Genomic DNA, 50988 nt, shown 5'->3' on the forward strand with positions numbered 1-50988 from the left:
ACCTTCATTGCATCGCCCCGCCCTCCCCGCCGGGGGGGGCCGCACGGGGCGCCCGCGGGCGAGTCACCCCCGAGCGGAGCCTCGATGACACCCTCTCGACGTGACCTTCTGAAGGCCGCGGGCATCGCGGGCGGCGGCGCGGTCCTGCTGCCCCGCACGGCGGTGGCCGCATCAGGTACGGCCCTCGCCTCGCCCTGGGACCAGGTCCCCGCGATCCTGGCCAGAATCGTGCCGCCGGCCTTCCCGGACCGGACCTTCCCCATCACCGACTACGGCGCCAGGCCGGACAACACCACCGACTGCACCCCCGCCTTCCGCGAGGCGATCGCCGCCTGCAACGCCGCCGGCGGCGGCACGGTGCTCGTCCCCGGCACGGGACGCTTCCGCACCGGCAAGATCCACCTGCTGTCGAACGTGCGCCTGCACGTGGAGTCCGGCGGCACGATCCGCTTCCGCTCCGACGCCGCGTCCTTCCTGCCGACGGTGTTCACGCGCTGGCAGGGCATCGAGTGCTACAACTACTCGCCCTTCATCTACGCCCGCAACCAGACCAACATCGCGCTGACCGGCACCGGCACGATCGACGGCAACGCCGCGGCGGGCCCGTGGTTCGGCTTCGACGGCCGGCGCGACCCCGACTGGCAGCGCCTGCAGGCGATGGCCGTGGACGGCGTCCCGATCGACCAGCGCCAGTTCGGCGACGGCCACTTTCTCAAGCCCAACATGATCCAGCTGTACGGCTGCGCCAACATCCTCATCGAGGACCTCGACATCAGGAACCCCGCGATGTGGGCGGTGCACCCGGTCCTGTCGCGCAACGTCACCGTCCGGCGCGTCAAGATCTACAGCCGGGGCGCCATGGTCGACGGCGTCGACCCGGAGAGCTGCGCCGACGTGCTCATCGAGAACTGCTCCTTCGACACCGGCGACGACGGCACCGTGATCAAGTCGGGCCGCGACATCGACGGCCGCCGTGTCGGGGTGCCGTCGGAGAACATCGTCATCCGCGGCAACAAGTACTACGGCCGCTGGGGCGCGATCACCGTCGGCAGCGAGATGTCCGGCGGCGTGCGCAACATCTTCGCCGAGAACAACCAGATCTTCCCCGGCTCCAGCTACAAGTCGTTCTACGCGCTCTACCTCAAGACCAACAACCGCCGCGGCGGCGTGGTCGACGGCGTGCACGTACGCGGCCTGACCGGCGGCCCGTGCGACCGCGGCGGCTTCTACATCGACATGAACTACAGCCTGACCGGCCCCGGCCACGGCCCCATCGTCCACCCGGTCATCCAGAACATCACCGTCGAGCACCTCGACATCGACGACTCCCCGTTCGCGATCAAACTCTCCGGCTCCTCGGCCAGCCGCATCAAGAACGTGACCGTCTCCAACTCCACGTTCACCGCCATCGACACGCCCGCGCCGCAGATCAGCAACGCCGACAACGTGCAACTGCACAACGTCAGAATCAACGGCACCCTGTACGGCACGCCGCCCGCGGGCACCCGCTACGAGGCCGAGAACGCCACCATCTTCAGGGGTGTGGTGGAGTCCAACCACGCGGGTCACACCGGCACCGGCTTCGTCAACTACGACAACGTGGCGGGTTCGTACGTCGAGTTCACGATCACCGCCGCGGGCGCGGGCACGGCGACGCTGGCCTTCCGCTTCGCCAACGGCACCACCACGAACCGCCCCATGGACGTGGCGGTCAACGGCACGGTGATCGCCGCGGCCAAGCCCTTCAACGGCACCGGCGCCTGGACCACCTGGCAGACCGCCACGGTCTCGGCCCAGCTCAACGCGGGCGCCAACACGGTCAGGGCCACCGCCACCACCGCGAACGGCGGCCCCAACCTCGACCACCTGGAGGTCACCGCATGACCCCCGAGGAGGCGGCCGGCGCACCGGACCCGGCCACCCCGGACCCGGCCACCCCGGGCACGCCACCGGCACCCGGCCCGTCACCGGCATCCGGCCAACCACCGGAAGGCCGGCACCCCGCGCTTCCTGGAGACCCGGTCCGCGTGTCCGATGTGCCGGAGCCGCGTGGCGGGGTGGCGGGGCCGGGTGGCGTCCTGCCCGAGGATCCGGTGGGCCCGAGGGGTGGGGCCGGGACGTGGCACGGGCAGGGGGTGTCGCGGCGGGTGGTGCTCGGCGGGGCGTTCGGGTCCATGGCGGTCGCGGCGTTCCCGGGCGGGCTGGACGCGGCCTGGGCCGGGGCGGCATGGGAGCTGGACAAACGCGTGAGCACGCCGGAACAGTGGCGGGACTTCCTGGAAAGGCAGGACCTGCTCTGGGCCCGCCTGCCCACCGTCTGGCACGAAGGCCCCTTCCTGGGCGACGGCCTGCTCGGCAGCATGGTCTACAAGGAGCCCGGCGCCAACAAGGTCCGCTTCACCACCCAGCACGGCCGCGTGCAGGATCACCGGCCGCAGTTCGGCAGCGGGTTCGGCACCTGCCGCCTGCCCGTCGGCCACCTCACCCTCGACCCGGCCGGCACCATCACCGCCGTCGACTGGCGCCTGAGCCTGTGGGACGCCGAGCTCACCGGCTCCATCACCACGACGGCCGGAAGGATCACGTTCACCGCCTTCGTCCACGACGAGCTCTTCGTCGCCGACGCCACCGCGACCGGGGGCGAGCAGGTCCGGTGGACGTTCCATCCGGAGGCGGCCGACAGCCCGCGTGAGGCCTCCGAGGCCCCGCCCTCCGGGTACGTACGCAACCCCGCCTGGACCACCAGGACCACCGGCGAGGTCAGGCAGGTGCTCCAGGCGCTGGCCGGCGGCGGGCAGACGGCCACCGCCTACCGGCAGAGCGGCGGCCTCCTGCTGCTCAGCGTCGCCCACAGCTTCCCGTCGAACACCGCCGCCGAAGCCGCCTGCCTCGCCAAGGTGCGGGACGCGGGGCCGTACCAGAGCCTGAGAAGCGAGCATCAGGCCTGGTGGCACGCCTTCTACCCCAAGAGTTTCCTCAGCCTCCCCGACGAGCGGCTGCAGTCCTTCTACTGGATCCAGCTGTACAAGACGGCGAGCGCGACGCGGGCCGGCGGGCCGGTGATGGCGACCACCGGGCCGTGGCTGGAGCCCACGCCGTGGCCGGGCGTGTGGTGGAACCTCAACGTGCAGCTCGAGTACTGGCTGATCCACGGGTCCAACCACCTGGAGCTCGATTCGGTCACCACCACCCTCGATCGGAACCGGCAGCGGCTCGTCGACAACGTGCCGAGCGCCTACCGCGCCGACTCCAGCGGCGTGGGGCGCAGCTCGGACATGTTCGCCACCAGGAGCGTCGGGACGCCCGGCAGCGGCGCCGAGGTCGGCGACCTGACCTGGGCGTTGCACAACGTGTGGCTGTCCTACCGGCACACCATGGACGACACGCTGCTGCGCGACACGCTGTTCCCGCTGCTCAGGCGGGCGATCAACTACTACCTGCACTTCCTGCGGACCGAGGGCGACGGCAGGCTGCACCTGCCCAGCACGTTGTCTCCCGAGTACCCGGTGGTGCCGCCCAAGGACACCAACTACGACCTCGCGCTCATCAGGTGGGGCTGCCAGACGCTGCTCGACGCGGCGGCCAGGCTCGGCGTCGACGACCCGCTCAAGCCCAGGTGGCAGAGCACGCTGGCGAACCTGACGCCCTATCCGACGGACGGCAACGGGTACATGATCGGCGCGAGCACGCCGTACAGCCAGTCGCACCGGCACTACTCGCACCTGATGATGATCTACCCGCTGTACCTGGTCACGTGGGATCAGCCGGCGAGCCGTACCCTCATCGAGCGCTCGATCGCGCGCTGGCACGCGGTCACCGGCGCGCACCGCGGCTACAGCTACACCGGCGCGGCCTCCATGTACGCGAGCATGGGCCGCGGCGACACCGCGCTCGGCTACCTGACGTGCTTCTTCGACCCGGCCACGTCCTACCCGTGCCGCGCCAACACCCACTACACCGAGGCGGGCCCGGTCATCGAGACCCCGCTGTCGGCCTCGCAGAGCATCCACGACATGCTCTGCCAGAGCTGGGGCGGCGTGATCCGGGTCTTCCCCGCCGTGCCGTCCGCGTGGCCCGACGTGACCCTGCACGACTTCCGCACCCAGGGCGCCTTCCTGGTCTCGGCGGTACGGCAGGCGGGGACGACCCGGTTCATCCGCGTACGCAGCCTGGCCGGTGAGCCGCTCAAGCTGCGCCACGGCCTGCCCGGCCCGCCCACCGCGACCCTGGACGACGGCACCCCGGCCCAGGTCACCGACCTGGGCGGCGGAACCGTGCAGATCGTGCTGGCCAAGGACCGCGAGGTGCTCCTGCACACGGGGCCGCGGCCGCCGCTGGTCGTCGACCGGGCGCCGATCTCCAGGCCGGGCGCGCGCTGGGGCCTGCCGGGGACGCCGTCGCCGCCGGGCCGCCACGAGGCCGAGAACGCGCTGATCTCGCAGGGCGTGGTGGAGTCGAACCACGCCGGGTTCTCCGGCTCGGGCTTCGTCAACCTGGACAACCTCGTGGGCTCGTACGTGGAGTTCACCGTCGCCGCTGCGGGCGCGAGCACGCTCACGATCGGCTTCGCCAACGGCACCACGAGCGGCAGGCCGATGACCGTCACCGTGGACGGCGCCGCCGCCGGGTCGCTGGACTTCCCGCCCACCGGGGCGTGGACGACCTGGCGGACGGTGTCGCTCCCGGCCCGGCTCGGCACGAAGGTCCGGCTCACCTCGGCCACCGCGAGCGGCGGGCCCAATCTCGACTACCTCGACGTGGCCGCCTCCGGCACCGACTACCAGGCCGAGGACGCGGTCATCACGCAGGGCGCGGTGGAGTCGAACCACGCGGGCTTCACCGGCTCCGGCTTCGTCAACCTGGACAACGTCGTGGGCTCGGCGGCCGAGTTCACCGTCACGGGCGGCGGGACGCGGACGATCACCGTCAGGTTCGCCAACGGCACCGCCGTCGCGCGCCCCATGGACGTGCTCGTCGACGGCGTGCGGGCCGGAGCGCTCACCTTCCCGCCGACCGGCGCGTGGACGACCTGGCACACGCTCTCTCTCCAGGCGCAGCTCGGCACCAAGATCAAACTCGTGTCCACGTCCGCCAACGGCGGTCCCAACCTCGACAAGATCACTATCGGATAGGCAATCATGGAACTGTCACGCCGCCAGCTCGCGATCCTCTTCGGCGCCGCCGCCACGGCGCCGCTCCTGACCGCCCGCCCCGCTTTCGCCGCGCCGACCCTCCTTCCGCCCGGCCAGACCTGGCAGCAGATGTGGTCGCCCACCGCGCGCGGCGACGGCATGCGCGCCTGGGAGTCGATCGAGGACGACCGGGCCGACTCCCACACGTCGGCCGCGCCGCACATCTTCCCCGAAGGCGACAACTTCCGCTTCAACATGCACACGGTCGACCGCGACACCAGCACCGACCGCCAGCGCCACGAGGTCACGGGCAACCGCACCCCGAGCGGCCACCTGCAGTGGAGGTCGGGGGAGTTGTGGCGGGTCACGTACTCGATGTTCATCCCGGCCACGCTCAAGGCCACCACGTCCTTCACCCACATCTTCCAGACCAAGATGCCGGGCAGCGGCACCGCGCCCATCACCGTCACCTCGCTGCGCCGGGTGGACGGCAGACAGACCATCGAGCACAAGGTCTTCGAGCCGAACATCCTGGTCGGCCGGACCGACCTCGCGCCCCTGCACGACAAGTGGATCGACATCGACTACGAGATCAAGATCGGTGACGGGTCGTCCGGCGCGGTGCGCTGGGTGCTGAGCAGCGGCGGCACGACCGTCGTCGACGCCACCAGGACCGGCGTGGACACCTTCCTCGGCGACCGGGTGCGGCCCAAGTGGGGCATCTACCGCTCGCTGGGCGACACCTCGGGCTCGCTGCAGAACTGCCATCTGCTGCTGACGAACCTGAAGTCGTACAAGGCCGTGCCGGGCGGCGGTGGCAACACCACCCGCTACGAGGCGGAGAACGCGGCGATCTCGCAGGGCGTGGTGGAGTCGAACCACGCGGGTCACTCGGGTACGGGGTTCGTCAACGGTGACAACGTGGCGGGCAGCTACACGGAGTGGACGGTCACCGGGAACGCGGGCCCGGCGACGTTGCGGGTGCGTTACGCGAACGGCACAACGGCCAACCGGGCCGCGGCCATCGCGGTCAACGGCGCCGCGGTGGTGGCCGGCCAGTCGTTCAACGGCACCGGAGCCTGGACCACCTGGGCCACGACCACCCTGCCGATCACGCTCAACGCCGGGGCCAACACGGTCCGGATCACCGCCAACACCGCCAACGGCAACCCCAACCTGGACTACATCGAGGTGACCCAATGAGCAGCCCGTTACCCGGCGGGGCGCTGCGCGCCGCCGCGCTGTCCCGGCGCGAGGCCCTGCGCACCGCGGCGCTCGGCGCCGGGGCCCTGGTACTCGGGGGCACGCTCCCGGCAATCCTGAGCGAGCGTGCGGCGGCGGCGCGCGCACGTGACACGGGCGCCGGAGTGAGGGGCGGGACCGCGGTCGTGGAGGGCACGGCCGCGGTCTCGCCCTGGGACGAGGTGCCCGCGATCCTGGCCAGGATCGTGCCACCCGCCTTCCCCGACCGGACCTTCCCCATCACCGACTACGGGGCCGTCGGCGACAACAGCACCGACTGCACCGCGGCCTTCCGCAACGCCATCGCCGCCTGCAACGCCGCGGGCGGCGGCCGGGTGCTGGTTCCGGCGGGCACGTTCCGCACCGGCAAGATCCACCTGCTGTCGAACGTGAACCTGCACGTCCAGGGCACGATCCGGTTCCGTACCGACCCGGGCTCCTACCTGCCGCCGGTCTTCACCAGGTGGGAGGGCATCGAGTGCCACAACTACTCGCCCTTCATCTACGCCAACGGCAGGACCAACATCGCGCTCACCGGCACCGGCACCATCGACGGCAACGCCCCGGCGGGCGAGTGGTCCTCGTGGGGCGGCGGCGGCGCCGACCGCGACCGGCTGTGGGGCTGGGGCGCCGGCGACCACCCGGTGGAGCAGCGGGTGTTCGGTTCCGGCACGAAGCTGCGCCCGAACATGATCGGCCTCTACAACTGCACGAACGTCCTGGTGGAGAACCTCAGCCTGCGCAACCCCGCGATGTGGACGCTGCACCCGGTCTACTGCACGAACGTCACCGTCAGGAACGTCACCTTCTACAGCACCAACTCCCAGGGTGACGGCTGCAACCCCGACTCCTGCACCGACGTCTTCATCCACGACTGCCGGTTCAACACCAACGACGACTGCATCCCGGTCAAGTCGGGCCGCGACCGCGACGGCCGCCGGGTCAACCGGCCCTCGCAGAACATCGTGGTGCGCGACTGCAAGTTCTCCGGCCGCTGGGGCGGCATCACCGTCGGCAGCGAGATGTCCGGCGGGGTGCGCAAGGTCTTCGCCGAGGACTGCCAGTGCAACGCCGCCGACTTCCCCGGCCGCTACCCGGTCAAGTACGCGCTGTACGTGAAGACCAGCTTCAACCGGGGCGGCTTCGTCGAGGACGTCCACCTGCGCCGCATCACCGGCCGCAACCTCGAACGCGACGCGGTCTACATCACGATGAACTACGAGACGTCCGGCAGCATCCCGCCCACGGTGCGCAACTTCACCATCGACGCGATGACCGTCACCGGCGGCCGGGCGGCCTTCAACATCGACGGCCGCTCCGCCAGGCACATCCAGAACGTGACGATCTCCAACAGCACCTTCACCAACATGACCAATTCCGGAAATGTCGCAAACAATGTCGACAACCTCCAGCTGATCAACGTCTTCCACAACGGCCGCGACATCTCCACCACCAACCCGCCCACCGGCACCCGCTACGAGGCGGAGAACGCGGCGATCTCGCAGGGCGTGGTGGAGTCGAACCACGCGGGCCATTCGGGTACGGGGTTCGTCAACGGTGACAACGTGGCGGGCAGCTACACCGAGTGGACGGTCACCGGGAACGCGGGCCCGGCGACGTTGCGGGTGCGTTACGCGAACGGCACAACGGCCAACCGGGCCGCGGCCATCGCGGTCAACGGCGCCGCGGTGGTGGCCGGTCAGTCGTTCAACGGCACGGGCGCCTGGACCACCTGGGCCACGATCACCCTGCCGATCACGCTGAACGCCGGGGCCAACACGGTCCGGATCACCGCGAACACCGCCAACGGCAACCCCAACCTGGACTACATCGAGGTGCAGCAATGAGAGGTGCAGCAATGAGACGCGCCGCCTGGCCGCTGGTCCTCGCCCTCCTGGCCTTCCCCCTCACCGCCGCCCCCGCGAGCGCCACCACCGCCGCCGCCGAGTTCAACGTGCGCGACTACGGCGCCACCGGCAACGGCAGCACCAACGACGACGACGCCATCGACCGCGCCATCAACGCCGCCAGTGCCGCCCCCGGCGGCATCGTCGTCTTCCCCTCGGGCAACTACCGCGCCCGCACCATCCACCTGAAGAGCAACGTGACGATCCGCCTCGACTCCGGCGCGACCGTACGCGCGGCGAGCAGCGGCATGGACGCCCCCGAGCCCAACGCCTTCGACGACTACCAGGACTTCGGCCACAGCCACTTCAACAACTCCCTGTTCGTCGGCCGGGGCGTCAGCAACGTGCACTTCGCCGGCGCCGGCTCGATCGACGGCGACGGCAACCTGTCCACCAGCAACTCGCCGCCCTCCGGCGCGGGCAACAAGGCCATCGCGCTGACCGAGTGCGCGAACGTCAGCATCACCGGCATCACCATCCGCCGCGGCGGCCACTTCATGGCGTTGCTCAACGGCTGCCACGACGTCCTCATCGACAACCTCAAGACCGTCTACGCCGAGAACGGCGTGCGCGACGGCATCAACCTGATCAACAGCTGGAACGTCGTCCTGCAGAACAGCCGGATCGAGGCCAGTGACGACGCGGTGGCACTGAAGAGCGACTTCGCCCTCGGCCACACCTACACCAGCCAGAACGTCCGCGTGCGCGACACCACGATCTACTCCCACGAGAACAACGCGATGCAGTTCGGCTCGGAGACCTGCGGCAACTTCCGCGACATCCGCTTCGACAACATCACCGTGCTCGGCGCGGGCAAGGCCGGCATCGGCATGGTCTCGATGGACGGCGCGATCATCGAGGACGTCCACTACACCAACATCTCGCTGACCAAGACCACCACCCCGATCTTCATGAAGATCGGCGAGCGCAAGCGCTGTCCGGGCTCGCCGCCCGCCGGCCGGATCAGGAACATCCACCTGACCAACGTGACCGGCCACGAGCTCACCGCCCCCGAGCCCTCGGGCACCACCGGCGGACCCGAGCTGACCAGCACCATCACCGGCACGCCCGCCGTCGACATCGGCCCCGGCATCATGCTCGACGGCGTCAAGCTGACCGTCCCCGGCGGCCACCCCGCCTCCGACGCCAATCGTGTGCCCGGCGAGTTTCTGACCAGCTACCCGCCCCGCGACTACGGCACCCGCCCCGCGTTCGGCATCTGGGCCCGTCACGTCCAGGGCCTGACGGTCAAGGGCGAGATGCGCCTCGACCAGAACGACAACCGCCCCGCCTTCATCATCGACGACGGCTCCGGCATCCGCCTCGACGTCATCGCCCAGCGCGGCACCGGCAGCGCCTACGACGTCGGCGTCAGCGGCATCAACGGCTACTCCGTCACCGGCGCCAACACCGCGGGCGGCGCGCTGCGGGTGCGCGCGACGAACTCCACCCCCGTCCCCGGCAACCCCGTCAGCCTGTACGGCGAGGCCGAGGCGGCCACCATCACCGCCCCCATGCAGATCCAGCAGGACCCGGCCGCCTCCGGCGGCTCCTACGTCACCGTCGCGCCGGGCAACAACAGCCAGTCGGCGGCGCCGCCGACCGGTCACGCCACGCTCGGCTTCGCCGTACCCGATCCCGGGTCCTTCAAGGTCTGGGCCCGCGTCATCGCCCCCACGACCGGCGACGACTCGTTCTGGGTGCGCGCGGACGGCGGCGCGTGGACCAACTGGAACACCGTCCCGCTCGGCGCCTCCTGGCACTGGGCCCAGCTCCCCGTCACCTACGACCTGAACGCGGGCACCCACACCGTCACCTTCGCCTACCGCGAGGACGGCGCCCGCCTGGACCGGGTGGCGATCTCCAGCGACCCGTCCTTCACCCCGTCCGACGGCCCGCCCCCGACCGGCTCACGGTATGAGGCGGAGGAGGCGACGATCGCGCAGGGCGTCGTGGAGTCCAACCACGCCGGGTTCACCGGCACCGGCTTCGTCAACGGTGACAACGCCGCCGGGCCCTACGTGGAGTGGACGGTCACCGCCGCCCAGGCGGGCGCCGCGACGCTGGCCTTCCGGCACGCCAACGGCACCACCGTCAACCGGCCGATGGCCGTCTCGGTGAACGGCGGCGCGCCCGTCACCGTGAACTTCCCCGGCACCGGCGCCTGGACCACCTGGACCAACGCCACGCTGAGCGCGCAGCTCAACGCCGGTGCGAACACCGTCAGAGCCACCTCCACCACCGCCAACGGCGGACCCAACCTCGACCACCTCGCCGTGACCGGCCCGTAGAGGAGCGCGAATGTCCCGAGCCCCGCGTGCGGCCTTACTGGCCGTCCTCACGCTCATCCTCGGCATGCTGGTCGCCGTACCGGCGCGGGCCGAGCTTCAGCACCCGCGCCAGGCGTTCCTGCGCTCGTCCGTCGGCGGGCTGTTCCTGCACTGGGGCATGCGCACCTCGCCCCAGCACACGAGCTGCGGCGCCTGGGAGGCGGCCGTCACCGGCGGCGGCTGGAACCCGGACTATTGGGTCCAGGAGGCCAAGAAGCTGCACACGCAGTACATCGTGCTGGCGACCTTCCACTCGCGGCTGGGGTACGCGCGGCCGTACCCGAGTGCCGTGCCCGGCTCCTGCCGTACCAGCAGAGACCTGCTCGGTGAGCTCATCGACGCCGCCGACGCGCAGGGCGTGAAGGTCATCCACTACATGACCGACGACCCGCAGTGGTGGAACGAGGGGCTCGGCTCCGGCCAGTCGTGGCTGAACTCCGCGGCCTACTCCAGCTACAAGGGCCGCAACGTGGACCTGCACACACGCGACGGCTTCGGCGAGTTCAGCTACGACCAGTTCGTCGAGCAGCTCACCCGCTACCCGAAGCTGGCCGGGTTCTGGATCGACAACGACAACGCCTACTGGGAGCGCAACGGCCTCTACGAGCGCATCCGGCGCGAGCGGCCCGACATGACGCTGTCGAACAACAACGAAGACACGCCGATCATGGACATGATCAGCAACGAGCAGAAGACCGGCATGACGCCGAACTACGACTATCCGCAGGCGGTCTACACGGCGGCGCCGCGCCTCATCGAGGCCGACTTCAAGCTGCCGACCAGCGGCCCGTGGTGGTACGGCGGCTCCGACCAGGCCGTCGACTACAAGCTGACGCTCGGCCGCCTGATCACCAACGCCGGATCCTCGGTCAAGGCGCTCATGGCCGAGACGCCGATGAAGGCCGGGCGCATGCCACCGGCCCAGGAGAGCTTCAACAACTTCGCCCATACCTACCTGGAGGCGATCTGGGAGTCGCTGTCCGGGACCGAGGGCGGCGGCTACATGTACGGCGGGCTCGACCCGGGCTTCTGGAACAACGGCGCGCACGGCGTGACCACGATCAGCAAGACCAACCCGAACCTGCACTACATCCACGTGATCAACCGGCCGTCGGGCAGCACGCTGTCCTTGCGCGACAACGGATACAAGATCAGCTCGGTGGTGAACCTGCGCACCGGCGCGCCGGTGAGCTTCACGCAGGCCAACGGGACGCTCACGCTGAGCGGCGTGTCCGGCTGGGACCCGTACGACACGGTCTTCAAGGTCGTCTCCGCCGGCCGGGAGGGCATTCACACCGGCGTCACCCTGTCGGCCTCCGCCTCGGCCGGTGGCCATCCGGCCGCCGACGCCGGTGACGGCGACTACCTGACGTACTGGGACGCCACCTCGGCGGGCACGGTGTCGCTCCGCTTCGACCTGGGTTCGCAGCGTCCGGTCCGCTACATCGGGATCAACCAGCGCGAGGACTCCACGACGTACCCGGCCGCGAACTCCGCGCGGATCAACGGCTACCGCGTCTACGTCAGCAACGACGGCACCAACTGGGGCAGCCCGGTCAAGACCGGCAACCTGCCCAACCATCGCGGCGTCCAGTTCATCGACATCCCGCCCACGACCGCCCGGCACGTACGCCTGGAGAAGACCGGCAGCCACGGCATCGCCCGGCTGCGCGTGGACGAGGCGTGGATCGGCGGCGCCTACCCCGGCGGCGGCGCCGAGCCGCCGGAGAACCGCTACGAGGCGGAGAACGCGACGATCTCGCAGGGCGCGGTGGAGAACAACCACGCCGGATACTCCGGCACCGGCTTCGTCAACGGCGACAACCTCGCCGGGCCCTACGTGGAGTGGACGGTCAACGCCGCGCGGGCCGGGAACGCCACGCTGACGTTCGGCTTCGCCAACGGCACCACCTCCGGCCGCCCGATGGACATCACGGTCAACGGGACGCAGGCCGCCGACGAGTTCGCCTTCGACCCGACCGGCGCCTGGACGAACTGGACGGCCCGCACGCTCACGGTGCCGCTGAACGCCGGGTCCAACACGATCAGGGCCACCGCCACCACCGCGGGCGGCGGGCCGAACCTGGACTACCTCGACGTCGAGGCGGCCAGCGGACCCTCACCGACCGACCACCAGGCGGAGGACGCGACGATCTCGCAGGGCGCGGTGGAGTCCAACCACGCGGGCTTCACCGGCGCCGGGTTCGTCAACTACGACAACCTGGTGGGCTCCTACGTGGAGTTCACCGCGAACGCGGCGAGCGCGGGCCCGGTGACGCTCACGCTGCGCTATGCCAACGGCACCACGGCGGGCCGCCCGATGGACATCACGGTCAACGGCGCGCAGGCCGCCGACGAGCTGGCCTTCGACCCGACCGGCGCCTGGACCACCTGGACGACGCGGACGCTCACCGTCCAGCTGAACGCGGGCGCCAACACGATCAGGGCCACCGCCACCACCGCGGGCGGCGGGCCGAACCTCGACCGGATCAGCCTCGGCTGAAGGAGAACGCGTTGAATCCGACAAGACTGCGCGCGGCCGCCGTGGCCGTGCTGCTGGCCGCCACCGGCCTGGCGATCTCCTCCTCGCCGTCCGCGAGCGCCTCCGACAACGGGCTGTCGATCCGGCCCGCGATGGGCTGGAGCAGCTGGAGCTTCGTACGCCGCTGGCCGGACGAGGCCAAGATGAAGGCCCAGACCGACGCCATGGTCAGCAGCGGCCTGCCGGCCAAGGGCTACGTCTACATCAACCTCGACGACTTCTACCAGAAGTGCGACGCCAACGGCTTCCTGGTCGACGGCTTCGGCCGCTGGCAGGTGGACGCCGCCAAGTTCCCCTCCGGGATCAAGGCGCTGGCCGACTACGTGCACTCCAAGGGGCTGAAGTTCGGCTTCTACGTCACGCCCGGCATCGCCAAGAACGCCGTCACCCGCAACACCCCGGTCGAGGGTACGAGCTACCGCGCCGCCGACATCGCCGACACCGGCGCGAGCATGCACAAGAACTACAACTGCAAGAACATGTACCGGCTGAAGTGGTCGCATCCGGGCGCGCAGGCGTTCATCAACTCCTGGGCCAACCAGATGGCCTCGTGGGGCGTGGACTACCTCAAGATCGACGGCGTGGACGCCACGACGATCGCCGACGTCGAGGGCTGGGACAAGGCGCTGCGGCAGACCGGCAGGCCGATCAACTTCGCCCTGTCCAACAACCTGCCCATCGCCCAGGCCACCACCTGGAAGCGGCTGGCCAACAGCTGGCGTACGCAGGGCGACGTCGAGTGCTACTGCGGCCCCGGCCCGAACGGCTCCGGCTACCCGCTCACCACCTGGGCCAAGATCACCAGCCGCTTCGCCTCCGCCGCCGCGTGGCAGCAGTACGCCGCGCCCGGCGGCTGGAACGACCTCGACTCCCTGCAGATCGGCAACGGCGACCAGATGGGCATCAACGCCGACCAGCGGCGTTCCCACCTGACGTTGTGGGCGATGGCCGCCTCGCCGCTGCTGCTGGGCAGCGACCTGACCGCGCTCACCTCGACCGACCTGGCCATGCTCGCCAACGAGCGGCTCATCGCGGTCAACCAGGACGGCGTCGCCGCCGATCGCATTGTGAACAGCGGCGTCAACCAGGTCTGGCGTAAACGGGAGTCGAACGGCGACTACATCGTGGCCCTGTTCAACACCGGAACCTCGGGCAACTCAACGGTCAGCGTGAACTGGTCGCAGGTCGGCTTCTCCGGCGCCGCCGAGGTGACGAACCTGTGGTCCGGCGCCGCGGAGGGCACCGTCTCCTCCTCCTACAGCGCCACCCTGCGCCCCGGCGAGACCCGCCTGATCAGGGCCAGGCCCACCTCCGGCACCGTCACCCGCCTGGAGGCCGAGCAGGCCGTGATCACCCAGGGTCTCGTGGAGTCCAACCACGCCGGATACTCCGGCACCGGCTTCGTCAACTTCGACAACGTCACCGGCAGCGGCATCGAGTTCACCGCCAACGCCGCCCGTGCCGGCACCGCGACGCTCACCCTGCGCTTCGCCAACGGCACCGCCGTCAACCGCCCGATGAGCATCTCCGTGAACGGCGGCGCCCCCGTCACCCGCGACTTCCCCGGCACCGGCGCCTGGTCCACGTGGGTCAACGCGCCGATCACCGCCGAGCTCAACGCCGGGGCCAACACGATCAAGCTGGTCGCCACCACCGCGAACGGCGGCCCGAACATCGACCACCTGGACGTGCCGGCCCCGACGGCGCCGAGCTCGGAGTATCAAGCGGAGAGCGCGGCCATCTCCCAAGGGGTGGTCGAGTCCAACCACGCCGGCTTCACCGGCACCGGCTTCGTCAACCTCGACAACCTCGCCGGCTCCTACGTGGAGTTCACCGTGAGCGCCGCGACCGCCGGGCCGCGGCCGCTCACGATCCGCTTCGCCAACGGGACCACCGCGGGCAGGCCGATGGACGTCCTCGTCAACGGCGTGCTCGCCGCCGACGAGAAGCCCTTCGACCCCACCGGCGCGTGGACCACCTGGGTGGAGACGACGGTGACCGCCGACCTTCAGGCGGGGGCCAACACCGTCCGCCTGCTGTCCACCACCGCCACCGGAGGGCCGAACCTGGACCGGATCACACTCGGCTGACCGGCGCGTGGGCGGTCCGCCGATCCAGCAGGACCGCCCACGCCAGCACGGCCAGCGTGGGCACCATCAGGCCCGCGCTCACCCACATCGGGGCGCGGAAGCCGAACCCGGCGTCGAGGGCCAGCCCGCCGAGCCCGGGACCGGCGGCGGCCCCCACGTTGAACGCGGCCGTGGCGAACGCCCCCGCCAGGGTGGGCGCCCCGGCCGCGAGCTGGTAGGCGCGCGAGGTCAGGGCCGGTGCCAGCCCGAAGGCCAGCAGCCCCTGCGCGAACACCAGCGTGACCAGCACCACCGGGTTGCCCCCGGCCAGGGCGAGCACCGCCCATCCGGCGGTCAGCGCGGTCATGCCGAAGCCGAGGACACGCATGGGCTGCGCGTCACCCAGCCGTCCGCCGATCGTGATGCCCAGGAACGCCCCCGCGCCGAACAGCACCAGCATGCCGGGCACCCACCCCTCGCCGAGCCCGGCCACCTCGGTGACCATGGGCGCGAGGAAGGTGAAGGCGCAGAAGGTGGCGCCCTGGACGAGCGCGTTCAGCAGGTAGGTGACCACGACCCGCCGATCGGCCAGCGCCCGCAGCTCGGCGCGCACCCCGGTCCGCACCTCGCCACCACCGTCCGCGACAGCGGCACCTCCCGCCGGGGAGGCGCCCCCTGCCGCGGAAGAGCCTTCTGGCCGGGAAGAGCCTTCCGGCCGGGAAGGGCCCGTGGACGCGGTACGGCGGGCCGTACCGGAGGGCAGGGCGCGCAGGATGGCCACCGCGGACAGGGCCGACAGGACGGCGACGGCCCAGAAGGCCGAGCGCCACCCCCACAGCTGACCGAGCACCGCGCCCGCCGGGACCCCCGCGACGCAGGCGACGGTCACGCCGCCCACGACGATGGCCAGGGCCCGCGCCCTGGCCCGGACCGGCACCATGGCGACCGCCGCGGCGGCGGCCACGGCCCAGAACCCGGCGTTGGCCAGCGCCGAGACGACGCGGGCCGCGAGGAGTACGGCGTAGTCGGGGGTGAGGGCCGACACCACGTGGGCGGCGGCGAAGACGGACAGGAACAGCACCAGCGAGCGCCGCCGCGGCCAGTGCAGGGTGGCGGCGGCCAGGACGGGTGCGCCGACCACCATTCCGATGGCGAAGGCCGAGGTCAGCAGACCGGCCTGGGACAGGGACACGCCGAGGTCGGCGGAGATGTCGGGCAGCAGCCCGGAGAGCATGAACTCCGAGGTGCCCTGGGCGAAGACGGCGAGGCCGAGGATGAAGACCGCCACAGGCATGGCAGTGAGACTCCCGAGTGAGAGACGGACAGGACCATAACGGCGGTCCCGGTCACGCCATCCGCGCACGCCGCGCGGGCATGCGGAGGCCGACCACCGGAGCGCCGGTGGTCAGCGTCTGTCGGACTCGGGGCTGGACATAGACAGGTGACCCTAGTCGGCGATGTCCGGGAACGCAAGGAAACGGGTGTGGACGCGGCGGGCCTCGGGGGAGTGTTCGGCGCTGTCGCCGTAGCGCATGACCAGCGCCACGTACTCCTCGAAGAACTCCGCGAGCTGCGTCAACGTGACCGTGATCGTGCCGCGGGAGAAGGGGAAGGCGTCACCCCAGCCGCCCGGCTCCGACGTGGCCAGAGCGTGGCGGAACGCGGCGATGTCCTCACTATAGGCGCGGGCCTGGAGCTCGTCCATGACCGCGCGGGTCTGCTCGTCCTGTTCGCTGCGGCGGGGGAAACGAAGGTCGGCGCGGACGTGGCGCCACCAGCGCTCGCGTCCGCGCGCCTTCTCCGGCACCTCCTCGACGAAGCCGTGCTTGGCCAGCTCGCGCAGGTGGTAGCTGGTGGCGCCGGTGTTGAGGTCGAGATCGCGGGCCAGGTCGGCGGAGGTGGCGGGGCCGTGGGCGCTGAGGTGATCCAGGATGCGCTGGCGGCGGGGGTGGGCGAGCGTCCGCAGCGCTTCGAGGTCGGTCAGCGTGCGTACCTCATGATCGGCCATGGGCGTCAACCTACCTGATTTCTGTGCATTGTTTCCCGTCCTCATCTGCGTTTTCGCGCTGCCCTGTGCACAGTCCAGCTTGCACAATCTGTTGTGCACAAGTCATTGTGTACCCATGCACACGCTTGAGAGAACCGGCGTCGCGCCGGTGCGCGCATCCCGGCGCACGCTCGCCGGAGCCGTCGCCTTAGTGGCCGTCGTGGCCGTGGCCTGCGCCGCCTGGCTGTTCGAACGCCCGCCCGCGGTGGCGGGCACCGGCGCTCCGGCCGGGGAGTTCAGCGCCGCCCGCGCCTGGCCGCACCTGGAGAAGATCGCCACCGGCGGTCCCACGCCGATCGGCTCGCCCGGCGGCGACCGCATCCGCGACTACCTGCTCGCCCAGCTGACCGCGCTCGGCCTGAAGCCCGAGGTCCAGACCGGGGTGGGGGCCCGCTCGTTCGGTTCGGAGATCACCTCCGGCCTGGCCGAGAACGTCGTGGCCGTCATCCCCGGCAGCGCCTCCACCGGCAGGGTCGTGCTCGCCGCCCACTACGACTCCACCACCACGACCCCCGGCACCAGCGACGACAAAGCCTCCGTCGCCGCCATCCTGGAGATCGTCCGCGCGCTCACGTCCTCCGGGCAGCAGCCGCGCAACGACCTGGTCATCCTGCTCAGCGACGGCGAGGAGCCCGGCCTCATCGGCGCCGAGGCCTTCGCCGCCCACCACCCGCTCGCCAAGGACGGCGGCGTGGTCGTCAACCTGGAGGGACCCGGCAACAGCGCGCCCTCCGCCGTCTACAACGTCACCCCCGGCGGCACCGGCCTCGTGCACGCCCTGTCCTCGATGCCGCACCCGGTGGGGGAGTCCGCCCTCATCGGCATCTACCGGCAGACCGGCTTCCACTCCGACCTGACCACGCTGGAGGAACACGGCTTCATCGGCGTCGACCTCGGCACCGCCGGCGGCCGCGCCTACTACCACCACCCGCGCGACACGGTCGAGAACTTCGACCCCGCCGTGCTGCAGATGCACGGCGACAACGGCCTCGCCCTGACCCGCGCCGCGCTCGCCGCCGACCTGCCCGCCCAGCGCGTGCCCAGTGACGCCGCCTTCTTCTCCGCCTTCGGCGTCGTCTTCGCCTACCCCGGCGGGTTCGTCGCGCCGCTCGCGGCGCTGGGCGTCCTGGCCGTGCTCGGCCTCGCCGTCCTGGCCCGGGTACGGCGGGCCGCCACCCTGCCCAAGATGGGCCTGGCCACGCTGGCCGGAGCGGCGCCCGTCGCCCTGGCCTACCTCCTGGGCGACCGCGTGTGGCAACTGCTGACCATGATCCAGCCCGGGTACGCGGGGATGGTGTTCGGCGAGCCGTACCGGCCGGATCTGTACCGGCTGGCGCTCATCGCGATGGCCGTGGCCCTGGTCTGGGGCTGGTACGCGCTGCTGCGGCGATGGCTCGGCACGGCGGCGCTCACCGTGGGCTCGCTGGCCTGGCTGGCGGTCGCGGGCGCCGCGCTCGCCGGCGTGATGCCCGGCATGTCCTACTACGGCGCCATCCCCGCGCTGGCCGGCGGGCTCGCCGGGATCGCCGCGCTCCTGCTGGAGCCGGCCCGGCCGCACGCCGCCCTGGCCGTGCGGGCCGTGGCCGCCGCCGCGGGCGTCGTGCTGCTGACCGTCGGGGCGCGCACGTTCGCGGCCTTCGGCCTGGCGCTGGCCGCGGTGGCGGTGGTCCTGCTCGTGCTGGCCGCCTACTCCGCGCTTCCGCTGCTGGCTGAGGTCACGCCCGCCACACGTGGTCCGCGGGGGCGGCTGCGTGTGGCGCTGGGCCCGCTGACCGCCACGGCGCTGGTGTTCGTGCTGATCGGGGGCGGGCTGATCCACGACCGCTTCGACGAGCGATACCCGCAGGCCGCTCATCTGGCCTACGTGCTCGACACCGCCACCGGCGCCGCGAGCTGGATCACCGCCGACGACCGTCCGCACCCCTGGGCCGCCGCCCTCACCCCCCAGGCGCCCGGGGAGTGGAAGGTGCCCCTGCCGTACGGCATGCGCCCCGCCCACGCGGGCACGGCCGAGGCGGCGAAACTGCCCGCGCCCGAGGTGAGCGTGCTGAGCCGGCGGCAGGAGGGCGCCGACACCATCACCCGGGTCCGCGTACGCTCCCAGCGCTCGGCCTACCAGGTCAACCTGCACGCCGACCGGCCCGCCACCGCGGGCGTCATCCGGGTGGCAGGGCGGCCCGGCGTGCCGTTCCCCGAGCCGGAGAGCGCGCCGCGCCCGGGGGCGGCCTGGCCGTTCGAGGCGCAGTTTTTCGCGCCGCCCGGCGACGGGGTGGAGTTCGAGCTGCGGACCAGGGGCGCGCCCCGGCTCGTGGCCAGCGACGTCACCATCGGCCTCGACGGCCTGACCGGCTACCGGCCCAGGCCCGCCGGCGTGGACCTCAGCTCCTCGACCGGCGGCCTGCCCACCGACTCCGTCACCGTCGTGGGAAGGATCCAGACGCCGTGACGGTTGCCAGAGATCGTGGACATCACTGACGTCGTGGTCATCGGCGCCGGGCAGGCGGGCCTGTCCGGCGCCTACTTCCTGCGCCGCTTCGGCCTGGACACCGTGGTGCTCGACGCGGAGGAGGGGCCGGGCGGCGCGTGGCGGCACCGATCACCGTCGCTGACCATGGACAAGATCCACAGCATCTTCGACCTGCCGGGCGTCCCGCAGGAGGAGCACCAGGACGGCGCCGCCCCCGCCCGCGAGGTGGTGCCCGCCTACTACGGCGCCTACGAGGCGGAGATCGGCCTGGACGTGCTTCGCCCGGTCCGCGTCACCGCGGTCGGCCGCGGCGGCGACGACCGTCTCGTGGTGGCCACCTCCCGCGGCGACTGGGCCGCGCGGGCCGTGGTGAACGCCACCGGCACCTGGACCCGCCCCTACTGGCCCTACTACCCGGGCGGCGGCGGCTTCCGGGGCCGCCAGATCCACTACGCCGGCTACCGGGGTCCGGGGGAGTTCGCCGGGCGGCGGGTGGCCGTCGTCGGCGGCGGCGCCTCGGCCATGCACGTGCTGGCGGAACTGGCCGACGTCGCCGCGGGCACGCGCTGGTTGACCAGGCGCGAGCCGGTCTGGCGCGACGACCCGTTCGGCGAGGTCGCCAGGCGAGACGCGGTCGCCCTGGTCGAGGAGCGGGTGCGCGCCGGGCTGCCGCCGCAGAGCGTGGTCAGCGTCACCGGGCTCAGCTCCACCCCGGTGATCAGGGCGGCGCGCGAGAAGGGCGTGCTGAACCGGCTGCCGATGTTCGCCCGCATCACCCCCGGCGGGCTCACCTGGGCGGACGGGCGGCACGAGCGGGTGGACGCCATCGTGTGGGCCACCGGTTTCCGCTCCGCCCTCGACCACCTGGCCCCGCTGCGGCTGCGCGAGCCCGGCGGCGGCATCAAGGTCGAGGGCACCCAGGTGGTCAGGGAGCCGCGCCTGCAGCTCGTCGGCTACGGGCCCTCGGCCAGCACCATCGGCGCCAACCGGGCCGGGAGAACCGCCGCGGGCAACATCCGGCGCCTCCTGGCGGCGCGCACGCTTCTATCCGCCTAGTTTCCCCTTGGTCGTTGACCGGGCCTTCGACGGCTGGCTTGGATGGGGGTCAGACACCCGATGTCTGCCCGCTGCGGTAAGGAGCCTGTCGTGCGCCCCATCCTCGCTGTCCTTCTGTTAGCCGTCGCGCTGGCCGTACCGGTCCAGCCGGCTTCGGCGGAAAAGGTCGGAGCTGCCTTCAACCATCCCGGTGTCCTGGTCAGCCGGGCCCAGCTCGACCACGTCAAGGCCAACCTCGGCGCCGAGCCCTGGAAGTCGGCGTGGGCGGCGTTGCGCGCCAGCTCGTTCGCCTCGCTGTCCTACACGCCGAAGCCGCGCGCCAACGTCGAGTGCGGCCCGTCCTCCAACCCCAACAACGGCTGCTCCGACGAGCGCAACGACGCGATGGCCGCCTACACGCACGCCCTGCAGTGGTACCTGACCGGCGACGACCGCCACGCCAAGAAGGCCGTCCAGATCATGGACGCCTGGTCCGCCGTGATCACCCAGCACACCGGCCACAACGCCCGCCTGCAGACCGGCTGGGCCGGGGCGTCGTTCTCCCGGGCCGCCGAGCTCGTCAAGCACACCTACACCGGCTGGGCCAACGCCGGCCGCTTCGCCACCAAGCTGCGCACCGTCTACCTGCCGATCGTCATCGCGGGCAGCCCCAACACCAACGGCAACTGGGAACTGATCATGACGGACGCGGCGATCGGCATCGCCGTCCACCTCGACGACCGCGCCGCCTTCGACCGCGCGGTCACCACCTGGCGCGGCCGCCTGGCCGCCTACGTCTACCTGACCACCGACGGCTCCCTGCCCAAGCAGGCGCCCGGCAGCAGGTACGACACCCGCGACGAGCTCATCGGCTACTGGTACGGCCAGACCACCTTCGTCAACGGCCTGGCCCAGGAGACCTGCCGCGACTTCGGCCACACCGGCTGGGGCATCGCCGCCGCCGTACACGTGGCGGAGACCGCCCGCCACCAGGGCCTCGACCTGTACGCGGAAGGCAAGGACCGGCTACGTCACGCGATGGGCTTCCACGCCGGCCTGCAACTGGGCGAGCCGGTGCCGTCCTGGCTCTGCGGCGGCTCGGTGAAGCTGGGGCTCGGCCCTACGTTCGAGGTGGGCTTCAACGCCCTGCGCAACCGCATGGGCATCGGCATGGCCCGTACGCAGCGGCTGGTCGAGCAGAGCCGCCCGGCGGGGGTGAGCCACTTCCTCGGCTGGGAGACGCTCACCCACGCGAACAACCCGGCCTAGTGGTAGGCGTGGACGACGGCGTGGCCCTTGCCCTTGCCGATCAGCCACTTGTTGACCGGTGTGGTCACCAGGAAGGCGACGACGAAGGCGAAGGCCAGCGCGCCCCAGAACAGCCATGAGGCCAGCCCGGCGTCCATGGCGCCGGGCACGATCACCATGACGCCGTTGTCCACGATCTCCATCACGAGGATCGACACCGTGTCGGCGGCCAGCGCCACCTTCAGCGCCTGCTTGAAGGTCAGGCCCGCCTTGAGCACGCCGACCATGGTCAGGGCGTAGCCGAACACGAACGCCAGGCCGACGGCCAGGGCGATGGTGGCCACGTTGCCCCAGCCGAGCGCGGTGCCGATCACCATGCCCAGCACCTCGCCGATGGCGCACCCGGTGAGGCAGTGCAGCGTGGCAAGCGCCGCCATCTTCCAGGTCGTCGCGCCATGCCCGTGCGCGCCGTGTCCGTGCTCGGGGTGAGCGCCGTGTGCGCCGTCCGCGTCATGGGCACCGTGCGCGCTGTGGCCGCCGTGCTCTCCGTGCGCCGCGTGGTCACCGTGTTCGTGGTGGCCCTGGTGTTCCTGGTGCGTGGACATGCTTGAAGCTCCGTTCGTCAATCTGCGCGGGTCACGGTATACCCCTGTGGGGTAACGGAGCAAATGTGGCCGCGCTGGCTACTATAGGAAGTAGTAAAAAGTGCCGCGCCGGCGGGGTGCGGTCACGCAGCGTGATGTAGCGTGCACGCCATGACCTGGAGGCCGTTCGTGGCGCTCATGGTCGTGCTCACCCTCCTGTGCATGGCCGGACCGCACGCGCACGCCGACACCCCGCAGCCCGCCGGGGTGTCCGGCTGCGACACCGGCACGCATCCGCACGAGCACGAGGCCTCCTGCGACGCGCCCGCCGCGCAGCAGCCCGCCGTCGACGCGCCCGCGCCCGGTCAGCAGGGCCGCTGCGCCGCCGCGCCGGTCCCGGCCGTCCCGCCGTCCCCGGCCCAGCCGTCCGTACGGCCCGCCGCCCTGCTCGCCCTCCTGTGCGTGAGCCGGATGTAGAAGCGCCCCCGGCGCGTCCATCCGTACCTCAGCACAGGAGAGAACAAGTGGATATATCAGGACTTGTGGGCAACACCCCGGTGTTGTGGGTGCCCGAGCTCTGGTCGGGCGGCGAGCGCGGCTTCTGGGCCAAGCTCGAGGGCTACAACCCCGGCGGCATCAAGGACCGCCCCGCCCTGCACATGGTGGCCGAGGCCCGCAGGCGCGGCGACCTGCGGCCCGGCGCCCCGATCATCGAGTCGACCAGCGGGACGCTCGGCCTCGGGCTGGCGCTGGCCGGAGTGGTGCACGGCCATCCCGTCACGCTCGTGGCCGACCCGGGCATGGAGCCGCTGATGCGCCGCCTGCTGCTCGCCTACGGGGCGCGGCTGGAGATCGTGGCCGAGCCGTACCGGGAAGGGGGCTGGCAGGCCGCGCGGCGCGCCCGCGTGCGCGAGCTCATGGCGGGCGAGCCCGGCGCCTACTGCCCCGACCAGTACGCCAACCCCGACAACGCGGCCGCCTACGCCGGGCTCGCCGCCGAGCTGACCGCCCAGCTCGGCCGCGTCGACGTGCTCGTCTGCAGCGTCGGCACCGGCGGGCACAGCGCCGGGATCCACCGCGTGCTGCGCGCGCACAGCCCGGACGTGCGGCTGGTCGGCGTGGACACCGTCGGCTCGGCCATCTTCGGCCAGCCCGCCGGGCCGCGCCTGATGCGGGGCCTCGGCAGCAGCATCCATCCCGCCAACGTCGCCTACGACGCCTTCCGCGAGGTCCACTGGGTGGCGCCCGCCGAGGCCGTGTGGGCCTGCCGCCGCCTGGCCGCCGCCCGCTACGCCACCGGCGGGTGGAGCGTCGGCGCGGTCGCGCTGGTCGCCTCGTGGCTGGCCCGGCGCGAGCCGCCGGGCACCCGCATCGCCGCCGTCTTCCCCGACGGCCCCGAGCGCTATTTCGACACCGTGTACGGCGACGCCTACTGCGCCGAGCACGGCCTGCTCGACACCAAACCCGAGCCGGAACCGGACGAGCTGCCCCACCCGGCTGCCGCGGAAGCCGGGCGCTGGACCCGCTGCGCCATTGTCACCCGCCCGGCGGGAGCGACGTCGTGATGTCCGGCTACAGCAGGCCGATCCGGCTGCTCATGATCAACCAGCTGACCATCAACGTCGGCTTCTACATGCTCATGCCGTACCTGGCCGCCCACCTCACCGGCGACCTGGGCCTGGCGGTGTGGGCGGCGGCGCTGGTGCTCGGCGTGCGCAACCTGTGCCAGCAGGGACTGTTCCTGCTCGGCGGCAGCCTGGCCGACCGGCTCGGCTACAAGCCGATGATCCTCACCGGCCTGCTCCTGCGCACGGCCGGGTTCGCGATGCTCGGCCTGGTCGAGGCGGTGCCCGCGCTGCTGGCCGCCTCCGCGCTGACGGGCCTGGCCGGCGCGTTCTTCAACCCCGCCGCCCGCGCCTACCTGGCCCAGGAGGCGGGGGAGCGGAAGGTGGAGGCGTTCGCGCTGTTCAACGTCTTCTACCAGACCGGCATCCTGGCCGGGCCGCTCGTCGGGCTGCTGCTCAACGCCGTCGCCTTCCGCCTGACCTGCCTGAGCGCGGCGGCGCTGTTCGCGGTGCTCGCGCTCGCCCAGGCCAGGGCGCTGCCGGCGCGGCGGGGCAGCCGGGCGGACGCGGACGTCTCGATACTGGCCGACTGGCGCGGCGCGCTCGGCGACCGGGCGTTCTGCCTGTTCGCGCTGGCCATGACGGGCTCGTACGTGCTCGGGTTCCAGGTCTATCTCAGCTTGCCGCTGGCCGTACCGGAGCAGGCGGTGTGGATCTTCGTGGTGTCCGGCGCGATGGCCATGCTCGGCCAGGTGAAGGTGACCGCGTGGGCGGCGGCGCGCTGGACGCCCGGACAGGCGATCACCCGCGGGCTGGCGCTGATGGGCCTGTCCTTCGCGCCACCCGGGCTGATGGCGGCCGGGCTCCCCGGCGGGGTGGCGGTGATGGCCGCCACTGTCCTGCTCACGCTCGGCAGCATGATCGTCTACCCCTTCGAGATGGCCACCGTGGCGCGCTTCGGCGGCGAGCGGATCGGCACCTGCTACGGCCTCTACAGCACGGCCTCCGGCATCGGCGTGGCGGCCGGCAACGTGCTGACCGGCGCCGCGCTGGAAGCGGGTCTGGCCTGGTGGGGGCTGGTGGCGGTGGGGCTGGGGTGCGCGGCGGGCGTCCACCTGCTCTGCCGATCCCGTCACGGCTTCTCGACGGAGCGTGTTGTACCGCCCGCCAATACGGGCTAGTGTCCGGGAGACTGGATCTTTTGCCCAGGGGGTTCCGCGATGCAGGTTCCGGGCTACACGGAGATTCGCGAGCTCGGACACGGCGGCACGGGCCAGGTCATGCTGGCCGTGCGGGCGTCGGACGGCTTACCCGTGGCGATCAAGCACCTGTCGCCCGGACTCCGTGAGGACAAGGAGTTCGTCGCCAGGTTCCGCGACGAGGCCAGGGTGATCGGCGCGCTGGACAGCCCGCACACCGCCCGGCTCTACGAGTACGTGGAGGGCGAGGACGACGCCGCGATCGTCATGGAACTGGTCGACGGCATCACCCTGCGCCGCCTGCTCACCCACGAGGGCGCCACCGGCGCCGAGGCGGCGCTGGCCGTCCTCAAGGGCGCCCTCACCGGCCTGGCCGCGGCCCACGGGCTCGGCGTCGCCCACCGCGACTTCAAGCCGGAGAACGTCATCGTCGCCGCCGACGGCGTCAGCAAGCTCGTCGACTTCGGCCTCGCCACCCGCTTCGGCGAGGCCGGCACCTACGTGGGCACGCCGTCGTACATGGCGCCAGAGCAGTGGGAGGACGCCCCCGCCGGGCCCGCCACCGACGTCTACGCCGCCACCGTCGTCTTCTTCGAGTGCCTCACCGGGCACCGCCCGTTCCCCGGCGAGGACGCCGCCGTCCTCGCCTACCAGCACCAGAACGTACCGCCGCCGCTGGCCAACGTGGACGAGCGGGTCAGAGGGCTGGTCGAGCTCGGCATGGCCAAGGACCCGGCCGAGCGGCCCCCGTCCGCGCAGGCCTTCCTGGCCGAGCTGGAGGAGGTGGCGGGCAGGGCGTACGGGAACGGGTGGGAGCGGCGCGGCCGCGCCGGGCTCGGGCTGCTGACCGTCCCGCACATCGCGCTGCTGCCGCTGGTGCCGTCGGCGGGAGCCGAGGTGGCGACCGGGTTCGCGCGCAGCGCGCTGACGCCGGTGGCCAAGTTCGCCATCGCCAGCGGGCTGATCGCGGCCACGGCGGCGGCCGTGGTCTCGGTCTTCGTCATGTGGACCGAGGACCCGCCGATCGAGACCGCGCGCGCGTTACCCCCGGTGAGCTCGGCGCCGTTGTTATCGCCGCCGGCCACCACGCCCTCGCGCACGCCGGGCCCCTCCACCGGCCTACCCTTCTCGCCGCCGATCACCGACGCGGGCGACCGCGCGGGCACCGCCGTACCGCCGGACGAGGTCACCGCGGCGGGGGAGCCGACGCGGACGCTGCGGCCGACCCACGAGCCCAGCCCCACGGCCACGCCGAGCCGCACCCCCGGCAAGACCGCCGAGCCCACCCGCAGCCCCGCCCGCGACACCGGCCCGACCCACGGCCCCGAGCCCACCAAGGACGCGCCCACCAAGGGCGAGCCCACGAAGGCGACCCCACCACCCGCGACGCAGCCCCAGCCCTCCTCGGGCGGCAAGCCCCCGGAGAAGAAGCCCGAGCCGCTGCTGTCGGTGTCGCTGAAGGTCTCCCTGGACCTGCCCGTGCTCAAGGGCGGCAAGCAGTTGCTCGACGCCGACCTCGACCTCGGCCTGGGCAGCAGCCTGCTGGGTATGGCGGTGCTGCCCGGTTCGGTCCTGCTGGGCCGCCACCTCGCCGCGCGGCAGGCCGGCAGGAGCCGCCACCGGCGCGATACCGAATGACCTGATTGCACCTCAACGGCCGCTATCCCCTACTATCTTCGATCGGACAGAGGGCGCCCCCGGCCTGCGGTTAAGGAACGGCGAACCGCCCGTGGGCTCGGTCGAAGGAGAAGCGTGGCGGCTGCGTCACCCGCTGGCGTGCGGCGCGGGCCGCTGTGGAGAAAACTCGCGGCGCTGGCGGCGCTGGCGGCGGTGGTGGCGCTCGCCGTGGCCCCGATACCGGCCTCGGCCAAGCCCAAGCCGACGGTGAAGCAGCTGAAGAAGGAGCTGGCCGCCCTCCAGAAGGAGTCGGACAAGCTCATCACCGACTACTACAGTAGCCGCGTCGAGCTGCAGAAGGTCGACAAGACCGAGAAGGCCGCCCGCGAACGCTTCAAGGGCGCCCAGGCCGTCTACGACCGCGAGGCCACCAACCTCCGCCTCATGGGCACCACCCAGTACATCACCGGCGAGCCCAACCTGGCCAACATGTTCAGCGGCGGCGGCGACCCGGCGTCCCTGCTCAACAGGCTCGCGCTCAACCGCCACATGGTCGACGTCCAGAACGCCAGGCTGCGGGGCTTCGCCCAGGTACGCGATGAGCTCCAGCGCGCCCAGGAGGAGTCGGCGGCCCAGGAGGAGGAGCTGCGCGCGACCGTCGAGGACCTGGAGTCGCGCAAGAAGAAGGCCGAGAAGCTGATCGAGAAGATGCGCGACAAGATCGACCAGCTTCACGACGTGCCCGGCGCCCGCCGCGACGGCACCTTCGTCCCGCAGCTGCCCGCCGGCGAGGACAACATCACCCCGCGCATGCGCCTGGTCAAGCAGCTCGTCCAGGAGCGCTTCGAGGTGCCGTTCGGCATCGGCTGCTACCGCTCGATCCGCGACGGCGGCGAACACCCCCTCGGCCGGGCCTGCGACTTCATGCTCAGCCGCGGCGGCGCCATGCCCTCGGCCGCCGAGATCGCCCGCGGCAACGAGATCTGCGCGTGGGTCGTCAAGAACGCCAAGCGCCTCGGCATCATGTACGTGATCTACCGCCAGCGCATCTGGCACGTGCGCACCGGCCAGTGGCGCACCATGACCGACCGGGGCGGCACCACCGCCAACCACTACGACCACCCCCACATCTCGGTCTACTGAGAACCGGGCGCGTGTACCTTCAGGGTGTGAGCAACCTGGAACGCGACCCTCAGGAGGTCGTCTGCGCGGCGGACGGCGCGACGGGGACGGAGCTGCTCACCGGGCGCGCGGTCCCGCTGGGCGGGCCGCGCGCGATGAGCGTCACCCGCACCCTCCCTCACGTACGGCGCCGCATGATCGGCGCCTGGTGCTTCGTCGACGCCTACGGCCCCGAGACGGTGGCGATGCGGGTGCCGCCCCACCCGCACACCGGGCTGCAGACCGTGAGCTGGCTGGTCGAGGGCGAGGTGCTGCACCGCGACAGCCTCGGCAGCCTGCGGGCGGTCCGGCCGGGCCAGCTCAACCTGATGACCGCCGGGCGCGGCATCTCGCACTCGGAGGAGTCCGCCGAGGGCGGCACGCTGCACGGGGTGCAGCTGTGGGTGGCGCTGCCGGAGGAGCACCGGGGCGTGGAACCGGCGTTCGAGCATCACGCGGAGCTGCCGGTGCTGGACGGGCCGGGGTACCGCTCCCGCGTGCTCATGGGCGGGCCGTCCCCGGCCACGGCCTACACGCCGCTGGTCGGCGCGGAGGTCTCGGTGGACGGCCGGGCCGAGCTGGCGGTCGAGCCGGGGTTCGAGCACGGGCTGCTGCTGCTCGACGGCGCGGTCGAGCCGGTGCCCGCCGGCCCGCTGCTGTACCTGCCGCCGGGCCGCGAGCGGATCGTGCTGGAGGGGCGCGGGCGGGTGCTGCTGATCGGCGGCGAGCCGTTCGCGGAGGAGATCGTCATGTGGTGGAACTTCGTCGGCCGTTCCCATGACGACATCGCCGCCTACCGCAAGGAATGGACGCAGGGTAAAGGGTTCGGTGAGGTGCGCGGGTTCGACGGGGAGCCGCTGCCCGCCCCCGAGCTGCCGGGCACCCGGCTGAAGCCGCGGGGACGGGTGCGCTGACGGGGTCTACCAGCCGCCGCGGTGGAGCTGGCCGCGCACGGCGCCGCCGGGGAACTCCTTGGTGTGCAGGTTCGTGTACCAGTTCTTCGGGTTCCTGTTGATGCCCCGCACCACGGCGGCCTTGGCCCTCGTGCTGCCGGCCACACCGGTGATCGAGGCGGGCAGGCCCTTGGGGTCACCGAAGAAGTCGGCCACGACCGGGCCGTTCTCGCCCCTGGCTCCGCGGTGGATGTGGCCGTTCGTGGGCGCGCCGATCCTGGCCCACGCGGTGGCGAACGCGACCCGGGTGCCCCGGGCCCACACCAGCCACGCGGCGCGGCCGTCCCGGTCGCCGACCTTCTGGCCGGGGGCGGGCACTTCCTGCGCGCCGGTCGCCACCGAGGTCAGCGTACGGCCGGAGCCGTAGGCGAGCACGGAGTCCAGGGAGACCGGGCGGACGCGGTGGAGCTGGGCGCGCACGGCGCCGCCGCCGAACTCGGCGGTGTGCAGGTTGGCGTACCAGTTCCCGGGATTGGCGGTGATGCGGCGCAGCAGGCCGCGGTCGTCGACGGTCACGGCGCCCTTGACGGCGGTGAGGTTGGCGGGCAGCGCGGCGCCGAAGAACGGGATCTTCACCTCGCCGTTCCTGCCGGCCCGGCCCTGGTGGATGTGGAACGCGGTCGGGGCGGCCACCCGGTTCCAGCGGATGGCGTAGTCGACCCGGTTGCCGTGGACGCGGAAGACGGCGACGGCGCGGCCGTCCCGGTCGCCGACCTTCTGGCCGGGCGTGGGAACCTCGTTGGCGCCGGTGAGCGTGGCGGCGAGGTAGACCGGGGTGGTGGCCTGCGCGGGGGCGGCGGCCAGGGAGGAGGCGGTCAGGGCGGCGGCCACGGCCAGGCCGGAGACGACGAGCTTCTTCATGATCGATCCTTTGGCTGAGGGTTCTGCGTGGTGGCGCCCGGTTGTACGGGGCGGGCACACGCCCGGGTTCAGCCCAGGGAATGGGTAAAAGGACGCGTTCAGCGTTCGCCCATCTCGAAGCCCCGCATGTGCTCCGGCCGGAGTTGCTGGGGCACGGCCGTCTCGGGCGGGTCCCACGACCGGGTGCCGTGCAGGTACGCCGCGCCGCACCGGGCCGCCAGCCGGAAGAACCACCACTTCAGGTGCTCGTCCACGTCGGCGAAGGTGCACTGGGTCAGCGCCGCGGCCAGCAGGGACAGCAGGAGCTGGTGGCGCCAGTCGTCGTGGAAGCCCGGGGTCAGGAGCTTGTAGTCGTACAGGAAGCGGACCAGGGGCCCGATGAGCTCGTCGTCGCCCTCGCCGTTCACGATCAGGTCGAACAGCTCCTCGCCCGGCCGCGGAACCTGCCTGGCGATGACCGACAGCAGCAGCGTCGCCGGGTCCGACGCCTGCGAGGCGCACTTCTCGAACGTGGTCAGGTCGATGAGCCGGAACTGCTTCGGCTCCAGCCTGCCCGCGGCGGTGCGCGGGATCAGCACGTTTCCGTGGTGCAGGTCGCCGTGGGAGAAGCCGCGCAGGTGCTGGACGTGGTGGGCTCCGGCGATGTCGCCTGCGACCATGGCCAGCGGGTTGGGCAGCACCGTCGCGGACCGGTCGCCGGAGAACCAGATCCAGCTCCGCTCCGGCTCCAGCAGCCCGCACTCCAACGCCCACGTGGTCAGCTTCGCGTCGTCGCCGAACCGGGCGCCCAGCTCGGCGCGCAGGTACTCTCCCGAGTCCACGTCCGCGCGGACCTCGGCCGGGTACGGGTTCCACTCCGACAGCACGCCCTTGACGACGCGCTGGAACACGGGGACGAGCTCCTGGGGTGAGGTCAGCTCGGACATCTGCACCATGTCGGTCAGGCTGCCGCCGGCGACCTCCTGGAAGAACACGCGCTCGCCGGTGCCGGCGACGCGCGGTGGATGGGGCAGCAGACCGGCCAGGTGCTTCTGCCGGAACAGCACCGCGCTCACGTCGAGGGCGAGCCGGTGCCGGGCGTACTCGCGAGCCAGCGGGCCCGGCGGGCAGACCTTCGCGATCACCTTGCGCGCAGGCATGCGGGCACCCGGCGGCGGCTTGATGACCAGCGCGGCGAGGCTGCAGTCGGTGTAGCCCCGCTTGGTCCAGGCCGGGGTGTTCGGCGAGATCTCATAACCCTCCGGATCGCCCCATGCCTTGATGGCGACGGCGACGGGGACGCCGAGCTGCCCGGCGATCCCCTCGTCGTAGTCGCGCCCCGCCTGCACGGAGCCGTCCACCGCCGATTCCGTCGCGAGCTGCCGGAACTCGGCGACCAGCCCGTCCGGGTCGTCGAACAGCTGCGGGCGGCTGTGCAGGAACGCCTGTTCCGCCGTTGACAGGCGGCGGGTCGTGATCTTTCCCTGGGCGTGGACGATGAGGGTCCGCTTGATCAGCACCACGGCGGGACCGGCGTTCCGCAGCACGGTGAACAGCCTGGCGACCGAGGGGTCCCGGGGCGGATCCTCCCGCAGGGAGCGGTCCATTTCCTCCAGGCGCTGCTCGGCCGGCACCCCCTCGCCGTCGTCGCGGAACACCAGGCCGCAGGCGGTCCCGCCGTCGCCGTCGTCCCCGGCCCGCATGGTGAAGCCGAAGGCGCGGGTGACCCGCTCGACGGCGTCCTCGGTGAGCGCGGTGCCCGCGGGCCCGGCGACCCTGATCTTCAGCTCGGCCGGCCCGCCCGCGGGAGGGGCCCCCAGCGCCAGCGCGGTCGCCTGCGCCAGATCCAGCCGCATGCCGGAGTCGAAGGCCTCCTTGTAGGCGATCTCGCCCAGCACCTTGTGGCACTTCTGGACCAGCAGGTCGTGGTCGTCGGTGAGCCACGGCGCGCCCAGCATCGGCAGCCCAGCGGCCTTCCAGTTCACCCGGAGGGCGCCCAGCAGGCGGACCGAGAGCGCGGGCCGCTCCAGCGCCGCGTAGACGCCGGCGGCGGTCTCCAGCGCGAGCAGGATGCCCAGGATGTCGTGGAACGGCCGCTTGAGCCGCAGGGTCTTCCTGACGTCGTGCAGCGCCTCTCCTGCCTGGCCCATCTCCAGCCGGGTCATCGCCAGCGTCCAGTACGCGTACGACCGCACGGACAGCTCCTGGCGGTCCTCGCAGATGCGCAGGCACTCCAGCAGCATCGACTCCGCTTCCTGGAGCGCCCCCTGCTTGGTCAGCACGATCGCCAGCTCGACGACGGCCGGCAGCAGGCCGGGGTTCAGCGCCGGGCTGTCGGAGGTGAACTCGATCGCCACGCGCAGCAGCGTGCTGGCCTTCTGCAGGTCCCCCTGGAGCAGGGCGGCGGTGCCCCGCATCTTGGAGGACAGGATGAGCGCCTTCGAGTCGCCGATCCGCTTCGCCTCCGCGCCGCACAGCTCGGCCATCGACATGGCGCCCATGCTGTCGCCCTGGGCGCTGCGCACGTACGACAGCACCCACATGGCCTTGCAGCGCTCCGGGCTCGGCTCGGGGTTGGCGCGCAGGGCGAGTTCCAGATATTTCCGGCCTTCGCCCGCGAAACCACAGCACACCCACATGAACCAGAGCGACGACAGCAGTCTCAGCGCCAGCGCGGCCTCGTCGGGCGTGTCCAGGGCGTGCTCCAGCGCCACCCGGACGTTGTCGTGTTCCTGGCGCATGCGCTCGAACCAGTACATCTGGCGCGGGCCCGACCAGTCCTGCTCGCTGCGGGTGGCGAGGACGAGGTAGTACACCAGATGGCGGTGGCGGATCTCGCGGCTGTCCTCCAGCCGCGTCGCGCCGTACTCCGCGAGCGTCCCGAGCAGCTTGTAGCGGGTGCCCGGGTAGTCGGTCCTGATGAGCAGGACCGACTTGTCCACCAGCGACTCGACCAGGCCGCCGATCTCCTCCCCGCACACGAAGCGGGCGGCCTCGAGGTCGAAGTCGCCCGCGAAGACCGACAACTGGGCCCACAGCAGGCGCTCGGCGGGCTCGCACAGGTCGTAGCTGCGGGTCAGGGCGTCGTGCAGGCTCCGCTGACCGGCGGGCCCGGTCAGCAGGGCGAAGCGGTCCGTCAGCCCGGCGGCGATGCCGTTCACCGACATGCTCGTCAGCCGCAGCGCGGCGAGCTCGATCGCCAGCGGGATGCCGTCGAGACGGGCGCACAGCTCGGCCACCGAGGCGACGCTCAGCTCGTCGAGCTCGAAGCCGGGCTGCACGGCGCGGGCCCTGGCCGCGAACAACCGCACGGCCTCGTTGTCCGTGCCCGCCGTCTCCATCGGCGCCAGCGCGACCACCCGTTCATCCGGTACGCCCAGCGGCACCCGGCTGGTGACCAGGACGCGCAGCCCGGGAGCCGCCCGCAGCAGTTCCCCGGCCACCTGCGCGCAGAGCGGCGCCACCCGCTCGCAGCCGTCGAGCACGAGCAGCCCGCGGCGCCCCTCGGCCCATCCGGGCAGCGAACCGGCGCCAAGCGCCGCGGCGATCGCGGGCCTGACCTGGTCCGGGTCGCTCACCGCCGACACGCCGGCGAACCAGGCGCCGTCCGGATGGCGGCCGCGCGTCTCGTGGGCCAGGCGCAGCGCCGTGCGGGTCTTGCCGACGCCGCCGATGCCCGTCACCGTGACCAGCCGCGCCTCCGCCAGGTGCCGTCTGAGGGTGGCGAGCACGCCGAGCCGTCCGACGAAGCCGGCGTCCTCATCAGGCAGGTTTCCCGCACATCCGAAGGTCATCGCTCTCCCGCAGGGTGAAGAGGACCAGCCTATGAGCCGGGGTTCGCCCGGGGAGAGCTGATCGTGAATCCCGGATATCGTGGATCGGGTGCGAGTAGCGACCTGGAACGTGAACTCGGTCAAACAGCGGCTGCCCCGCCTGCTTCCCTGGCTGGATCAGCGCCGCCCCGACGTCGTCTGCCTGCAGGAGACCAAGCTGGCCGACCAGGCCTTCGCCGCACTGCTCGGCGAGGAGCTGGCCGCGCGCGGCTACGAGGTGGCCGCGCACGGCGAGCCCCGCTGGAACGGCGTGGCGATCCTGTCCAGAGCGGGCCTCGACGACGTGGTCACCGGGCTGGCCGGAGCGCCCGGTTTCCCGCACCAGGAGGCGCGGGCGGTGGCGGCGACCTGCGGGGGCGTGCGGGTGCACTCGGTGTACGTGCCGAACGGGCGTACGCCGGACGACGACCACTACCGGTACAAGCTCGAATGGCTGGCCGCGCTGCGCGAGGTGGTGCGGCTCGGTCCGGTCGAGGCGATGGTGTGCGGCGACGTGAACATCGCGCCCGCCGACGCCGACGTCTTCGACCCGGCCGCCTACGAGGGGCAGACCCACGTGACGCCGCCGGAGCGGGCGGCACTGGCCGACCTGCGGAAGCTGGGGCTGCACGACGTGGTGCGCGAGCGGTGGCCGGAGGAGCGGGTGTTCACCTACTGGGACTACCGGGCGGGCATGTTCCACAAGGACCTCGGGATGCGCATCGACCTGGTGCTCGCCTCCGATCCGGTGGCGGGGCGGGTGCAGGCGGCCTGGGTCGACCGGCACGCGCGCAAGGGCACGGGGCCGAGCGACCACGCGCCGGTGATCGTGGACCTGGACGAGGCGCCCGACGGCGACATCGGGCCGGTCGTGCCGCCGCCGTCGGCGCCCGCCCCGAAGCGCGGATCGGTGAAGCTGCCGCAGTCGCCCTAACGCGTGAGCGTCCACAGGGACGCGGCCATCGCGAGGGCGGCCACACCGGCGCAGAGCATCACGGCGCCGACGCCCAGCGTGTCCACGACCATGCCGCCGGACAGCGCGCCGAGCGCGAAGGTGGCCTGGAACGAGCTGGTGAACACGACCGTGGCCGCCTCCGGCGCGTCGGGTGCGGCGCGGGCGAACCAGGCCTGCGAGCAGACCGGGACGGCGCCGTAGGCCAGCCCCCACAGGGCCAGCAGGGCGACCGCGCCCCAGACCGTGCCGCCGATGACGGGAAGCAGCAGGGTGGCGGCCGCGATGAGGGCGCCGGCCGCGGTGAAGGTGGCGCGGGGGTGGGCGGTGACCGTCCTGCCCGCGGCGAAGTTCCCTGCCACGCCGGCGGCGCCGTACAGGAGGAGGACGGAGCTGACGGCGGCCGGGTGCAGCCGCGTGACCTGCTCCAGGAACGGCGTCACGTAGGTGTAGGCGCCGAAGTGGGCGAGGACGACCAGGAAGGTGGCCAGCAGGGCGATCGCGGTGCCGCGGCGGCGCAGGAGTGCCGCCAGCGTTCCGGCGGCGGTGATCCGGTCGGCGGGCAGCGGCGGGAGCAGGACCAGCAGGGCGGCCAGGACGAGCACGGCCAGCCCGGCCAGTACGGCGAAGGCCGCCCGCCAGCCCGCGGCGTGGCCGATGAGCGTACCGGCGGGCACGCCCAGCACCGAGCCCAGCGGCACCGCGGAGAAGATCAGCGCCGTCGCGGTGCCCACGGCCGCGGGCGGCACGAGACGCCCGGCCAGGCCCGCGCCCACCGACCAGAACCCGCCGATCGTGAGCCCGACGAGAATCCGGGAGACCAGCATCGCCTCATAGGACCACGCCACCGCGGCCAGCACGTCGGCGGCGGCCAGCAGCGCCATCATCGCGCACAGCATCACGCGGCGGTCCAGGCGGGCCGTGGCCAGCGTGAGCGCCGGGGCCGCGAACGCGGCGACGATGCCGGGCAGCGTCATCGTGAGCCCGGTGACGCCGTCGGTGAGGCCGAAGTCCGCGCCGATGGCGGTCAGCAGGCCGATGGGCAGGATCTCGCTGGTGACGATGCTGAAGATGCCCAGGGTGAGGGCGGCGACGGCGAGCCAGCGGACCAGTGGTGTGGTGGACATGGGAATCCAGCCAAGCAGCGCTCGCTCCGGGGCACCGGCAGGAATCGGACCAGACCGTCACCGCCCCCGGTCGTCTAAGCCAGCATCTCCCACCAGGTGTCCAGGGCCGGCGCGTCGGCGGTGTCGACGAGCTCGCCCGGCCGCGGCACCACGATCTTGACCTCGCGCGCCTTGGCCTCGCGCCACAACCGGTCCACCGGCTCGCCCCACGGGTGCAGCGCCAGCGTGAACGTCGCCCAGTGCACCGGCAGCATCAGCGCCGCGCCGAGGTCGATGGTGGCGTTGACCGCCTCCTCCGGGTTCATGTGGATGTCCGGCCAGGCCGGGCTGTAGGCGCCGATCGGCATGAGCGCCAGGTCGAACGGGCCGTGCGCGGCGCCGATGCCCTTGTAGCCCTCGAAGTAGCCGGAGTCGCCGGCGTAGAAGAGGCGCTTGTTCCGGCCGGCCACCACCCACGAGCCCCACAGCGTGTCATTGCGGGTCAGCGAGCGGCCGGAGAAGTGCCGGGCGGCCGTGGAGACGAAGCGCAGCCCGGCGACCACCGCCTCCTCGTCCCAGTCCAGCTCAATGATCCTGAACAGCGGCACGCCCCAGCGCTCCAGGTGCGCCCCGATGCCCAGCGGCACCAGGAAGGGCGCCTTCTGGGAGCTGGTCAGCCGCCGCACCGTCGCCATGTCCAGATGGTCGTAGTGGTCGTGCGAGATCACGATCGCGTCCACCTGCGGCAACTGGCCAAGCTCGACCGGCACCGGGTGGTGGCGCCGCGGGCCCACCAGCTGCGAGGGCGAGGGGCGGTTGCTCCAGATCGGGTCGAACAGGACCCGCTTGCCCTCGATCTCGATCAGCGTGGAGGCATGGCCGTACCAGATGGCCCGCAGGCCCTCGGCGGCCGGCTCGCCCGACGGCGGCGTCAGCACCGGGATCAGCCCGGCCGGCCGGCGCTGGGTCCGGTCGCGCGTCAGCTCCGCCAGCATGCTGGGGTCGGGCCGGCCCGTGTGGGTCGGCTCGGGCATCGGGTTGAAGAACGTGCCGTCCTTGAACCGCGGCGAGCGCCGCATCCTGGCCGACCGCTCGGGCCCCGACATCAGTGGCCGTGCCCCGAGCTCGGCCGGCACGTCCCGCAGCGCCCATCCGGCCGCGGCCAGGGCGGCCCCGCCCACGAGCAGACGCCGTGCCGTCCGCAATCCCGCCATGTCACACTCCTTGCATAGTCAACTCTCTCTCGAAGATATATCGCGATAGGTTGCGGCGAGCGCGAGGGTCAGGTCATGGCGTGGAAGCCGGCCTCCGACCAGAGGGCCCGGGTCGCGGACTCCGGGTCGACGACGTCCGACGGCGTCACGTCGAAGAGATGCGTCATCGCGTTGACCGGCTCGTACTCCGGCCAGCCCGGACTGCCCGTGGCGGCGAAGCGAGTCCAGGCCGAGCGGAACTGCGCCGACAACCCCTCCGCCTCCGAGGAGCCGCCGGTGAGCAGCCGGGCCAGCTCCGAGTCGAGCGTGCCGAACGTGAGCGGCACGTCCAGCCCGTGACAGGCGCCGAGGGCGGTGGGCGCCCAGGTCAGCTCGTAGGCGAAGGTCGGGCCGGTGTGCGCGTCGGCCAGCAGCGCGCTCGGCATCCTGAACAGCCAGTCGGACATGAGCCGCAGATGCAGCTCCGCCTCCGGGTAGGCGGTCCGGTACACGACGCCCGCCTGCGGCGGCGCGAGCGTCTTCAGCGCCAGCGCGGTGTCCCCGCCCTCGCCCATCGCCAGGAACAGCGCGTACTCGTCGCGGGTGAAGCCCACGAGCAGGTCCACGTCACAGGCCGCGCCGTCGGCCAGCGCCTCCCACGGCGTCTCCGGCAGCACCTCGCCGTCCACGACGGGCGCGAACGGCATCTCGGCGATGCCGCTCGCGCCCCACTCCGCGGTGTTCCCGCGCAGGTCGAGGCTGGAGAAGTCGTGCACGGCCGCGAGCAGTTCCTCGGGGCTGCGCTCGTACGGCGAGCCGCCCGCCCTGGCCATGATCCCCGCCGTCATCCGGGCCGCGAGCTCCGGGGTGTAGAACGTCGCCGGCACACTCTGCGCGATCACCCGCCGGAACAGCCCCGCCGCCGACGGCATCGCCATGAGGCAGGCCGCCGCCCCCGCCCCGGCCGACTCCCCGAACACGGTCACGTTGCCGGGATCGCCGCCGAACGCCGCGATGTTCTCCCGCACCCAGCGCAACGCCTGCACCTGATCCAGAAGGGCCCGGTTGGCCGGCGCCCCCTCGATGAGGCCGTACCCCTCCATGCCGACCCGGTGGTTGAACGTCACCACCACGACGCCCTCGCGGGCCAGCCGGGTCCCGTCGTACTCGGGCAGGCCGGCGGTGCCGATGAGGTAGGCGCCGCCGTAGATCCACACCATCACCGGCAGGCCGGAGCCGCCCGGATCGGGCGTCCAGACGTTGACCGACAGGCAGTCCAGGCCGTCGGCGGAGCTCCACGGCGCGACCCCCGGCAGCAGCGGCGGCTGCGGCGGCGCCGGGCCGAACCGCACGGCCTCGAACGTGCCCTCCCACGGGCCGGCCGGGACGGGCGCCGCGAACCGGTTCGGCCCGAAGGGGGCTTCGGCGTAGGGGATGCCGAGGAAGGAGGTGACGTCGTCGGTGGTCCGACCGGTCAGCTTGCCCGCGGAGATCGTCGTCATGTACCAAACTTACGCTTGGCCGGGATCCGTGCTCACCCGCATTTCGCGTCCCGCGGCGGGAGGCCGCCGAACGTGATCGCCTTCCTACGCCGAACTTCAGGGGCGGGGCCAGGCGTTGGGGCGGCAGCCGTCCAGGGACATGGACTGCTGGAGCATCACCGGGGCCAGGCGGCCTCTGCCCGGGCAGGAGCGGTGGCCGTGGCCCAGGCCGTGGCCGACCTCGTGGTTGATCACGTAGCGGCGGTAGCGGGCCAGGTCGCCGTGGTACTGGGGGACGCCTCTGGCCCAGCGCACGGCGTTGATCACCGAGCGGTGGCCGTCCCAGCAGGACAGGTCGCCGCCGGTGTTCAGGGGGAGGCAGAGGCGGTCGGTCAGGCGGGGGCTGGTCAGGGCCACACTCAGGCGGACCGGGCCGTGGGCGACGCGCTGGAAACGGCCCCAGCTACGTGGGTCGTTGAGGGTACGGTGGACGGCTTCGGCGAACTCCCCGGGGTCGAAGGGGAGGCCGCGCTCCACCTCGACCATGTACCGCACCACCGGGGCGCGTCCGGGGCGCGGTTGTGCCCGGCCTTTGACCACGGCATAGCGGCCCGAGGCGGAGAAGGGAACCTTGACCCGCCTGCCGGACTCGGGACCGCCCGCCGCGGCCCGCTCACCTTCCGGCCGTCCGCCCGGCCGTTCACCTTCCGGCCGTTCACCTTCCGGTCGCTCTACGCCCGGCCGCTCGCTGTCCGACTGCCCGAGGTCCGACTGTTCGAGGTCCGGCCACACCACGTCCGGTCGCTCCACCGTTGACGGCGAAACGCCGGGCCACGCCACGCCCGGCCGCTCAAGGTCTGAGCGCCACATGTCCGCCTGCTCGACGTCCCAGGCGGGCGCGCCGGCCGGTGACCCGGGAGCGGCGACCTCGCCGCACGCGCCCGCCGCGAGCAACACCACCAGCAGTACCGGCACCCGCACCCAGCTCTCCCCACATGATCACGAGCGGGGAGAAGACGATCATACGCCGGGAACGACCGCATAAGGCCCCAGGTCGATCTCCGGCGTTTCGCCCAGAACCAGCGATGTGGCCAGCATCCCGGCGTAGGGCCCCGCGGTCAGCCCGTAAGCGCTGAGGCCGGTGACCGCGACCACCTTTCCGTTCAGGCGGGCGATGAGCGGGCGCTCGCCGTCCATCACCGGTCGCAGTCCCGACCGGGTCTCGGCGACGCTCGCCGTGGCGAGGCCGGGCGCCAGCCGTACCCCGGAAGACAGCACGTCAGCCAGCCCCGCCACGGTCACCCGCGCGTCGAAGCCGGCGTCCTCCCTCGTCGCCCCCATGACCACCCGCGAGCCGGGGAAGCCCAGCAGGTACGGCCCGCGCCGCGGCAGCACGATCGGCCAGCCCGAGGTGTCCACCCCGTCGAGCACGGCGTGCACGATCTGGCCCCGCCACGGCCTGACCGGCAGGTCGGTCCCGAGCGGCGCGCAGACCTGGCCCGTCCAGGCACCGGCGGCCACGACCACGGCGTCGGCGGGCAGGGGCACGCCGTCGCCGGGTGCGTTGTCGTGGTGAAGCATGACGGTGCCGTCGGGCAGGAGTCCGGCGCGGCCGTGGAGGAGGGCGACGCCGCGGGCCACGGCGTCGGCGAGGAGCGCGTCCCTGACGGCGCGGCCGTCCACGCGTGCCGCCCCGGGCACGTGCAGCGCGCTCAGGCCGGGGGCCAGGGGCGGGAAGAGCGCCGCGGGGTCCGCGATCTCCGTGATCTCTCCCATTTCCGGCGCGTCCGGATATCTGTCCGCAAGCAGGCGGTGTACCGGCTCCAGCTCCGCCCGATCCTCGGCCACCAGCAGCGCTCCGACCCGCGCGTACCCGGCGCCGATCTCCGGGTAATGACGGGCGGCGGCCCGTGCCAGCTCGTACCAGGCGGGGTCGTCCTCGTGGTCCACCCACGGGCAGACGATCCCCGCCCCCGCCTCCGTCGCCTGCCCGGCCAGCCCGGCGTCGACCACCGTCACCGCCACCCCGCGGCGGCTCAGGTGGTAGGCGGCGCTCGCTCCGGCGATTCCCTTGCCGATCACCACAACCCTCATACCAAGATGATCGCAGCGGGGATAACGTCGGTCACATGGCAGTGGTACTGATCGGAACGCTGGACACCAAAGGGCCGGAGTACTCCTGGCTGCGCGAGCGCCTCGCCGGGCTGGGCAGCGAGGTGATCGTGGTCGACACGGGCGTCGGGCCGTCCGGGCTCGCGGCCGACTTCTCCGCCGCTCAGGTGGCCGACCAGGCGGGGGCCGATCTGGAGGCGCTGCGGGCGGCGGGGGACCGGGGCGCGGCCGTCACCGCGATGGGGGAGGGGGCGGCCAAGGTCCTGGCCGACCTGCACCGGGCGGGACGGGTGGACGGCGTGCTGGCCGTCGGCGGCAGCGGCGGCTCGTCGATCGCCGCGCGGGCCGTGCGCGACCTGCCGATCGGCCTGCCCAAGCTCATCGTCTCGACCATGGCCTCCGGTGACGTCACGCCGTACGTCGGGGCGAAGGACGTCACGCTCATGTACTCCGTCGTGGACATCGCGGGCATCAACCGCGTGTCCCGCGCGATCCTGGGCAACGCCGCCGCCGCCGTCGCGGGCATGGCCAAGGAGTACGCGGCGCGCGGCCCGGCGCAGGACGGCGACCGGCCGTTGATCGGGGCCTCCATGTTCGGCGTCACCACCCCCGCCGTCGACGCGGCCAGGGCCAGGCTCGACGAGCTCGGCTACGAGGTGCTCGTCTTCCACGCCACCGGCTCCGGCGGGCGCGCCCTGGAAGGCCTGGCCGAGAGCGGCATGCTGGCCGGGGTTCTCGACCTCACCACCACCGAGCTGGCCGACGAACTGGTCGGCGGCGTCCTGTCGGCCGGACCCGACCGGCTCACCGCCGCCGGACGGCACGGCGTCCCGCAGGTCGTCGCACCCGGCGCGCTGGACATGGTCAACTTCGGGCCCCGCGACACCGTGCCGCAGCGCTTCGCCGATCGCACGCTCTACGTGCACAACCCGACCGTCACGCTCATGCGCACCACCGAGTCCGAGATGGCCGAGCTGGGCCGCGAGATCGCCGCCAAGCTCGCGCGGGCCGGCGGGCCGGCGGTGCTGTTCATTCCGGAGGGCGGCGTCTCCGCACTCGACACGCCCGGAATGCCCTTCCACGACCCGGCGGCGGACGCGGCGGCCTTCGCCGCCCTGGCCGCCTACCCGGAGACCGTGCGCCTGGCCGCGCACATCAACGACCCGGAGTTCGGCCGCGCCATGGCCGACCGGCTCCACCTGCTGATCAAGGGGGACCAGTGAACAGGCAGACGGTTCTGGAACGGCTGCGCCGTACCGCCGGGGAAGGAAGACCGATCATCGGCGCGGGCGCCGGGACGGGCCTGTCGGCCAAGTGCGCCGAGGCGGGCGGCGTCGACCTGATCATCATCTACAACTCCGGCCGCTACCGGATGGCCGGGCGCGGCTCGCTGGCGGGGCTGCTGCCGTACGGGGACGCCAACCAGATCGTCGTGGACATGGCCGCCGAGGTCCTGCCGGTCGTGCGTGACACGCCGGTGCTGGCGGGCGTGTGCGGCACCGACCCGTTCCGGATCATGCCGCTCTTCCTCGACCAGCTGAAGGCCATGGGGTTCGCCGGGGTGCAGAACTTCCCGACCGTCGGCCTGTACGACGGCGTCTTCCGGCAGAACCTCGAAGAGACCGGCATGGGCTTCGACCTGGAGGTCGAGATGGTCCGGCTGGCCCACGAACGCGACCTGGTGACCGCCCCCTACGTCTTCGACGAGGACCAGGCGCGGGCCATGGCACAGGCCGGGGCCGACGTCCTCGTCCCGCACGTGGGCTTGACCACGAAGGGCTCCATCGGCGCCGGGACCGCGCTCACCCTGGACGAGGCGGTGGCCCGCGTACAGGCGATGCGCGACGCCGCCGTGGCCGCGCGGCCGGACGTGATCGTGCTGTGCCACGGCGGCCCCATCGCGGAACCCGCCGACGCCGCCCACGTCCTGCGCCACACCAAGGGCGTGGCGGGCTTCTTCGGCGCCTCGTCGGTGGAACGCCTGCCGACCGAGCGCGCCATCACCGAACAGGTGGCCGCATTCAAGAACCTGGAGGTCTGATGCTGGTAAGTCCGGACAGGGTGACGACGATGACCTTCGACTGGGGGTCGATCAAGTGGTTCGTCACACCGTCGCTCATCCCCGGCGCCGGCTCCACGCTCGGCGAGGTGATCGTCAACCCGGGCAAGGGCCACGCGCGCCACAACCACCCGAACGCCGAGGAAGTGATCTACGTGATCTCCGGCGAGGCCACGCAGATGGTCGACGACGGCGAGCCGTTCCCGATCAAGGAGGGTGACACCGTCCACATCCCGGCGGGCGCGTACCACTCGACGTTCAACAACACGTGGCGCCCGCTGCGGCTCATCGTCACCTACACGCCGGGCGGCGAGGAGAAGGCGCTGGAAGGCGCCCCCGACTACTGCCTGCACGAGGCGGGCACGATCGCCGAGTGGCGCCAGGCCTAACCGTCGGCGGCCCAGCCGTGGGTGCGCTTGAGCAGTGCGGCGACGCGGGCGAACCGCTCGCCGTCCAGCACCGCGCCCTCACGCCTGATGTCGTCCTCGTCCAGCACGAAGATCCGGTCCAGGCGCAGGAAGGACGGCTTCCCGTCGCGGTTCCAGGCGCCGAGCGGGAACCACTCGGGCCCGTCGTCCCCACGGCTGGACACCATCAGCCCGAGCAGCCTGCGCCCGGTCCTGCCCACGATCAGCAGCGGGCGATCCTTGCCCCGCGACGGGTCCTCCTCATAGGGCACCCAGGCCCAGACGACCTCCCCGGGATCGGCCAGGCCGTCCAGGTCGGGGGAGTAGGCCAGGCTCGCGGCCCGGTCCACCGTGTAGATCTCCCGCACCGCGCCCCGCGCCGGACGCGGGTCCTCTCCTAGATCACGCACGCGACGGAGCTTACGACCCCAACCCCCCGAAAGGCCACCACCCCCACAAAGGGACACCCTTACCACCCAACCGCGGCAATGAAGCGTCCAACCCAAGGCCGGCACCAGACCCCAGGACCAGAACCGGCACCAGTGAGCCATCGCCGAGACCGAGGACGAGCACGGGCACGGGCACGGGCACGGGCACAGGGATGGGCACGGGACGGGGACAGGGCTGAGGACCGGAACCGGGGGCTCAAGACCGGGATCGGGGACGGGTGCTCATGGCTGGGACCGGGGACGGGTGCTCAGGGCTGGGGCGGGCCAGGGCCATCGCCGGGACCAGGACCGGGGGACGGGGCCGGGGACGGGGGCTGGGGCGAGGAGCGAGGGCCGGGGGTTGGGGCGAGGAGCGGGGTGTCGCACAGGGGGTTCCCATCTCGCGGGCCAAGGGTCCGGTCGTAACGGCGGGCCGCCACGCACGGTGGACGACCGTTTCCTGGAATGTCGCCCGCCAGGTGCGGCGGGTGGCGGTGGGGGCGGCCCGCCGTAACACATCATCATAAAGAGAGGTGGCGGCGCAGGTTGGTGAGGTGGATGCGCCAGCCGGCGCGGTGGTCGGCGGCGGTGGCGGGCCCGTCGGGGAGGTCGTCCCAGCCGACCTCCAGCACCCGGACCACCGTCCCCGCCTCGGCCGAAGTCAGGGTGATCTCGACCGCGGTCGCGACGGGACGGTCGGTGTCGGACCAGGTGAAGCGGAACATCCGGCCCTCCTCCACCTCCGTCACCACGCCCTGGGTGAGCATCGGGTGGCCGGAGTCGTCGCTCCAGTGCTCCTCGACCTTGCCGCCCGGGGTGACGTCGAGGTCGATGTAGCCCCACCACTCGGCGCGGTCGAGCGCGTCGGTCAGGGCGCGCCACACGCGCTCGGGCGGGGCCGGGATGAGGAGCGACTCGTCGACGATCATGCGAAGGTCCTCTCCGGGGCGAGCTGGCGGCGTAGCGCGGCGGGCGTGTGGCCGAGGTGGCGGCGTACGGTGCGGGTCAGGTGCGCCTGGTCGGCGAAGCCCAGGTCGGCGGCGAGCGTGGCCAGGCTGGTCTCGCCCTGCTCCAGCCGGTCGAGGGCGCGGCCCACCCGCACGCGGTTGCGGTAGTGGGTGAGGGAGACGCCGACGACGCCGGTGAAGGCCCGGCTGAGCCGGAACGGCGACACGCCCAGCAGCGCGGCCAGCGGGAGCAGCCCGGCGGCGGCGGGATGTCCGGCGTCGATCGCCTCCCTCGCGCGCTCGACGATCGCCCCCGCCGCACCGGCGCCCGCCCCACCGGCGCCCGGCGCGACGATGCCAGACGCGGTGGCGCCGGACGCGGCGGAGGCGCGCAGGGTGGCGCCGAGCAGGGCGAGCAGGGCCTCGGTCAGCGCGTACGGCACGTCGCCCGTGCGCGCGGCGGCCAGCAGGCGGCGGTGGGCCAGGTCGAGCCCGCCGTCCACGTACACGGCCGAACGCACCTCCCGCCCGTCCGTCAGCTCCCTCCACAGCCGCGCCGACACGCACAGCGAGGTGCACTCATCACCCCCGGCCGGATGCGCGAAATGCTCCTCCTCGCCCGGCCTGCCCACATACGCCATCGCCGGATCCACGTCGGCGGCCTGCCCGTCGGCCATGCGGCGGAAGCGCCCCCGGCGCGCCAGCACCACCCGGTAGTCGGAACTGACCTCCGCCGCGCCCCAGCGGCGGTGATCGTCGACGCAGGTCACCGCGTCGAGGGTGAATCCGGGCCCCGAGCCCAGGCGGACGCTTGAACGCATGCCGGGAACGTTACGCGGCGGGTACGACAATCCCGCAAGGATGTTCAAGACCGCCCGGAGCCCCAGGCGGCAGGCTGGCAGCCATGAACGACATGATCTCCATCGTCATCAACAGCGCCGACCCCGTCGCGCTCGCCGCCTTCTACGCCAAGGCCACCGGCTGGCAGCTCACCTCCGACGACGCCGACTTCGCCACGCTGAAGGGCGGCGCGGTGGCGGTGTCGTTCCAGCGCGTGGCGGGATACCAGGTGCCGGTCTGGCCGCAGCCTGGCCACCACGTCCACCTCGACTTCGCCGTCGCCGACCTCGGCGCGGCGGTCGAGGACCTGGTCGCGCTGGGCGCCGGCCTGCCGGAGGAACAGCCGGGCGGCGGCGACTGGACGGTGCTCACCGACCCCGAGGGGCACCCGTTCTGCGTCATGGCGGGCTGACCCGTGGCCTCCATACGGATGTCGGCCGTGGTCGGCGCGCCCGCCGCGACGGTGTGGGCGGCGCTGCGGGAGATGCACGACCTGCCGCGGCTCGCGCCCGGTTTCGTGGTGAAGAGCGAGCGCGACGGCGAGCGCAGGATCATCACCTTCGACAACGGGGCGGTGGCCACGGAGCTCATCGTCGACGTCGACGAGGCGGACCGCCGGGTCGCCTACGCGATCGTGGACAGCCCGCTCGCGCTCACGCACCATCACGCGATCTCGCAGGTCACCGAGGCGGGCGAGGGGCGGTGCACGTTCCACTGGCAGGCCGACTTCCTGCCGGCCGACCGGGAGCCGGTCCTGCGGGCGTTCATGGAGCGCGGGCTGGCGGCCCTCTTGCGGGCCCACGCGAAGGTCCTCGACTAGAATCCCGTTCTGTGTCCCAAGCCTTCTTCGAGCTGAAGGGCGGGGAGTTCCTGCCCGCCCCCCACGCCCACAGCCCCTGGTCCCCCGACATGCTCCACGGCCGCCTGCTCGGCGGGCTGGCCGCCCGCTGCCTGGAGCTGGAGCACCGCTCGGAGGGGCTGCGCTTCGCCCGGCTCACGGTCGACCTGTTCAAGAACAGCCCGCTGCTGCCCGTGCGGGTGGAGACGGTCCGGGTCAGGGACGGGCGCCGGATCCGGGTCGCCGACGCCACCCTCAGCACCGGGCAGGGCGTGATCGGGCGGGCCTCCGCCGTACTGCTGAGAGAGGGTGAGCAGCCCGGCGGCGAGCGCAACGACACACCGGCGTGGGACGAGCGGCCGCCCCTGCACCCGCCCGCCGAGCTGGACTGGCGGCCGCCCTTCGACCTGTGGCGGCTGACCGCGTGGGACACCGCCGAGCCGCGGCGCGTGTGGATGCGCGAGAACCGGCCGCTGGTGGGGCAGGAGGAGCTCACCCCGTTCGCGCGGGCGGCGCTGGCGGCCGACTTCGCCAGCCCGCTGAGCGGGTCGGGGACGCTCGGCGTGCAGTTCATCAACGCCGACTTCACGCTCACCCTCGCCCGCGAGCCGGTCGGCGAGCTGATCGGCATGCAGGCCGCCGGGCACCTCAGCGCCGGCGGGATCGGCACCGGCGACTGCGTCCTGCACGACGCGCACGGGCCGATCGGCTACTGCGTGGTCACCGCCGTGGCCAACCCGGTGCCGCTGGGCGCGGGCTAGGTCAGCTGCCGATCGTCGCGGTCACCAGGCTCCACTCGACGCGGGCGGCGCCGTCGGCCGAGTGCGCGGCGTGGGCGCGCTCGCGGCTGTCCTGCGTCACCCAGGACACGCCGGTGTCCTTGCCGTCGCGGAACAGCCGCGCCACCCCCGCGCTGTCCACGCTCACCCGCCAGACCGCGGGGCCGCCGGGGTGGGCGTGGACGCGTTCCCACCGCTGCGAGTCCTTGCGCATCGCCCGCACCTCCGAGCGGCTGATGGAGAGCATGAGCCGTTTGGCGCCGTTCGCCACCTTGGTGTCGAGGTTGCCGTCGATCGCCTCGCCGAGGAACTCCACCGTGAAGTCACCGGCCGGCACCGGCCGCGTCACGCTCGTCCCGCGCAGCGCCAGGGGCCGCGGCCACGCCGCCAGGCAGTCGGTCACTTCCAGAAACTCCGGCTTTCCCCGTACGGTCACCCGCTCCGCCGGCACGCGGGCGCTCCACGCGAGATCGGTGCCCAGCAGGGTGGCGCGGCCCTCGCGGTCCACCAGCACGCGCCACGGGCCGGGGCGCGAGCGGGTGAGCAGCCTGCCGCCCTCGTACAGGCCGTCGTCGTGCCACTCCAGCACCATGCCGCCGACCTCCACCGCGAACCCGGCCCCCGAGGCGGTCACCGCGTACGGTCCCTGCGGCCCCGGTTCCCAGACGCCCGCGCGCCGCGTGCGCACGCCGGTGAAGCAGGCCGCCAGGTCGAGCGTGGCGGTGCGGATGGCGGTCCGGTCGTGCTCCCAGACGACGCGCAGCCTGCCGGGAGCCTCCTCTTCGGCGCGGACGTCCCGGCCGCTCGCCGTACCGGCCGGGCCGTCGGCGAACAGCCGCCCCGGGCTCCACGGCCGCCCCGGCTCCTTGACCTTGTAGTGCAGCACCTCGCGGTCCGGCCCGGCTGCGGTGTTGTAGATCATGACATATCGGCCTTTGGAGTCCTTGGTGAAGAACCCGTTCCCGGGCAGGTTCTCGTCCAGCACCATCGGCGTCCAGGTGAGCCCGCCGTCGCGGCTGAGGCACGTGGCCGAATGCATCACGCGGGCGTCCCCGGCTCGCGTGCGCACCACCATGAGCAGCGCGTCCGGGTCGTCCTGGGAGAGCACCACCTGCGGTTCCCCGACGAGGATTCCGCGTGGCGGCACGGCCAGCCCTCCGCGCCGCCACGTGCGCAGGTCGGACGAGCGCAGCACGCCCGCTCCCGCGCGCTCGGAACACGGCAGCAGCCAGGCCCCGCGATGACGGACCGGCTTGCCCGTCACCTCGACGCCTTGTCCGTTGCCGGGAAGGTCCACCTCGATCGGCCAGCCGGTCCAGGTCGCGCCGCCGTCCGCGCTGCGCCTGGCGGCCGGCTCGATGGGAAGGCCGTCGACCCCGCCGTCGATCCCGCTCAGGAAGGCGTAGAGCGCGGCGCCGTCGTTGAGGAAGATCACATTGTGGTGGCCGGTGGCCGCCGCGAGGGCGCCCGCCGTCCACGTACGCCCGCCGTCCTGTGAGCGTGCCAAGCCGATGGAGCCCTGGCCATGGGGACCCGGGCCGGTGACGCCCGCGCGCCAGCCGACCACGATCCGCCGCTCGTCGAGCACCGCGACGTCGGGGACGCGGCCGCCCCCGGGGTCCGGTTCGCCGCCGGGCGGCGCGCCCACGTCGGCGAACACGGTGACGAGGCCGCTGACTCCCGGACCCGCCACGTCCACGTCCATGGCGCAAAGCCCAGTCGAAGCGGGCGCCGGGGGCAAGCCATGTCAGCGGATGTTCAGCGGTTCTTCGCCCGTCCGGCGCCTGCGGGTCAGGAGCCGGTGGCGCGCTCCTTGCGGTCGCCGGACCAGTCGGTGTGGAAGGCGCCCTCGCGGTCCACCCGGTGGTAGGTGTGCGCGCCGAAGTAGTCGCGCAGGCCCTGGACGAGCGCGGCCGGCAGCCGGTCGCGGCGCAGCCCGTCGTAGTAGGCGAGCGCGGAGGAGAAGCCCGGGGTGGGCACGCCGATGCGCACCGCGGTCGTGACCACACGCCGCCACGCGTCCTGCGCGGCGTTGACCACCGCGGCGAACTCGGGGGCGGCCAGCAGCGTCGCCAGATCCGGGTCGGCGTCGTAGGCGGCGCGGATCCGGTTGAGGAAGCGGGCCCTGATGATGCAGCCGCCGCGCCAGATGGTGGCCATGGCGCCGGGGTCGACGTCCCAGCCGTACTCCTTGGAGGCGGCGGCGATCTGGTCGAAGCCCTGCGCGTAGGCGACGATCTTGGAGGCCAGCAGCGCCTGCCGTACGTCCTCGATGAGCTCGCGGCCGCCCACGCCCGACAGCGACGGACCTTCGAGCGAGCGGGCGGCGGCGCGCTGCTCCGGGTGGCCGGACAGAGCGCGGGCGAAGACCGCCTCGGCGATGCCGGTCACGGGCACGCCCAGGTCCAGGGCGCTCTGCACGGTCCAGCGGCCGGTGCCCTTCTGCTCGGCCTGGTCCACCACCACATCCACGAACGGCTTGCCGGTCGCCTCGTCCACCTGGTCGAGCACGTCGGCGGTGATCTCGATGAGGTACGACTCCAGCTCGCCCTTGTTCCACTCCCGGAAGACCTCGGCCAGCTCGGCGGGGCTCGCGCCGAGGGCCTGGCGCAGCAGGTCGTAGGACTCGGCGATGAGCTGCATGTCCGAGTACTCGATGCCGTTGTGCACCATCTTCACGAAATGCCCGGCGCCGTCGGGGCCCACGTGCACCGCGCACGGCACGCCGTCCACCTTGGCCGAGATGTCCTGCAGAATCGGCCCGAGCGCCTCCCACGACTCCACGGAACCGCCCGGCATGATCGACGGGCCGTTCAGCGCGCCCTCCTCGCCGCCGGAGATGCCGGTGCCGACGAAGTGGATGCCGCGCTCGCGCAGCGCCGCCTCACGGCGGCGGGTGTCGGCGAAGTGCGCGTTGCCGCCGTCGACGATCATGTCGCCCGGCTCCATGTGCCCGGCCAGCTCCTCGATCACCGCGTCGGTGCCCGCACCGGCCTTCACCATGATGATCGCGCGCCGCGGCCGCTTCAGCGACGCGACGAACCCCGCCACGTCGTGCGCGGGAAGGAACGTCCCCTCGCCGCCGAACTCGTTCACGAGGTCGTCGGTACGGCTGGCCGTCCGGTTGTGCACCGCCACCGCGTACCCGTTCCTGGCCAGGTTGCGGGCCAGGTTCCGGCCCATGACCGCGAGGCCCGTGACGCCGATGTCTGCCAAATCCATGTTCAGGCTCCTTTGCCGGTGATACGCACGATCAAGCCCGGGAGTTCGGAGGGATAGTCCCCATGCAACCATGAGGCGTATGCGAACCATCATCGCGGGTGGACACGGTCAGATCGCGCTGCGGCTCGCGGCGCTGATGGGCAAGGACGCGGTCGGGCTGGTCCGCAACCCCGGCCACGTCGCCGACGTGGAGGCCGCCGGCGGCTCCGCCGTCGTGTGCGACCTGGAGCACGCGCCGGTGGAGGAGGTGACCGCGCTCTTGGCCGGTGCGCAGGCTGCCGTCTTCGCCGCCGGCGCCGGGCCGAACAGCGGAGCGGCCCGCAAGGACACCGTTGACCGGGGCGCCGCCGTCCTGCTGGCCGAGGCCTGCGAGCGGGCGGGCGTGCGGCGGATCGTACAGATCTCCTCGATGGGCGCCGGCTCGCCGCCCGACCTGTCGCGGGGCGAGGTGTGGGCCGCCTACATCACCGCCAAGACGGCGGCCGAGAACGACCTGCGCGGCCGCGACCTGGACTGGACCATCCTGCGCCCCGGCCGCCTGACCGACACCGGCGGGACGGGCGCGGTCCTGTTGGAGCCGTCGGTACCGGGCGGGTCCGTGCCGCGTGCCGACGTGGCCGCGGTGGTGGCGGAACTGCTGCGTACCGGGGCGGGGGTGGGGGACGTGCTGGAACTGACCTCCGGTTCAACCCCCATCCAGGAAGCCTGCGCCCGCTACACCCACTAACCCCACCCACACACCACCGGAGACCCCACCCCGCGCGCCCCCAGCCCCCGCGCGCCCCCAGTCGCCGCGCGCGCCAGCCCCCGCGCGCCCCCAGTCGCCGCGCGCGCCAGCCCCCGCGCGCCCCCAGTCGCCGCGCGCGCCAGCCCC

General features: G+C 72.5%; 40 protein-coding genes. 25 read left to right on the forward strand and 15 right to left on the reverse strand.

The genetic code is table 11. From position 1 onward, the window contains the following. Positions 1-84: 84 nt before the first annotated feature. From ACFWY5_RS52755 to ACFWY5_RS52785, 7 genes are read left to right on the forward strand one after another with little or no spacing between them, the layout of a single operon-like run. The gene (locus ACFWY5_RS52755; RefSeq protein ID WP_379639584.1) at positions 85-1884 is read left to right on the forward strand and encodes a glycosyl hydrolase family 28 protein; all 1800 of its coding nucleotides are present in this window, start codon (positions 85-87) and stop codon (positions 1882-1884) included. Next, the gene (locus tag ACFWY5_RS52760; protein WP_379639585.1) at positions 1881-5132 is read left to right on the forward strand and encodes a carbohydrate-binding protein; all 3252 of its coding nucleotides are present in this window, start codon (positions 1881-1883) and stop codon (positions 5130-5132) included. The genes ACFWY5_RS52755 and ACFWY5_RS52760 overlap by 4 nt, the downstream gene beginning before the upstream one ends. Positions 5133-5138: 6 nt before the next feature. Next, positions 5139-6335 carry a carbohydrate-binding protein gene (locus ACFWY5_RS52765; RefSeq protein ID WP_379639586.1) on the forward strand — a complete coding sequence of 399 codons (1197 nt, stop codon included), beginning with the start codon at positions 5139-5141 and terminating at the stop codon, positions 6333-6335. Continuing rightward, entirely contained in the window at positions 6332-8221 is a 1890-nt protein-coding gene (locus tag ACFWY5_RS52770; protein ID WP_379639587.1) for a glycosyl hydrolase family 28 protein, read from the forward strand. Before ACFWY5_RS52765 ends, ACFWY5_RS52770 begins: the two co-directional genes overlap by 4 nt. A gap of 11 nt (positions 8222-8232) precedes the next feature. Beyond that, on the forward strand, positions 8233-10572 hold the full coding sequence (locus ACFWY5_RS52775; RefSeq protein ID WP_379639588.1) for a glycosyl hydrolase family 28 protein: 2340 nt from the start codon (positions 8233-8235) through the stop codon (positions 10570-10572). 10 nt (positions 10573-10582) lie between these two features. After that, the gene (locus tag ACFWY5_RS52780; RefSeq protein WP_379639589.1) at positions 10583-13114 is read left to right on the forward strand and encodes a carbohydrate-binding protein; all 2532 of its coding nucleotides are present in this window, start codon (positions 10583-10585) and stop codon (positions 13112-13114) included. 11 nt (positions 13115-13125) lie between these two features. Further along, positions 13126-15243: a CBM35 domain-containing protein gene (locus ACFWY5_RS52785; protein WP_379639590.1), complete on the forward strand. Its 2118-nt coding sequence runs from the start codon at positions 13126-13128 to the stop codon at positions 15241-15243. On the opposite strand, the gene ACFWY5_RS52790 is transcribed toward ACFWY5_RS52785, so the two are convergent. Continuing rightward, positions 15230-16516, reverse strand: a complete 1287-nt coding sequence (locus tag ACFWY5_RS52790) for an MFS transporter (RefSeq protein WP_379639591.1) — start codon at positions 16514-16516, stop codon at positions 15230-15232. The genes ACFWY5_RS52785 and ACFWY5_RS52790 overlap by 14 nt on opposite strands. Positions 16517-16669: 153 nt before the next feature. Then, positions 16670-17230 carry an ArsR/SmtB family transcription factor gene (locus ACFWY5_RS52795; protein ID WP_379616935.1) on the reverse strand — a complete coding sequence of 187 codons (561 nt, stop codon included), beginning with the start codon at positions 17228-17230 and terminating at the stop codon, positions 16670-16672. A gap of 115 nt (positions 17231-17345) precedes the next feature. Between ACFWY5_RS52795 and ACFWY5_RS52800 the strand changes: the two genes are divergently transcribed. From ACFWY5_RS52800 to ACFWY5_RS52810, 3 genes are all read left to right on the forward strand, one after another. Continuing rightward, positions 17346-19715 (forward strand): M20/M25/M40 family metallo-hydrolase, encoded by a 2370-nt coding sequence (locus ACFWY5_RS52800; RefSeq protein ID WP_379639592.1) that lies wholly within the window; start codon positions 17346-17348, stop codon positions 19713-19715. 15 nt (positions 19716-19730) lie between these two features. Next, entirely contained in the window at positions 19731-20792 is a 1062-nt protein-coding gene (locus ACFWY5_RS52805; RefSeq protein WP_379639593.1) for an FAD-dependent oxidoreductase, read from the forward strand. Positions 20793-20882: 90 nt separating this feature from the next. After that, positions 20883-22040 (forward strand): alginate lyase family protein, encoded by a 1158-nt coding sequence (locus tag ACFWY5_RS52810; protein ID WP_379616941.1) that lies wholly within the window; start codon positions 20883-20885, stop codon positions 22038-22040. On the opposite strand, the gene ACFWY5_RS52815 is transcribed toward ACFWY5_RS52810, so the two are convergent. Next, positions 22037-22456, reverse strand: a complete 420-nt coding sequence (locus ACFWY5_RS52815) for a DUF4396 domain-containing protein (protein ID WP_379616943.1) — start codon at positions 22454-22456, stop codon at positions 22037-22039. The two genes, ACFWY5_RS52810 and ACFWY5_RS52815, sit on opposite strands and share 4 nt — an antisense overlap. A gap of 18 nt (positions 22457-22474) precedes the next feature. On the opposite strand from ACFWY5_RS52815, the gene ACFWY5_RS52820 reads away from it, so the two are divergent. The 7 genes from ACFWY5_RS52820 (at position 22475) to ACFWY5_RS52850 (ending at position 29059) form a co-directional block, all read left to right on the forward strand. Further along, on the forward strand, positions 22475-22630 hold the full coding sequence (locus tag ACFWY5_RS52820) for a hypothetical protein (RefSeq protein ID WP_379639594.1): 156 nt from the start codon (positions 22475-22477) through the stop codon (positions 22628-22630). Between the two features lie 144 nt (positions 22631-22774). After that, positions 22775-23080, forward strand: coding sequence for a hypothetical protein (locus tag ACFWY5_RS52825; protein ID WP_379616947.1), 306 nt, complete (start codon positions 22775-22777; stop codon positions 23078-23080). Positions 23081-23145: 65 nt separating this feature from the next. Then, positions 23146-24168: a PLP-dependent cysteine synthase family protein gene (locus ACFWY5_RS52830; protein WP_379639595.1), complete on the forward strand. Its 1023-nt coding sequence runs from the start codon at positions 23146-23148 to the stop codon at positions 24166-24168. Continuing rightward, entirely contained in the window at positions 24168-25349 is a 1182-nt protein-coding gene (locus ACFWY5_RS52835; protein WP_379639613.1) for an MFS transporter, read from the forward strand. The genes ACFWY5_RS52830 and ACFWY5_RS52835 overlap by 1 nt, the downstream gene beginning before the upstream one ends. 39 nt (positions 25350-25388) lie before the next feature. Further along, positions 25389-27005 carry a protein kinase gene (locus ACFWY5_RS52840; RefSeq protein ID WP_379639596.1) on the forward strand — a complete coding sequence of 539 codons (1617 nt, stop codon included), beginning with the start codon at positions 25389-25391 and terminating at the stop codon, positions 27003-27005. Between the two features lie 114 nt (positions 27006-27119). Further along, positions 27120-28127, forward strand: a complete 1008-nt coding sequence (locus ACFWY5_RS52845; protein ID WP_379639597.1) for a coiled-coil domain-containing protein — start codon at positions 27120-27122, stop codon at positions 28125-28127. Between the two features lie 26 nt (positions 28128-28153). After that, positions 28154-29059, forward strand: a complete 906-nt coding sequence (locus ACFWY5_RS52850) for a pirin family protein (protein WP_379639598.1) — start codon at positions 28154-28156, stop codon at positions 29057-29059. Positions 29060-29065: 6 nt separating this feature from the next. On the opposite strand, the gene ACFWY5_RS52855 is transcribed toward ACFWY5_RS52850, so the two are convergent. Then, entirely contained in the window at positions 29066-29959 is an 894-nt protein-coding gene (locus ACFWY5_RS52855) for a CHRD domain-containing protein (protein WP_379639599.1), read from the reverse strand. 98 nt (positions 29960-30057) lie between these two features. Beyond that, positions 30058-33732: an ATP-binding protein gene (locus ACFWY5_RS52860; RefSeq protein WP_379639600.1), complete on the reverse strand. Its 3675-nt coding sequence runs from the start codon at positions 33730-33732 to the stop codon at positions 30058-30060. 88 nt (positions 33733-33820) lie between these two features. Here ACFWY5_RS52860 and ACFWY5_RS52865 point away from each other — a divergent pair, with 88 nt between their 5' ends. Then, positions 33821-34684: an exodeoxyribonuclease III gene (locus tag ACFWY5_RS52865; RefSeq protein WP_379639601.1), complete on the forward strand. Its 864-nt coding sequence runs from the start codon at positions 33821-33823 to the stop codon at positions 34682-34684. Here ACFWY5_RS52865 and ACFWY5_RS52870 read toward each other — a convergent pair. From ACFWY5_RS52870 to ACFWY5_RS52890, 5 genes are all read right to left on the reverse strand, one after another. Then, positions 34681-35829 carry an MFS transporter gene (locus tag ACFWY5_RS52870; protein WP_379616963.1) on the reverse strand — a complete coding sequence of 383 codons (1149 nt, stop codon included), beginning with the start codon at positions 35827-35829 and terminating at the stop codon, positions 34681-34683. The two genes, ACFWY5_RS52865 and ACFWY5_RS52870, sit on opposite strands and share 4 nt — an antisense overlap. 74 nt (positions 35830-35903) lie before the next feature. Further along, positions 35904-37022 (reverse strand): MBL fold metallo-hydrolase, encoded by a 1119-nt coding sequence (locus ACFWY5_RS52875; protein WP_379639602.1) that lies wholly within the window; start codon positions 37020-37022, stop codon positions 35904-35906. A gap of 68 nt (positions 37023-37090) precedes the next feature. Then, complete coding sequence (locus ACFWY5_RS52880; protein ID WP_379639603.1) at positions 37091-38503, reverse strand: carboxylesterase/lipase family protein; 1413 nt, start codon at positions 38501-38503, stop codon at positions 37091-37093. Between the two features lie 96 nt (positions 38504-38599). Next, on the reverse strand, positions 38600-39463 hold the full coding sequence (locus tag ACFWY5_RS52885) for a DUF3152 domain-containing protein (RefSeq protein ID WP_379639604.1): 864 nt from the start codon (positions 39461-39463) through the stop codon (positions 38600-38602). Between the two features lie 39 nt (positions 39464-39502). Beyond that, entirely contained in the window at positions 39503-40576 is a 1074-nt protein-coding gene (locus ACFWY5_RS52890; RefSeq protein ID WP_379639605.1) for an NAD(P)/FAD-dependent oxidoreductase, read from the reverse strand. 35 nt (positions 40577-40611) lie between these two features. Here ACFWY5_RS52890 and ACFWY5_RS52895 point away from each other — a divergent pair, with 35 nt between their 5' ends. From ACFWY5_RS52895 to ACFWY5_RS52905, 3 genes are read left to right on the forward strand one after another with little or no spacing between them, the layout of a single operon-like run. Then, complete coding sequence (locus tag ACFWY5_RS52895) at positions 40612-41817, forward strand: Tm-1-like ATP-binding domain-containing protein (protein ID WP_379639606.1); 1206 nt, start codon at positions 40612-40614, stop codon at positions 41815-41817. Next, positions 41814-42635 carry a phosphoenolpyruvate hydrolase family protein gene (locus ACFWY5_RS52900; RefSeq protein WP_379616977.1) on the forward strand — a complete coding sequence of 274 codons (822 nt, stop codon included), beginning with the start codon at positions 41814-41816 and terminating at the stop codon, positions 42633-42635. The genes ACFWY5_RS52895 and ACFWY5_RS52900 overlap by 4 nt, the downstream gene beginning before the upstream one ends. A gap of 29 nt (positions 42636-42664) precedes the next feature. Next, positions 42665-43042 (forward strand): cupin domain-containing protein, encoded by a 378-nt coding sequence (locus tag ACFWY5_RS52905; RefSeq protein ID WP_379616979.1) that lies wholly within the window; start codon positions 42665-42667, stop codon positions 43040-43042. Here ACFWY5_RS52905 and ACFWY5_RS52910 read toward each other — a convergent pair. The 3 genes from ACFWY5_RS52910 to ACFWY5_RS52920 form a co-directional block, all read right to left on the reverse strand. Continuing rightward, complete coding sequence (locus tag ACFWY5_RS52910; RefSeq protein ID WP_379616981.1) at positions 43039-43470, reverse strand: type II toxin-antitoxin system PemK/MazF family toxin; 432 nt, start codon at positions 43468-43470, stop codon at positions 43039-43041. The genes ACFWY5_RS52905 and ACFWY5_RS52910 overlap by 4 nt on opposite strands. A 539-nt stretch (positions 43471-44009) precedes the next feature. Continuing rightward, complete coding sequence (locus ACFWY5_RS52915; protein ID WP_379616983.1) at positions 44010-44417, reverse strand: SRPBCC domain-containing protein; 408 nt, start codon at positions 44415-44417, stop codon at positions 44010-44012. Continuing rightward, the gene (locus ACFWY5_RS52920) at positions 44414-45256 is read right to left on the reverse strand and encodes a helix-turn-helix domain-containing protein (RefSeq protein WP_379639607.1); all 843 of its coding nucleotides are present in this window, start codon (positions 45254-45256) and stop codon (positions 44414-44416) included. The genes ACFWY5_RS52915 and ACFWY5_RS52920 overlap by 4 nt, the downstream gene beginning before the upstream one ends. 83 nt (positions 45257-45339) lie before the next feature. Between ACFWY5_RS52920 and ACFWY5_RS52925 the strand changes: the two genes are divergently transcribed. From ACFWY5_RS52925 to ACFWY5_RS52935, 3 genes are read left to right on the forward strand one after another with little or no spacing between them, the layout of a single operon-like run. Then, complete coding sequence (locus ACFWY5_RS52925) at positions 45340-45687, forward strand: VOC family protein (RefSeq protein ID WP_379616987.1); 348 nt, start codon at positions 45340-45342, stop codon at positions 45685-45687. 3 nt (positions 45688-45690) lie between these two features. Next, positions 45691-46095, forward strand: coding sequence for an SRPBCC family protein (locus tag ACFWY5_RS52930; RefSeq protein ID WP_379639608.1), 405 nt, complete (start codon positions 45691-45693; stop codon positions 46093-46095). Positions 46096-46106: 11 nt separating this feature from the next. Then, entirely contained in the window at positions 46107-46874 is a 768-nt protein-coding gene (locus tag ACFWY5_RS52935; RefSeq protein ID WP_379639609.1) for an acyl-CoA thioesterase domain-containing protein, read from the forward strand. Position 46875: 1 nt separating this feature from the next. On the opposite strand, the gene ACFWY5_RS52940 is transcribed toward ACFWY5_RS52935, so the two are convergent. Beyond that, positions 46876-48597: an exo-alpha-sialidase gene (locus ACFWY5_RS52940; RefSeq protein WP_379639610.1), complete on the reverse strand. Its 1722-nt coding sequence runs from the start codon at positions 48595-48597 to the stop codon at positions 46876-46878. An 86-nt stretch (positions 48598-48683) separates the two neighbouring features. Beyond that, on the reverse strand, positions 48684-50114 hold the full coding sequence (gene gndA / locus ACFWY5_RS52945) for an NADP-dependent phosphogluconate dehydrogenase (protein WP_379639611.1): 1431 nt from the start codon (positions 50112-50114) through the stop codon (positions 48684-48686). 79 nt (positions 50115-50193) lie between these two features. On the opposite strand from gndA, the gene ACFWY5_RS52950 reads away from it, so the two are divergent. Further along, positions 50194-50841 carry an NAD(P)H-binding protein gene (locus ACFWY5_RS52950; protein ID WP_379639612.1) on the forward strand — a complete coding sequence of 216 codons (648 nt, stop codon included), beginning with the start codon at positions 50194-50196 and terminating at the stop codon, positions 50839-50841. The last annotated feature ends 147 nt before the right edge of the window (positions 50842-50988 follow it).

The sequence above is a fragment of the Nonomuraea sp. NPDC059007 genome, assembly GCF_042740555.1.
Taxonomy (GTDB): domain Bacteria; phylum Actinomycetota; class Actinomycetes; order Streptosporangiales; family Streptosporangiaceae; genus Nonomuraea.

Excerpts from the sequence above, each read along its gene's own strand:
- ACFWY5_RS52815 (WP_379616943.1), bottom strand. The coding sequence starts at position 22,456 with ATGGCGGCGCTTGCCACGCTGCACTGCCTCACCGGGTGCGCCATCGGC.
- ACFWY5_RS52820 (WP_379639594.1), top strand. The coding sequence starts at position 22,475 with ATGCCCGTGCGCGCCGTGTCCGTGCTCGGGGTGAGCGCCGTGTGCGCC.
- ACFWY5_RS52775 (WP_379639588.1), top strand. The coding sequence starts at position 8,233 with ATGAGACGCGCCGCCTGGCCGCTGGTCCTCGCCCTCCTGGCCTTCCCC.
- ACFWY5_RS52895 (WP_379639606.1), top strand. The coding sequence starts at position 40,612 with ATGGCAGTGGTACTGATCGGAACGCTGGACACCAAAGGGCCGGAGTAC.
- ACFWY5_RS52950 (WP_379639612.1), top strand. The coding sequence starts at position 50,194 with ATGCGAACCATCATCGCGGGTGGACACGGTCAGATCGCGCTGCGGCTC.
- ACFWY5_RS52835 (WP_379639613.1), top strand. The coding sequence starts at position 24,168 with ATGTCCGGCTACAGCAGGCCGATCCGGCTGCTCATGATCAACCAGCTG.
- ACFWY5_RS52940 (WP_379639610.1), bottom strand. The coding sequence starts at position 48,597 with ATGGACGTGGACGTGGCGGGTCCGGGAGTCAGCGGCCTCGTCACCGTG.
- ACFWY5_RS52755 (WP_379639584.1), top strand. The coding sequence starts at position 85 with ATGACACCCTCTCGACGTGACCTTCTGAAGGCCGCGGGCATCGCGGGC.
- ACFWY5_RS52760 (WP_379639585.1), top strand. The coding sequence starts at position 1,881 with ATGACCCCCGAGGAGGCGGCCGGCGCACCGGACCCGGCCACCCCGGAC.
- ACFWY5_RS52765 (WP_379639586.1), top strand. The coding sequence starts at position 5,139 with ATGGAACTGTCACGCCGCCAGCTCGCGATCCTCTTCGGCGCCGCCGCC.
- ACFWY5_RS52890 (WP_379639605.1), bottom strand. The coding sequence starts at position 40,576 with ATGAGGGTTGTGGTGATCGGCAAGGGAATCGCCGGAGCGAGCGCCGCC.
- ACFWY5_RS52880 (WP_379639603.1), bottom strand. The coding sequence starts at position 38,503 with ATGACGACGATCTCCGCGGGCAAGCTGACCGGTCGGACCACCGACGAC.
- ACFWY5_RS52840 (WP_379639596.1), top strand. The coding sequence starts at position 25,389 with ATGCAGGTTCCGGGCTACACGGAGATTCGCGAGCTCGGACACGGCGGC.
- ACFWY5_RS52875 (WP_379639602.1), bottom strand. The coding sequence starts at position 37,022 with ATGGCGGGATTGCGGACGGCACGGCGTCTGCTCGTGGGCGGGGCCGCC.
- ACFWY5_RS52855 (WP_379639599.1), bottom strand. The coding sequence starts at position 29,959 with ATGAAGAAGCTCGTCGTCTCCGGCCTGGCCGTGGCCGCCGCCCTGACC.
- gndA (WP_379639611.1), bottom strand. The coding sequence starts at position 50,114 with ATGGATTTGGCAGACATCGGCGTCACGGGCCTCGCGGTCATGGGCCGG.
- ACFWY5_RS52780 (WP_379639589.1), top strand. The coding sequence starts at position 10,583 with ATGTCCCGAGCCCCGCGTGCGGCCTTACTGGCCGTCCTCACGCTCATC.
- ACFWY5_RS52925 (WP_379616987.1), top strand. The coding sequence starts at position 45,340 with ATGAACGACATGATCTCCATCGTCATCAACAGCGCCGACCCCGTCGCG.
- ACFWY5_RS52915 (WP_379616983.1), bottom strand. The coding sequence starts at position 44,417 with ATGATCGTCGACGAGTCGCTCCTCATCCCGGCCCCGCCCGAGCGCGTG.
- ACFWY5_RS52860 (WP_379639600.1), bottom strand. The coding sequence starts at position 33,732 with ATGACCTTCGGATGTGCGGGAAACCTGCCTGATGAGGACGCCGGCTTC.
- ACFWY5_RS52870 (WP_379616963.1), bottom strand. The coding sequence starts at position 35,829 with ATGTCCACCACACCACTGGTCCGCTGGCTCGCCGTCGCCGCCCTCACC.
- ACFWY5_RS52795 (WP_379616935.1), bottom strand. The coding sequence starts at position 17,230 with ATGGCCGATCATGAGGTACGCACGCTGACCGACCTCGAAGCGCTGCGG.
- ACFWY5_RS52800 (WP_379639592.1), top strand. The coding sequence starts at position 17,346 with ATGCACACGCTTGAGAGAACCGGCGTCGCGCCGGTGCGCGCATCCCGG.
- ACFWY5_RS52770 (WP_379639587.1), top strand. The coding sequence starts at position 6,332 with ATGAGCAGCCCGTTACCCGGCGGGGCGCTGCGCGCCGCCGCGCTGTCC.
- ACFWY5_RS52790 (WP_379639591.1), bottom strand. The coding sequence starts at position 16,516 with ATGCCTGTGGCGGTCTTCATCCTCGGCCTCGCCGTCTTCGCCCAGGGC.
- ACFWY5_RS52825 (WP_379616947.1), top strand. The coding sequence starts at position 22,775 with ATGACCTGGAGGCCGTTCGTGGCGCTCATGGTCGTGCTCACCCTCCTG.
- ACFWY5_RS52920 (WP_379639607.1), bottom strand. The coding sequence starts at position 45,256 with ATGCGTTCAAGCGTCCGCCTGGGCTCGGGGCCCGGATTCACCCTCGAC.
- ACFWY5_RS52905 (WP_379616979.1), top strand. The coding sequence starts at position 42,665 with ATGACCTTCGACTGGGGGTCGATCAAGTGGTTCGTCACACCGTCGCTC.